The organism is Vibrio nomapromontoriensis, assembly GCF_050337205.1.
Classification (GTDB): Bacteria; Pseudomonadota; Gammaproteobacteria; order Enterobacterales; family Vibrionaceae; genus Vibrio; species Vibrio nomapromontoriensis.
The window spans coordinates 57,672-115,342 of record NZ_JAKJSS010000018.1 but is presented as its reverse complement, the minus strand read 5'-3'; the positions used below and the strand labels follow the sequence as shown (position 1 = coordinate 115,342).

Here is a 57,671-nt window from a genome sequence, read left to right as displayed (position 1 = left end):
GCCCGTTACAAATCCGTAGTAGTGAGTGCAATAATGAAGCTGAACCCACAGCAAGATATGGCTGTAAAATACGTCTCTGGACCTTGTCTCGTTCTTGCTGGTGCAGGTTCGGGTAAAACTCGTGTGATTACTAATAAGATAGCTCATCTTGTACAAAACTGTGGTTACAAGGCGAGAAATATCGCAGCAGTGACCTTTACCAACAAGGCGGCTCGAGAAATGAAAGAGCGGGTTGGTCAGACGTTGGGTAAGAATGAGTCAAAAGGCTTATTGGTTTCTACCTTTCATACCATGGGACTCAATATTATTCGTCGTGAGTACAAAGCGCTGGGCCTTAAAGCTGGCTTTTCGCTATTTGACGATCAGGATCAGCTCGCACTATTGAAAGAGCTCACAGAGCAGCAGCTTGACGGTGATAAAGATCTGTTGCGTTCCCTGATGAGTGCTATTTCAAACTGGAAGAATGACATGTTATCGGCAGAACATGTCAAAGGAGCCGCTCGCTCAGAGCAAGAGCAATTATTTGCCTTTTGCTACGAGATGTACCTAGAGCAAATGAAAGCTTACAACGCCTTGGATTTTGATGATCTGATCGCGATGCCGGTTTTGCTGCTAAAGAACAATGAAGAAGTTCGCCAGCGTTGGCAGAGAAAAATTCAGTACCTTTTGGTGGATGAATACCAAGATACCAATACTAGCCAATATGAATTGGTGAAACTGCTTGTTGGCGAGCGTTCGCGTTTTACTGTCGTGGGTGACGATGACCAATCGATCTACTCTTGGCGAGGAGCGAAACCACAAAACCTCATCTTGTTGAGTAAAGACTTCCCGAGTTTAAAGGTAGTCAAGCTCGAGCAAAACTATCGTTCAACGAGTCGAATCCTACGTGCGGCGAATATCCTAATAGCAAATAACCCTCATATTTTCGATAAATCGTTATTTTCCGAAATCCCTGATGGTGAAAAACTAAAAGTCTTGAAGGCTAAAAATGAAGATCATGAAGCGGAGAGAATCACGGGTGAGTTGATTGGTCATCGCTTTGTTAATCGAACTAACTATAAAGATTATGCCATTTTGTATCGAGGTAACCATCAATCAAGACTGATTGAAAAGGTATTGATGCAAAACCGAGTGCCATACAAAATTTCTGGTGGCACCTCATTTTTTGCGCGCGCAGAAATAAAAGACATCATGGCTTATCTTCGAATTTTAGTGAATCCGGCTGATGATAACGCTTTCTTGCGTATTGTGAATACACCGCGACGTGAAATTGGTCCTGTTACCCTGCAAAAGTTAGGCAGCTACGCCAATATGCGTGGCAAAAGTTTGTTTGAGGCAAGCTTTGAATTGGGTTTGGAGCATCACTTGTCAGGTCGGGGGCTAGAAAACCTGCGCCGCTTTACTCAATGGATAGTAAAAATTAGTGATAATGCCGAGCGCGGCAATACAGTTGAAGCTGTTCGATCATTGGTGCGTGATATTAAATACGAAGATTGGCTGTATGAAACTTCTTCAAGTGCAAAAGCGGCGGAGATGCGTATGAAGAACGTATCTGATCTTTACTCGTGGATTGTCGCTGACTTGGAAGGGGATAATTATGATAAAGAAGAGAAGTCACTGAAAGAGGTGGTACAGCGCTTAACTTTGCGAGACATGATGGAGCGTGGTGAGGATGACGATGATAGTGATGCGGTTCAGTTAATGACATTGCATTCATCGAAAGGACTCGAATTTCCTTACGTTTACCTACTGGGTACAGAAGAAGGTATTTTGCCTCACCAAACCAGTATTGATGAAGAGAATGTCGAAGAAGAGCGTCGTTTGATGTATGTCGGTATTACTCGAGCACAAAAAGAATTGACGTTCTCGCTGTGTAAAGAAAGACGGCAGTATGGTGAGCTCATTAAACCAGAGCACAGCCGATTTCTTGACGAGTTGCCTTTTGATGATGTGGACTGGGAGCAAACTAAAAAGCCAGTGTCACAAGAAGAAAGAATGGAAAAAGGTCAAACACACATCGCCAACATCCGGGCCATGTTCAACAAAAAATAGCATTGCTTCCCTATTGACAAAAAAGGGGAGCATCAAGAAGCAAAAGGCAGCTCTGTGGAGCTGCCTTTTCTATTTTGCCTATAAACCTGCGATCATATGTTCGATTGCATCGACAATCTCGTCATCTGAGCAGTCCATACATGACCCTTTCGCTGGCATGGCGTTGAAACCATTAATTGCGTGGTCTTTTAGTACATCCTTACCTTGGGCGATTCGTGGAGCCCAATCTGCAGCGTCACCCGTTTTAGGTGCGCCACTAATTCCAGTCGAGTGACAAGCGGTACAGAACATGCCATAAACTGCAGCACCATCCCTAGGACCTGCTGGTTCAGCCGCAACAGGTTCGCTGCCTGCTAGGTATACGTTTCCGACAGGCTTAATACGTTCAGCAATGGCATCGTATTCAGCTTGGTTTACATCCGCTGCAAAGCTAGCGGTAGAAAAAGTTAGAGCGGCGCACAACACCGTTAAGATTTGACGAGACATATCCATTAAACTCACTTTACTATCCAAAGGTGGCAAGTCGTAGCTTGCTTGGGTTTATTATGATTCTTGGTTTATTCTGCATTGAGACTTAACGGCTGTTAAATCAATGTAAATATTGGGTGATTATATCCTGTTAACTTGTTGCAATAAACAACAAGTTTTCAGCTTCACGGGGTGAATCACATCGCATACTGGTTCTTTTAAGCCAATAACTGCTGAAAAAGACGGCAAACAATAAAAAAAAGTAAAAAAGTGCTTTACGCCATAGTGTGATATCCGTATTATTCCACTCCGCCGATAGGGCATGCGCCTGTAGCTCAGCTGGATAGAGCGTTGGCCTCCGGAGCCAAAGGTCGAAGGTTCGAATCCTTTCAGGCGCGCCATCCGGACTAACAAATTGGCGAAAGATATAATGGTGGCTATAGCTCAGTTGGTAGAGCCCTGGATTGTGATTCCGGTGGTCGCGAGTTCGAATCTCGTTAGCCACCCCATTATTTGGTAACCTCGGTTTCCAGTTTCGATTGTTACAATCGGGACGAAACGTTCGAAAGAACATTGTCGGTGAATAGCGCAGCTTGGTAGCGCATCTGGTTTGGGACCAGAGGGTCGGGGGTTCGAATCCCTCTTCACCGACCACTATTTCAGTTAAAGCCTAGTGCTTTAACAAAGCAAAATTAGTGGTGGCTATAGCTCAGTTGGTAGAGCCCTGGATTGTGATTCCGGTGGTCGCGAGTTCGAATCTCGTTAGCCACCCCATTAATTAGGTAGCATAGCTTCCTCTTACGATAACATCGTAGAAAATATTGTCGGTGAATAGCGCAGCTTGGTAGCGCATCTGGTTTGGGACCAGAGGGTCGGGGGTTCGAATCCCTCTTCACCGACCACCATTAAGAAACCTCGTCGAAAGACGAGGTTTTTTTTCGTCTGCAATTTAACGAGAGTTCGGGAAAGAAGTGCATTCAGAATGGGAGAGGCGTAAGACGTGTGAGGCTATACACGGTGTTCTTGCCATGCGTTGAGGTGTTTATACGGAATGTAGAAAAAGTGATTGGTAGCGGTTAGGTAATGACTAGAGTTGGAAATACCGCTATAAACGAAACAAGTTGCATCCGTGCAAACTTGGTAGGTTAAATGGAAGCTAGAACTTGTAGCTTAGACCTAAATTGATGGACTGGGCATCAAAATGCTTGTGGTTTGATAGTTTCATTAATTCAACATTTGCACCAAGAGAATTAGTGAAGTTGTACTGAGCCCCCACACCGTAAGAAAATGAGTTAATGGTTTTTTTATTGCTGTTTGCGGCAAAGCCTGCTTGTTTTAAGCGAATGTTATTAACGCCGGCAAGGCCATAGAGCTCAATGCTGTCAGAGACATTAAACTTCATTTTTCCGTAAATCCCCGTTTGATGGTCGACAGCTAAACCTTGCCCATTTTTCTCTATTTTACCGCTGTCACGACTATGGCGAAGTTCGGCGCCAAACATTGAATTAAAATCATATCCCGCCTTTAAGCCTAAAGAACGGAAATTGCCCTTAACTTTTTCTGTTTTTTTCTCTTCTTTAAAGTTATCCGTGTTTGATGCTGACATAGCCCCTAAATACGTACCCACATAGAAGCCAGAATCACTTGATGCCAAGGCTGGTGCAGAGATAGCGGTTGCTAGGGCTAGAGTTGTAGCGGTTTTCAATGTTACTTTTTTCATATTTTCCTCATTAAACTTGGTCTTTTGACCTTATCGTGTATGTCAATGCGTATGATATTTAAACGTGCTGTCATTCGAAAATCAGACACTGTCTCGGTTCCATACGGAGATGGGGGCTAGCGCTAAACATGCTGGCAGAGTACGTTGTAGATGATTTCTCGGATACCGAGTGAGTGCTCAGAGTCACGATACCCCAGCCCAAACTTGCTACGCTGGATGGCCTCGTGATGATTGATGATGACCAGTTCATTATGATTGAGCTCATTTTTAATTGAGTCTTGATCAATGCTAATCCAACCAATGCCGTCTTTGGCTAGCTGCTTGGCTGTGGCTACGTTATTGACGGACAAGTGATTAAATTTATAGTTACCCCATACGGATTCACTTTGTTGTTGTGTTATCGCAATCGCGAGGTGCTGACTAAGCTGCTCTGTTGATACTTCGTCGAATTGCGCTATTGGATGCCCTGGTGCGCAGACAGAAATAAATTGACGCTGAGTAACATTCATAAACTCCCACTGTCCAATACCACTATAGGGATAGTGGCTGATAATAAAGTCGTATTGCTCTGAAGCTATTAGGTCATCACAGGTCGCACACTCAATCTGAAGTTCTATGCCAGGTTCTATCTCGCGCAGTTGGTGAATGAGAAGAGAGATTATCTTTGGATTGATAAAAGTAGTGATCCCAAGTCGAATTCGATCTGTACCGGAGCCGTTAATTTTCTCGACTTGTGATTCCAGTTTTTCAGACAGTCTTAGGATTGATGATGCTTTATCTAGAAGTGCTTGTCCTTGCTCGGTGAGAATCGGTTTATGACCCGCACGGTCAAACAGTTCAATCCCCCAGTCGAGCTCGAGATTCGCTATCCATTGACTGACTTGGACGCGACCTTTGTTCATGGCTTTGGCAGCCGCTGAGATAGACCCAAGTTCGGTGGTCATGACAAAAGCTTTGATTGCATTGATGTTCATGGTAACCCTTATTCAATTCGTTTATTACAGTGCTAAATGATCAAAGTGCTCCGTACCTGATATCTCAGCAAACATAAGCCCACTCCTTGAAAGCTGTGAGTATGTTAATTATCTTTGATGAACTAATATCTATTGCTTATGGTTTAAAAAGGTTATCACTTGGCATCTATTGAACAGCTAGAAAGCTTCGTCGCCGTCGCTCAGGTAGGCTCTGTGGTCGCCGCGGCAGAAAAGTTAGGCAAAACTCACGGTCCAGTTACGTTGGCTATTCAAAGTCTCGAAGCCCGTTGGGGGAGGTTATTTGTCGAAAATACGGCAAAGCGACAGTTGTCAGAAAAGGGACAAGCCTTACTGCCTTGGGCTGAGGCGGTAGTGGCGAGTTATTATGAATTAAAGAACTCCGCCGTCCAGGTCTCACCGAGTCAAGTATCTATAGGTATTGATAGCCAGTTGCCACAGCACTGGATGAAAGAGCTGCTTTGGAGTGTGATGGATCTTGATATTCGCTGTCAGTTTTATTTGTTACCAAGTGATGAGCTAATCAAGGCGTTTAATCAGCAGCGTTTAGATTGGGTTGTGACGTTAGCGGATTTGCCTTGGCCTGAAACGAGCAATTTTTTCTCTATAGGTCATATAGAAAGCTATTTAGTGACAAGTAGTCCACAGCTTGACTCTTTTGATGGCCCACTTCGTTTGGATAGTGGCCTGCTGTTGAGTCTGCCACAGTTGTCTCTTTCACACCCCAATCGAGTTGATGTACCTATTTATAAGCGCTTTGACTATCCTTGCCCATGGCAAATTCGAGTCAGCGATTACCACCTGGCTTCGGCTATTTTGGCTAAAGTACCCAGCCATTTGTCGTCTGTTCTTGGCAATATAGATTTAACAGAGACAATGAGCGTCAAGGATGAGCCTCATTTAAAGGCAGCATGGGGAGTCCTGGTGTTCTGGAGTGATCACCTCGCGAAAAGTGAATTGCTGGAAAAGCTCAATGGCTGGGCCATGCATAAATCCCAACAACAAGAGGGACAGCAATGACCATCGATCAGATCCGAATATTTGTTGCGGTGGCGCATCATGGCAGCATGAGAAGCGCGGCTCGTGCTTTAGGGAAATCTCAACCAGCTATCACTGCGAGCATTAGACGCTTAGAGATTAGTCTTGACGGTGAACTCTTTGCTCCGGGAAGTCGACCTGCAAGGTTGAGCCGTTTTGGAGAGCGATTTTTAAAGCGGGCAACGGAACTAGTGAATATCTTAGAGCTAACGGATGCGTTTTCTAGCCGAAGTAGTGTCAAAAAATTGAGCGTGTGCTTTGACTATGGCCTGTCTTTCTATGAGGTGGTCGATATTTCGCTACTGCTATTACGAGAAAATCCATTGCGTAGCTTGGATTTATTTCGAGTCGATACACACGCGATACAGAAATTATTGATTCAACAAGAAATTGACATAGCGATCACTCAACCTTTTAGGCACTTACCTTCTCATCTTCAATCTAAACCTGTTGGCCGGCGTGAATTTGTCGAAGTACAAGCTCCAGAACAATCCGGTAGACGACATCGACAGATGTTTGTGCACGGAAGTAAGGGGCAGCCGTTATGGTGTTCACAGAGCGACAGTTCGTTAAATGCAATCTCGTTTAATCGACCTCAAGATATGTTAAGTGCGATGCGTGAGTTTTATGGGATTGGTTGGTTGCCAAAAGGGGAAGTCGAGGAGTCTCTTGCGGGGCATGAGCTGGTACTTACCAAGCGAGATTCAGAGAACATAGGCTATCAACTGATATGGCAAAGTGATGTTAATAGTGAATTGAAGCTGGTGGAAAAAATACACCAATTAAGCCAATCATTTGCGGTTAATGCGTAGTTTCCTGTGTCATAAAGTGATGACACATATGGTATTTACTTTCGTTGAAAGCTCTTTACTCTTACTTGGCACATAATGAAAAAGGAGTGTGACTATGGCGAGAAGGCTTATACGCTTAGCGGTAATGATGGTGGTTTCTATTTCCCCTAGTGTCTACGCTCAATATGTCGCGGAATTGAATTTAATGGTCCGCGGTGTTTATCAAGGCAAAGTTGAGATAGGGCTGCAAGATAGCCAAGTCATCAAGAAAAATGAGACCACACAAGTCATATTGTATAGTCAGTCGAGTGTGAGTGACGATATAGCCACATTACACTTTGTCGTTGTCGAACAGTCACTAAGCCACCCACAAGACCAAAATCAGCTCGTTTTACCGACGATGATCACTGAAGTGAATAGTGAAGCTGGCGTTGAAGTCGGTGATGAACATGGAAGCAATATTCACTATCAGGTAGTGGTGCGTAAGGAAGAGCCCCTCTCTTATTAATTTTCTTCCGTAAAAGGTGCGACTCATGCATCTTGGTTCCGTTTTGTTTCAGACACTGATTTTTGAAGCCGCCTTTGATTCGATACGCTTAACTCGTTCATTGGAGAAGGGACTCTCTATCTTTAAATCACCTTGATCGGAGAGATAGCATGCCCAAATTAAGCGTAAGTCAAAAAATACATGTACCAGCTGAAACTCAGGACAGCTATGGCGAGTTTAACCTCTATGGGAAACTGCGAGAGGTTATTTTGGGTCACAGTGACAATATGCGCTTGCCTAAATTAACCGACGATATTAAGGCTGCGTACCAAAGTGTCATGCAACCTGAGTTATTTGAAATGTGTGACAAAGCGGGCGGGCAGCTATTATCGGATGCTTACCCAGACTATCTCGCAGGCTTAAAGAGTGAAACTGAAGCCTTGGCAAAAGCACTACAGCGCTTTGATGTGAACGTACTTCATGCTCGAGGTGTATCCGAAAGTGAAATACTATTTTGCCAAAATTCTACGGTGTTTACTCAAATATTCGCAGCGGAGCCGCTGTGGGTCGTGGGGCGGAATGTGCTAGAGAATGTATGGGCAAGCGATATCGCTTGGGCAAGCATAGCGCCAGTCAGAGAACTGCATCAACCATTTATCGACAACGACAGCAATATCTTACACTACACAGCGCCGAGACCGACGATGTCGCGAGATTATGTCTATGAAGGTGGAGATGTGCTTAATTTGGGTGATGGACGAGTCCTGGTGTCCACCGGACCTTCTTCCACCAATCAGCGTGGGGCTGAATGGGTCAAACGTATGCTCGAACATGATGGTTATCAGGTTTGTATTATCAACCTTCCTGACGTGGGTATTCATCATCTATTCGCCGTGATGTGTGTTGCTGGGCCAAAATTGGTCATTGCTTATGAAGAGTCATTCCCAAATGGGCTACCTGAATTTATGCGTGACTTTGATGTGATTTGGGTCAACAGAGCAGAAGCGCTCGCGACTGGCCCTTGTGCTGTGATGCTTGATAATAAGCATATTCTAGTACCAGAGGAAGCGCCGCAACTGTGTCAGCAACTAGCAGAAAAAGGCATGACGCCGGTGACAGTCCCTTTCAAACATCATGCGAAATTGTGTGGTGGTATCCGCTGTAAAATATCGGTTACTCGCCGAGCACTTTCTTAACTAACCTTTCATGATGCCCCTGTTGTATAACGGGGGCCATTTTGGTGGTGACAATGAAGAAGCAAATAACGATCTATCGAAATCGGTTTGTCGATAACATTCGGCTATTTTCAGGCATATTGATGCTGGTTATTGCCTGCGCGAGCCCCTTATTGATTCCTATCATTTCGACTTTAAAAATTGGTAACGGCTCAAAAGCGTTACTTAGTGGGGCGATGATCTTTGGGGTGCCTGAATTGGCAACGCTGGCTGCCGTGATGCTACTTGGTAAAGAGCGATTACTTGTTATCAAAAATTGGGTCGTAGAAAAGGTGCTAAAGCTTAAACCACAGCGCAAATCGACAAAATCAGGTTATTACTCGGGACTAATATTGATGATGGTTGTTGGACCTATCATGAATATTGTGCTGTTTTATCTGCCAGTCTTATCGCCAGACTGGGTTGAATCTAGGCGGGTGATCGGCGTAATTTGCGATGTGACTTTTATCGTGGCTTTATTTATGGCGGGAGAGCAGCTTTGGGGAAAATTAGAAGCAATTTTCTCTTTTGATGCACCTCAGAATATCTGTGGCGTGTTGGTCGATGACCCTGGAGATCGTGACCGATGCTAGTGGTATTGAGCCATTTACTCGCGAAAATAATAAGTCATTTGTGTGAACTTTAATCAAGTGAATAACATTTACGCGATTCTCTTTTGATGAGAAATAGGCGTTAACGCTGCAATCTGTGAAAAATACAGATTTTTATTTAAAAACTTATGGGGTGATATGTTGCAAACAAGCACGGAATAAAGTGCTGATTTATGAAATTATTTAGGCTGTAATACGTAACAGCGTTGTCTTAAACTAGGTTTTAGTACTGTATTACGGAGTGATCTGATACTTATGTTTCTAATGTGTTAAATGCGAGATGGAATAACTATGCGATACGTTATGGTCATTAATATTGCTAATAACGTGAAGCTTGGCGTTTTATTTTCGTTTTACCGCACATTTTTCGGAGCTAGTATCAACTTTTTACCTAGTTTGAAGCACTACTATATGTAATTAAAGTGCATATATATGTATTCATACTGCTTTGGATTTGCTTGATCTCGAATTTTTATCCTATTTTTGTTGCTTTTCTGTGAAAGATTTGCCAAATTGATGCCCTTATAAATAGTCAGCAGAAAATGCTGTCTACGAATGGATTCAGTTTTGCAGACAGGGGCAGAAAACTGCCAAAGCAGTAGAGGTCTGGTAATGTCATTATTAGAAGTAAAAAATCTTCGTATCGAATACCCATCCCGCCATGGGATACATGCCGCGGTTAAATCTTTGTCGTTCAATGTTGAACGTGGCGAAATAGTTGGTGTGGTTGGGGAGTCCGGTGCTGGTAAATCAACGGTTGGTAACGCGGTTATTGATTTGCTTTCTCCTCCTGGAGTAGTCGCAGCTGGCGATGTTTTCTTGGATGGTGAAAAAATATCAGGGCTTTCTCCGGAAGCCATGCGCAAAGTCCGTGGTTCAAAAATTGGGTTTATTTTCCAAGACCCAATGACCTCTCTCAATCCACTTTTCACGGTTGAGCAACAATTAAAAGAGACCATCCACGCCAATATGGACGTATCGGATGAGGAAGCATATCAGCGCTCGCTTAACCTAATGAATCAAGTGGGCATCCCGCAACCAGAAAATCGTCTTAAGCAGTTTCCACACCAGTTTTCGGGTGGTATGAGACAACGTGTTGTTATTGCCATTGCTTTGGCTGGTGAGCCAGACCTTATTATTGCGGATGAACCAACAACGGCGTTGGATGTATCGATCCAAGACCAAATTTTGGGTTTGATTCGCGATTTGTGCATCAAAAACAACGTGGGTTGTATGTTGGTGACGCATGATATGGGTGTGGTTTCTAACGTGACCGATCGTGTTGCCGTTATGTACCGTGGTGATTTAGTGGAGTTTGGCGCGACAGCAAAAGTGTTGGGCGATCCCGATCATCCATACACACGCAGTCTTATTTCAGCTGTGCCACGTTCTGATATTAAGCTGGGGCGTTTCCCGCTAGTGAGTTATATCGAAGACGCTAAAGAAATGAAGCCTCTTGATATTAAGAATCACTGGTTAGGGCAAAGCCAGGATCAGCGAGAGTATACGGGACCATTGTTGAACGTAGAAAACGTCAACCTGCGGTTTATCACCAAAGATTCATTATTTGAAAGTCGTCGTGAATACGTGCAAGCGTCTAATAACGTCAGCTTTGAAGTGCATGAAGGCGAAACGTTTGGTTTAGTGGGGGAGTCTGGCTCTGGTAAATCAACCATTGCGCGCGTGATTGCGGGGCTATATGCGCCGAATTCAGGCAAGGTTAGTTTTGAGGGTATTGATCTTACAGGATTGAAATCTGAAAAAGAGCGTCGTCCGATGCGTCGTCAAATGCAGATGGTGTTCCAAAACCCGTACACTTCGATGAATCCCCGTATGAAAGTCTTCGACATTGTTGCGGAACCCATTCGTTTTCATAAGCTGACAGCGAATGAGAATGAAACCAAGCAAATCGTTGAAGATCTGCTAGAGCATGTTGGGCTTGGGAAAATGGCAGGGTTGAAATATCCACATGAATTTTCTGGTGGCCAACGTCAGCGTATTTCTATTGCTCGTGCACTAGCAACCCGTCCAAGACTATTGATTTGTGATGAGCCTACGTCGGCACTCGACGTATCCGTTCAGGCTCAAATCTTGAACCTACTTAAAGATTTACAACAAGAGCTCAATCTAACCATGCTGTTTATCAGTCATGACTTGCCTGTTATTCGCCAAATGTGCGACAGGGTAGGTGTGATGCAGATGGGGACATTGCTTGAGGTTGCCCCAACAGAGCAACTCTTTACCGCTCCTCAGCATGAGTACAGCCAACATTTGATTTCCTTAATGCCCGAATTTAAGGGCTTAAGAGAAGGCGCAGTAAAAACGGCGTAAGCCAATAAAAAATCCCTATTGGGACTTGATAACAGAAGCAAACACAACAATTACGGGATCCGGATCCCCGCATGAAGGAGTTATGCAAATATGAGAACCATGAAAAGCAAACTAGCAGTGGCGCTAATGGCCGCAGGCCTAAGCTTTAATACCCTAGCAGCAGACATCAAGGTTGGTTACGCTGCTGACCCAGTTTCACTAGACCCGCATGAGCAATTGTCTGGTGGTACACTGCAAATGTCACACATGGTGTTTGACCCACTGGTTCGTTTTACTCAAGAAATGGACTTTGAACCTCGCCTAGCGGAAAGCTGGGAACGTGTTAACGACACAACGGTTCGTTTCAATCTTCGTAAAGGTGTTAAATTCCACTCTGGCAATGCATTGACGGCTGATGACGTGGTTTGGACGTTCGATCGTCTACAAAATTCACCAGATTTCAAAGCAATCTTCGACCCATATGAAAAAATCGTTAAGGTTGACGACTACACATTCGATCTAGTGACAAAAGGTCCTTACCCACTCGTACTGCAAACAGCAACGTACATTTTCCCAATGGATAGCAAGTTCTATTCAGGTAAAACGGAAGATGGTAAAGACAAATCTGAGCTCGTGAAGCACGGTAACTCGTTTGCTTCTACGCATGTATCAGGTACAGGTCCATTTGTTGTTACGGCACGTGAGCAAGGCGTTAAAGTTGATTTCGAACGCTTTGCTGATTACTGGGATACCGAAACAAAAGGTAACGTTGATAAGCTAACACTGGTGCCAATCAAAGAAGATGCAACACGTGTTGCTGCGCTTCTTTCTGGTGGTGTTGACATGATTCACCCGGTTGCGCCAAATGACCACAAACGTGTGGCATCGGCTGACGGTATCGATCTTGTGACGCTTCCTGGTACTCGTATCATCACGTTCCAAATGAACCAAAACAGCAACGAAGCATTGAAAGATGTGCGCGTTCGTCAGGCGATTGTGCACGCAATCAACAACGAAGGCATCGTTAAGAAAATCATGAAAGGCTTCGCAACAGCGGCTGGTCAACAAAGCCCTGCAGGTTACGTGGGTCATGATGATGCGCTGGTTCCACGTTACGACGTGAAAAAAGCGAAACAGCTAATGAAAGAAGCGGGCTACGAAGACGGCTTTACTCTTTCTATGATGGCGCCAAACAACCGTTACGTGAATGACGCTAAAGTGGCACAAGCGGCGGCTGCGATGTTGTCTAAGATTGGCATCAAAGTTGATCTGAAAACGTTGCCAAAAGCACAGTACTGGCCTGAGTTTGACCTTTGTTCTGCAGATATGATGATGATCGGTTGGCACTCAGATACAGAAGATTCTGCGAACTTCAATGAGTTCTTAACAATGACTCGTAACGAAGAGACAGGTCGTGGTCAATACAACTGTGGTCACTACTCAAACCCAGAAATGGATGCCGTGGTTGAAGCTGCAAACGTAGAGACTGACCCTGCCAAGCGTGCGGAAATGCTAAAAGGCGTTGAAGCAACACTGTATAACGACGCAGCATTTGTTCCTCTTCACTGGCAAAGTGAAGCGTGGGGCGCGAAGTCTAACGTGAAAGCAGCAGACATCGTAAACCCAATGGTTATGCCTTACTTTGGCGACCTAGTGGTTGAATAATCTCGTTTAGTACACGTTGATAAGAGGGGAAAGCCTTCCCCTCTTTGTTCGCTTTATACTGCTTAGTTTTATTTCAGTCGGACTAAGTGGATTTTAAGACTGAATAAGTTCTCGTCACAGAGACATATGGATAGTTAAGGGGCAAGGGATGTTTTCGTTTCTGGTCAAGCGCCTGTTTCAGGCACTGATAGTGATGTTTGTGATCAGTTTGGTGGCATTTGCCATTCAGGATAACCTGGGTGATCCGCTGCGTGAGCTTGTAGGTCAGTCGGTTTCGGAAGCAGAGCGTCAAGCACTGCGTGATGAGTTAGGCCTCAACGATCCTTTCGTTACAAAATACACACGTTTTATTGGTGCGGCACTGCAAGGTGATCTCGGCACATCATACTTTTTCAAACGTCCTGCCGTAGATGTCATTCTTGACAAGCTGGTGGCGACTCTCGAACTGGTGTTCGGCGCGACGTTAATCATTATCTGCCTATCAATACCATTAGGCGTCTATTCAGCAATACACCCTAAAAGCTTTTTCACAAAGCTCGTGATGGCAGGGAGTAGTATTGGTATTTCTATCCCGGTTTTCCTAACCGCGATTATGCTGATGTACGTTTTCTCCATTGAATTAGGCTGGTTACCTTCATTTGGTCGAGGTGAAACCGCTAACGTTCTTGGATGGCAGTCCGGCTTCTTTACGATTGATGGCATTAAGCACTTGGTACTGCCATGTGTCGCACTGGCGTCGATTATGTTGCCGCTATTTATTCGTCTAGTACGCTCTGAAATGCTGGAAGTACTGAGCTCAGAATACATTAAGTTTGCTAAAGCTAAAGGCTTACCTTTACGTAAGATCTATTACCAACATGCCCTGAAAAACACTATGTTACCAGTGTTGACGGTTGGTGGTGTTCAAATTGGTACCATGGTGGCGTACACCATTTTGACTGAGACTGTGTTCCAGTGGCCAGGCACAGGTTTTCTTTTCCTAGAAGCCATCAACCGTGTGGATACTCCGCTGATCACAGCATACGTTATCTTTGTTGGTCTGATCTTCGTGGTGACTAACACCATCGTCGATCTTCTGTATGGATTAATTAACCCAACTGTCAACCTAACTGGAAAAGGAGCGTAGTCATGAGCCAAGCAAATGTAGCAACAGTTCCTTCCGCTTGGGAACGTTTTAAGCAATCAGATTTCTTGTACTACTTTAAGCGCGATAAAGTCGCGATGACGAGTTTTACTATTTTTATGTTTTTCTTGGTGATGGCGTTAGCCGCGCCACTTATCGCACCGGCTGACCCTTATGATCTCAGTTCGATTGATATTATGGATTCAGAGCTTCCTCCGTCTTGGATGGAAGATGGCGATTCGAATTTCGTCTTAGGTACGGATGACCAAGGTCGTGATATTTTATCGACCATCCTTTATGGTTCACGCCTTTCGTTGACGATTGGTTTCCTTGCGGTAGGTCTACAACTATTTTTAGGTATTATCATTGGCTTGTCCGCGGGTTACTTTGGTGGTCGTGTTGATAGCTTCTTGATGCGTTTTGCCGATGTGCAGTTGTCGTTTTCGACCATGATGGTGGCGATCATTGTATCGGCGATATTCAAGGCCAGTTTTGGTACGGAGTTTTATAGCCAGTACGCGGTGACGATGCTGGTGGTGATCATCGGGGTGGCCGAATGGCCGCAATATGCTCGGACTATTCGTGCCTCAGTATTGGCCGAGAAAAAGAAAGAGTATGTAGAAGCAGCGCGAGTCATGGGCTTTAAAGCACCTAAAATCATGTTCCGTCATATTTTGCCAAACTGTCTGTCTCCAATCCTAGTGATCTCGACGGTACAAATTGCCAACGCCATTATGTCGGAAGCTGCATTGTCGTTCTTAGGTCTAGGTTTGCCAGTTGATCAACCATCACTAGGTTCATTAATCAGCATCGGCTTTAACTACATCTTCTCCGGTTCGTGGTGGATTACGGTTTTCCCTGGCATTGTGTTGATTACACTAGTATTGGTGGTCAACCTATTAGGTGACTGGTTAAGAGACGTATTTAACCCGAAAATCTACAAAGGGTGATCTAGAGAGATTGATTTTTAATCCCAATCCTCACTACACTAAGAGTCGCACATAAGTGCGGCTCTTTTTATTAGTGCCACTTATGGAAACTAGCCAGTCTTATCTAGAGTGTTCTGAGGATGTATATGAGCTCTTTAAATGGTGTTAAGGGATCACATTGCCTATCGGTAAGCGCAATCATGAGTACCTTGTTATTTGTTGTTAGTACCTTTTCAGCGCCTGTCGCTGCGACTGGCGTGTTGTGTGATGCGTCTCAGCCTTCTTCTTCCCAATTACCAATACTTAGCCAGGATTGTCCAATAGGTGAGGGAATTTGGAGTCAGACGGTGCCGGAAACGGCGACATCCGTGTATTGGATTCAGTGTGGCATATTGGATGACCCCATGTCATTGAATACGGCTAGAGTCTTGTATAGTGAGATTTCAACGGATGTGTGGATGAAGCCTGAGGGCGAGATTCAGCGGTGTCTCATTGGTCCTTATTATGATGTCGACTTGTTAAAGAAAGAACTGTCGAACATTAAATCAATCAAGGGATACCAAGATGCCTTTATTCGTCAGGTCGGCCCTTCAAAGCCGCAAGCTACTCACGCTGCGAGTGAACCTAAAAAGTACCCTAAATCGACACCAAAACCGCCAATGAAAGCGATGGCTAAGCCTATTGCACAGGTGATAGGTTCGCCCACCGTAAAACAGGCTAAGAGTGTCAATAAGGTGAAACCGATTCAGCCTCTAGCCAAGTCTGTATCACCATCTTTATCAGTACGGCGACAAACCCAGCTTGGCAGCCAGCGCTATGTTGTGCCTTATTTAGCGGGCAGTCAGCACCAGTTTTATATGGAACATGATAAAGCGTGGAATCGAATGGATTACAGCGCAGCCATTAAAGTATGTGGTGATCTTAATATGCATTTAGTCACCGCAAGTGAGTGGCAAAAGCTACTTAATGCGAAAGTGATGCAGAAGAATCTGTGGCCAATGCAGATGCCATATTGGGGGGATGGTCAGAAGGGGCTATTTACCAATGGCAAGGTATCACCACTAAAAAGTAATACTTTGCTCAATGTCATTTGTGTGGGTAAATAGGGCGCTTGTAGCTGCGCCCGTATAGCAATGATTAAGGTAGTAGCCAGCGAGTTTTCGTGCTGCGAGACAATAGCCAGCTTGTGAACAACGCACAACTGCCACTGATGATAACCCAGAGTGGAATCATCACGATGGGGTGACCTTGATACAGGGCGAGTTCATTCATCGGCCATAAAAACAAAGGATGAAGGATATAGATCCCTAAGCTATGCTGGCTGACAACGCTAATCACTTTTTTAAATGACTCATTGATCTTGTCGGCATAGGCTTTTGCCAGAACAAAAATCATGCAGGCTGCGAGAATGGTATTGGTCGTTTTGTACGAGAACCAACGCCCAACCGAGTAACGGTCTGCGGCAATACTATTTTCAATCACCATGTAAGTCCCCAATGCCATTCCGCCTAAGCCAAGAATAAGCGCGATCACCACCGTGGTGTTATTGATCGGCAGCTTTTGGAATAAGATGTAGCCTAACGGTAACAGCCCCATATAGAGCCAAAACTGCTCGCTCCAAGGTCCATCAATTCGCATTAAAAACAATAAAGTGGTGAGTAACCACACACCAGTCAGCGCATACAGAGCGCTATCGTTGTAGCGGCGTACAAAAATTTGTAAAAACGGGATCGCAGCGTAGAGCGGTATAAAGTAGTAGAAAAAGCCTAGGTGGTAGTAGGTGGAATGGTGGTAACTCTCCGCCAGTACATCTTTCACTGTTGCCGCATCGAACCCAGAAATTGTCCAGCCGGACAAATACGCATAAAACAACGACCAAGCAAGAAACGGGACTAATACCTTCCCCAACCTTCTGGAAAGATAGTATTTCAAATCAAATGGACGTTGGTCATTGAGCATCAATGCACCCGTGATCAAAATAAACACCGGTACCGCCCAGCGACTGAATCCATTGAAGGTAATCGCCGTGATCCACTCTCCCATAGGGATTTGCCCAAGTTCGTGGCGATAGGGACCCAATGCGTGAATGATAATGACCGCAAGCGCGGCAACGCATCGCATTACATCAAAGAAAAAGATGTGTTTTTTATCCACGGGCTAACACTCCTTATAGTATAAGTAAAAACTATAATAGATATAAGCGGATGCAGATAGAGGTGTTTGATAATAATTGAGTGACTCTTTTTAGCATGCCGAAAACACACAAGGCCTAAGGGAAATGAGCAGTGTAAAAACACTGCTCGAACAACAGCCTAAGGACAGGCTACTTCATCCCAAAACCAGTTGGATTGTGTCGGGGTTTCCCATACGCCTGGAGCGTTTTTAGCCGTGAAACATTTCCCATTATGGATGACAGTCTCACCCACATTTACTTTGGTGATTCCTGCTTCCCAGGTGATGACGCCGACTGGCGTGTCTCCGGAGTTACCACCAGTGCCGCCATCATTCCCTCCTCCGGTACCGCCGCCAGTGCCACCATCAATGACATCAACAATGCGAACTTCAGGCCAGTTGGCGTGTGAGCCAAAGAGGTTGGTGACACATTTTTCATAGTCACCAGGAACCAGTGCCGAGTAGGCGGTTTGATAGCCGACGAGGTTACACTCAAAGGATACGCCACCAGGGCGGTCTGCATGGTATTTCCAGCTTGCTTCCCAGTTGGTGTACAGCACATCAGTGGCACCATTGAGATTCAGGCTACCGTAAGGGGTTTGCTGCCAGCAGGTATTGGTTTCATCGGCTTCAATTGGAATTTGGTAGTGAGCAGATAGCCCCTCCCAATAGCGAATACGATTAACGGGTTGTCCTTTGTCTTTGTTTTGTGCACCACATTCTATACCGCCATTAATGATGTTAATGGTGGTACCAAAACCATAGCCAATACCCGCATCAACTTCACGTTGAGAAGGTGTCCATGTACGATCAATCACATGTAGCATTGCCGGCTTTGGTGCTTGAGGGGTTAAGAAAAACCAAATAGCGGAGGCAAGGTTGAGCCATGAGTCAGCCACTAAAGCGGGATTATTTAATAGGACCGTCGCATCACCGTCGTACATCACTTCAGAAAATGCCCCGTAATTGAAGTGATACGAGAGCTGCTTAGCGCCTCGACCAAAGTAGCCTTGGTTTGGCGAACATGGCCAGCGCTTATTTTGCCAGTCATTTTGGCCGCAGCCAGTCGTGTAACCAGGTTGCCCTTCTGACCAGCCCATTTCGCGCACATGGACTAAAGCTTGCTGCCACTCCTCCAGCGCTAGTGGGTTATCCCAAGTATTATCAATGGCGATATGCCCGCCTGTTTCTTGAGAAAAATGCGCAAAGGCGGTCACAATCGAGCGCTTACAGATAGCGTCCGCATTACGCCCGTCAGTGTAGTCACCACAGAAAGCAGGAAACTTACCAATCGCTTGTAAGAAGCGTTGATAGGTATATTCCGGTGCTGCCATTTGGGTTAAAAAATCCCACTCACTACGAGGGAATACGCGTTCTGCTCTTTTTACGTTGCTTGGGTTATTCGCCGCACCAGCATCAATAAGGTCGACCGCGCTATTTGGCGCGGTGGCTAACGCATTCGCCCACACGGCATACATAGGGTCGGACGTTTGTGCTTGTTCGCTGGCTATCACTTCAGAGCGCAGTAATATGTATCCGGTTGGGTTTTGCGGGTCGGGTTGGGGATTCACTGCCAAAGTGGGGGCGCTGATGATACTGAGCAGGCAGAGCCCAAGAGTCGGTTTCATTGTAGAGTTCCTTTTTTTTGATTAGTTAGAGGTCGCTACTTAGATGCTCATTCTGCATTCTTTTTATTTAGTAGCGAAAAAAACTATAGAAAAAGGGTGGAATGAGTACGAGTCGAACGTGAGAAACGAATAGTAACTATTGTCGTGATGCGAGGCACTTCTGATCCTATGTGAGGATTGAGCAGTGATGTTGCTTAGAAATATGACCGAGAGCGAAATAAAAAACCGATATGAGGTCGGCTTTTTATCGGGCAGTGAAGTGAATTTTTTCTACTTCTTGTCTATTGAAGATCCAAAAGCGCCGCGACTGAACGCTCGACGATGTCACAGACAGAGCCGTCAATATTGATTGTCAGGGTTTGTGGTTCACTCTCTGGACGTTCAAGAATATCAAATTGGCTGCTAATCATATTTTCTTTCATAAAGTGACCGTCCCTTTGGCGCATTCTTTGCAAAATCAGCTCCTGATGACCATCTAAAAACAAAAATGTGACATTATGATTGTCGCCACGAATGATCTCTCGATAGGATTGTTTGAGTGCCGAGCAGACAATGACCGCATGTTCATTGTTTTGTTCCAGACTATAGGCCGCATCATGAATTCGCTCTAGCCAGGGCGCTCGGTCTTCGTCTGTTAATGGGCAGCCTTGTGACATTTTTTCAATGTTACTTTTAGGGTGAAGATCATCACCATCAATAAATTTTCGGTTTAGCCGTTCAGCCAATTGAGCGCCCACAGTACTCTTACCACATGCAGTGACTCCCATGACAATAATGCTACTTCCTTTCATTTAATCTCCTCTACAGAAACCTGCGCGCTCTCTCATTTTTTGAAATCGCTTATAAATTAATGTTTATCTTATAAATGTTATGGGTAACATGTTACTGGTAACGTCGAGAAATGTGAAGTCACATATAAAACAGCATGGAATGAAGAGTAAGTGAATCGTGATTGAGCACGCGCTTGCTGTCACTGGAATGAATGTCTTTAGGGGATAAAAATGGCCAATAATTACCGAGCAATCGCAAAATCGGTTGTTGAACACTTAGGGGGAAAAGACAACGTTTCCGCCTTAACACACTGTATGACTCGATTACGATTTGTTGTACATCATTCTGAGAGCGTGGATATCGAAAGCCTAAAAACACTGAAAGGTGTCATGGGTGTGGTAGATAATGGCGACAAAGTACAGGTTATTATTGGTAATGAAGTGTCTTATGCCTACCAAGAGATCATGGCTATCTGCAATATGGCTTCTGACAGTGGTGCAGCAGTGCCAGTCAAAAAAGAGAAGCTAACTGCGAAGTCTGTGGGTGCGAAAATGTTGGATGCCCTCGTGGGCACGATGTCTCCACTGATTCCGGCGATCATTGGTGGTTCGATGGTGAAGCTGCTGGCAATGGTGCTGCAAATGACAGGTTGGATGGAGCCAAACGCGCCAACACTGATCATTTTAAACGCCATTGGTGATGGGGCGTTCTTCTTCCTACCAGTGATGGTTGCGGCATCTGCCTCGGTTAAATTTAAAACTAATATGTCGCTGTCTATTGCTATCGCGGGTGTGCTTATTCATCCCAACTTTATGGCACTGATGGAGCAAGCCGCTCAGGGTCAGCATGTTGATTTCTTTGGCATACCTATTACGTCAGTGAAATACACCTATACGGTGATTCCTGTACTGGTGATGACTTGGGTGCTTTCTTATATCGAGCGTTGGGTGGATAGTATTACACCTGCGGTAACGAAGAACTTCCTAAAACCAATGTTAATTGTCTTAATTTCCGCACCAATTGCAATTGTTCTGATTGGTCCATTTGGTATTTGGGTTGGTACGGCTCTATCTGCACTGGTTTACACGATTTACAATACATTAGGTTGGTTGTCTGTCGCGATTATGGGGGCACTTTGGCCGCTATTAGTGCTCACTGGCATGCACCGAGTTTTCACCCCAACCATCATTCAAACTATTGCCGAAACAGGCCGAGAGGGCATGGTTATGCCATCTGAAATTGGTGCCAATATTGGCATGGGTGGAGCGTGTCTAGCCGTTGCCTACAAAACGAAAAACAGCGCACTAAAGCAAACGTCACTCGCAGCAGGTGCGTCCGCTATTTTTGCTGGCATTTCAGAGCCTGCGCTTTACGGGGTACTCGTTCGCCTTAAACGTCCACTTATCGCAACCATGATTACAGGCTTCATTGTTGGCGGTCTAGCTGGAATGGCGGGGATTGCTAGTCACTCTATGGCGGCGCCAAGTCTCTTTACTAGCGTGCAGTTTTTTGATGTTAATGATCCCATGAGTATTGTCTGGGTCTTTGGTCTGATTGCGTTGTCGATCGTTCTTTCATTCGTGCTCACACTGATGTTGGGGTTTGAAGATATTCCAGAAGATGACAGCGATTACAATTCAGTATCGCTACAAGAAGAGTCGGAGAAAGACGCTAAAGATAAAGTCACCACAGCACCAGTCACCGCTTAAGTCGCGCATACCGTGTTGTTAGGCAATTTACTATTCAAGTCACCGAGGGTATCGGTGACTTTTACTGTTTAGAGGGCGTTATGTCAGAGATACAATTTCCCCACGACTTTCTGTGGGGTGGTGCAATTGCTGCCAATCAATCAGAAGGTGCTCATCGAGCGGGCGGAAAAGGATTAACCACGGTTGATATGATCCCATACGGCGAAAACCGTATGCCAATAAAACTGGGTCAAGTTGAACAGGTGGAGTTGAGCGAAGAGGAATTTTACCCTAGCCACAATGCGATCGACTTTTATCATCGCTATAAGGAAGACATTGCACTGCTTGCTGAAATGGGTTTTAAAGTGTTCCGTATGTCGATTGCATGGAGCCGAATCTACCCTAAGGGTGATGAATTAGAGCCAAATCAGGCTGGGCTGGACTTTTATCGCGCTGTATTTGAAGAGTGTAAAAAATATGGCATTGAGCCGCTAGTCACGCTATGTCACTTTGATGTGCCTATGCACTTGGTTAACGAATATGGCTCGTGGCGCAGCCGTAAAATGATCGAGTTCTTTAGTCGCTATGCTCGTACTTGCTTTGAGCAATACAAAGGTCTGGTTAAGTATTGGCTCACTTTCAATGAAATTAATATCCTTCTCGCCAGTCCATTTTCTGGTGCAGGACTATTGTTTCAAGAGGGTGAAAATCATGACCAAGTGAAATACCAAGCGGCTCACCATGAGTTAGTGGCGAGTGCGCTAGTTACCAAGATTGCGCACGAAGTGGATCCGCAAAACCAAGTAGGTTGTATGCTGGCTGGTGGTAATTTCTACCCTTACTCTTGTAAGCCTGAAGATGTATTGACGGCCATGGAGAAAGATCGCGAAAATCTATTTTTTATTGATGTTCAGTCACGTGGTTATTATCCATCTTATGCTCAGAAAGTCTTCGATCAAAAAGGCGTCGTTCTTGAGACGGAAGAGGAAGACTTTGAAATTTTAGCCAATACTGTCGACTTCATTTCGTTTAGCTACTACGCCTCTCGCTGTGCTGCTGCTGATATGAATGAAGGCAATACCAGCGCTGCGAATGTCGTTAAGTCGATTAAAAATCCGCATCTGCCAGCAAGTGACTGGGGCTGGGTTATCGATCCTACGGGGTTACGTATCACCATGAACACGCTCTATGACCGCTACCAAAAGCCACTGTTTTTGGTTGAGAATGGTTTAGGAGCAAAAGATAGCCTAGATGAGAATGGTGAGATTAATGACGATTACCGTATCGATTATCTGCGAAAGCACATCAAGGCGATGCATGACGCAATGACGGATGGCGTACCTTTGATGGGCTTTACGCCTTGGGGATGTATTGATCTTGTTGCCGCTTCAACTGGTGAAATGACTAAACGTTATGGGTTTATCTACGTTGATCGCGATAATCTTGGCGGCGGCACATTAAACCGCATTCCGAAAAAATCCTTCTATTGGTATAAAAAAGTGATTACCAGCAATGGCTCTGACCTTGGTTAATTACGCCAAATAGTCTCGTAAAACGAAAAAGGGCCTAAGTTATACTTAAGCCCTTTTGCTAAAAGTTTCTAATAATCAACGCATTGTGACGAATTCTTCACTGCCAGTCGGGTGAATAGCGACTACCGCATCAAAGTCCGCTTTGGTTGCGCCCATCTTCATCGCAACGGCAAAACCTTGAATCATTTCATCGACAGTAAAACCAATACCGTGTAAGCCCACTACGGTTTCTTCAGGGCCAGCACAGACCAACTTCATTTTGCATGGTTGACGGTGCTTCGTCACTGCGGTGTACATTGCTGTGAAGCCAGAGGTGTACACCTTGACGTTTTCTTTGCCGTACTTCTCTTCAGCTTCTTGTGTTGTCAGACCAATGGTGCCAATAGGTGGGTGGCTAAAGACGACGGTTGCCACTAAGTCATAATCCATTTTTGCGTCAGGTTTGTTGTTGAACAGACGCTCAGACAATTGACGGCCGGCTTTTACTGCCACTGGAGTTAACTCGATACCGCCTTCCATAATATCGCCGACACAGTAAATGCCTTCAACATTAGTGGTTTGGTACTCATCTACTTTGATGTAACCACGATCATTGGTTGCCACGCCGGTTGCACTTAGGTTAATGGCATCGGTGGCTGGGTGACGGCCAATGGCCCAAATAAGTTGGTCAACGTTTTGTGTGTTGCCGTTTTCTAGATGGAGAGTTAGGCTGCCATCGGCTTCTTTCACCACTTCTTTTGGTACAGAGTGCGTATGCAGTGTTGGACCTTCGGTGTTCATCACCTCAACTAAGGTTTCAATGATCATTGGGTCAAAGCTGCGAAGTGGGGATTCTTTACGACAGAACAAATGCGTTTCTGTGCCTAGTGCGTGCAATACGCCAGCGATTTCAACGGCAATATAACCAGCACCAATCACTGCGACGCGTTTTGGTTGTTCGTTAAGCTCAAAGAAGCCGTTTGAATCAATGCCGTGCTCTGCACCTGGAATGTTTGGAATGCTTGGGCGACCACCAACGGCGATAAGAATGTGGTCAGCAGTATAGTGCTCACCATTTACTTCTACCGTTTTAGCGTCAACAAATTTGGCAAACCCTTTGATGACATGGACGTTGTTATTACCAAGTACACGGTCGTAAGACTGATGGATTCGACCAATGTAGGCTTGACGATTCTCAACCAGTTTACTCCAATCAAAGCCTTTCACTTCAACATCAAAGCCATAATCTTCAGCGTATAGGTTCATGGCTTCTGCTACTTGAGCACCATGCCACATTACTTTCTTTGGTACGCAACCAACGTTGACGCAAGTGCCGCCAAGATCTTGCGCTTCAATTAGCGCAACTTTAGCACCGTACATTGATGCTCGGTTTGCCGATGCAATACCGCCGCTGCCGCCACCAATACAGATATAGTCAAAATGAGTCGCCATTACGTTCTCCGAAAGCTGATTAATTTTATGATTTGTTTATAACAAGAACATTGGGGTGAGCATAGTTGAACTCAATATAGCCGTCATGTTTTGTTAAAGAATCGCTATCTCTATCATAAATCGAGTCTAGCAACTTTAGCCAATGGGAAAAAGTGGCATTGATTATGAGTAATAACGATTAATGGTAAGGGTATTGAGAGAATGTTGGTTTTTTCTTGCCCAGCCCTTGCTATTACAAGGGCTGGTGGATTTTGGTGTCCATTCTAATATTGATGGTTATTGGCGTAGAAAGGACATAGCGTTGTTGATGGGATTAACCGCAACAACTGCTAGTGCCGCAACCACTTTGTGCTTGTATATCTTTTCCATCAGCAAGATAGGTATTGGTCAGATAGAAATCACCAAATAATGCCAAAAAATCATCAGACACCGTTTTCTCAACCAACCCTGTCGCGAGCAGGTTGTGCTGCCAAGTTTGCATTTTTGGTAGACCACATAAAAAGTCGAAGCCAGAGTGCTGTTTTACGATTGACGCACGATGCAGTAAAGGTAACCAAGCGAGATCGACATGACTTAACGTATCCGATTTAAAGAACGCAGACTTACCTGAAAGCTGGTTTTCTGCTTTGGTAAAAGCGGCTATCAGTTTTTCCGCGCGAGCATCAAATGTTGCTTTATCTTTACTGCTCATCGTGCCGCATTGCGGCAAATAGTGTTTAGACCCTAAGTAGCTCCAAGCTCGGTCTAATGCACGCTGTTCATTAGTGACCCCTTGCTCTAATGGGCCGTATTCGTCTTCGATGTATTCGATGATGGCATCAGATTCAAACAAACTGATACCGGATTCCGTCACCATAACAGGGACTTGACCATTGGGTGAGATATCTAGAAACCATTGAGGTTTTTCTTTTAGGCTGATGTACTCGATCTCATAAGGGATCTGTTTTGCTTCCAGTGCAGCAGTCACTCGTTGAACAAACGGACAAATCTTAAAGCTAACAATTTTAATCATTTGGGTTTCTCACTAGGGTTAGTAATAGGGAGTACGGGAGTACTTTCACTAGTAAGACGTGGCGCAACGGAAAAAGACGAAAATAATTTCAATAAAGTGGAAATTATTTTAGAAAGCTGAGGGAATAGAGATAAAAAAGGCGCAACCTTGTTTTGAAAAACAAGAGATTACGCCTTCATGCCGTTCAAATGATTGAATCGTGTTTACTCAGGAACAATCCATTCAACTTTATAATGTCCCGTCGCTGGGGCGATCTTGTCTTTGAGATAAGGCAAGATGTCATTCATTTGCTGCTCTAGCATCCATGGAGGGTTGACCACAATCATTCCCGATGCCGTCATGCCTCGCTCATTGGTATCCGGCGATACGCCTAACTCAATTTGCAGGATTTTACGAATGCCTAAGCCTTGTAGCCCCTCAATCATGTCTTCGATATCGACACGGTTCACCACCGGATACCAAATGGCATAAATACCCGTTGCCCAACGTTTATAGCTTTGCGCAATGGCAGTGACGACATCACGATATTCTTTCGCCAATTCGTAAGGTGGGTCGATTAGGACCAAACCGCGTCGTTCTGCTGGTGGAAGGCTACCTTTAAGACGTTGAAAGCCATCTTCTTTAAATATTTTCACTTGGCGATCGCGGTGAAACTCTTGCTCAAGTAACGGGAAGTCACTTGGGTGAAGCTCCGTTAACATCATGCGATCTTGTGGGCGAAGATGGGCGCGTGCGACTCTAGGAGAGCCAGGGTAGTAACGCAGCGTGCTGTCATTATTAAGCTGAGTGATCGACTCAATGTAAGACGCCATCTCTTTAGGAATATCAGCATTACCCCAAATACGGGCGATGCCTTGCTTATATTCGCCGGTTTTTTCCGACCACTCGTGGGTAAGATCGTAGCGACCAACACCAGAATGAGTATCGTGATAAACGAACGGCTTATCCTTGTTTTTTAGGGAATTAAGGATAAGACTTTGTACTATATGTTTGACGACGTCGGCGTGGTTGCCCGCGTGGAAACTGTGTCGATAGCTCAGCAAAATGAAGACTCACTTAAAAGGTCGAATGCACGGATTATAACCCTATCTGCCACCGATACCCAGATAACCAGCAGAAAACTGTGCATCATTAAAATCACACTCTGCGTCATGAGTGGTGAGTTGCTATTGATTTTTTCTATTATCGCCTACATTTATCTATTAATTACGCTCACTTATCTTCTTAAGAGAAAGTGAAGGACCCAAACACTCAAAAGGGATGCTGCATGTCTAATCCGTTAATCAGTTTTACTGACTTACCTCCTTTTTCACAGATTAAGCCAGAACACGTAAAACCGGCTGTTGAGCAAGCGATTGAAGCGTGCCGCCGTAAAATCGATCAAGTGTTGGCAGAAAATGAGACGCCAACGTGGGATTCAGTGATTGCACCCATTGATGAAATTGACGATCGTCTGAGTCGTCTATGGTCACCCGTCAGCCATATGAATTCGGTGATGAATAGTGATGAGCTTCGTGACGCCTATGAAAGCTGCCTGCCTATCTTGTCTGAGTACGGCACATGGGTTGGTCAACATAAAGGGCTATACGAAGCGTATAAAACGATTAAAGCCAGCGATGCGTATGCAGCGCTCACGCAAGCTCAAAAGAAGACCATCCAAGATTCATTGCGAGACTTTGAATTGTCGGGAATTGGCCTTCCAGCGGCAGAGCAGCACCGATATGGTGAGATCAGCAAACGTATGTCTGAGCTAGGCTCGCAATTTTCGAATAATGTGCTCGATGCCACCATGGGCTGGAACAAGCATATTACTGATAAAGCACAGCTCGCGGGGATGCCAGAATCGGCGTTGGCGGCCGCGCAAGCTGCTGCGGAATCAAAAGAGCTTGATGGCTATCTACTCACGTTGGATATTCCATCGTACCTTCCTGTGATGACCTACTGTGATAATGAAGCGCTGCGCAAAGAGCTGTACGAGGCTTATGTCACACGCGCGTCTGACCGTGGTCCAACAGCAGGGAAGTGGGATAACACGGAAATTATTGCTGAGCAGCTTAAATTGCGCCATGAAATCGCGCGTTTATTAGGCTTTAGTAGCTTTAGTGAAAAATCGCTCTCGACAAAAATGGCTGAAAATCCAGGACAAGTGCTTAGCTTCTTGAACGATTTAGCGACGAAAGTTAAACCGCAAGGTGAGCGTGAAGTTGAAGAGTTGCGTCAGTTTGCACAAAAAGAGTGCGGTGTGACGGAGCTTAACTTGTGGGATATCGCGTATTACAGCGAGAAGCAAAAACAAAACTTATTCCAGTTCTCTGATGAAGAACTGCGCCCTTACTTCCCAGAGTCAAAAGTAGTGAGTGGCTTGTTTGAAGTGCTAAATCGAGTGTTTGGCATGCAAGTACAAGAGCGTGAGGGCATCGATACATGGCACGAGTCTGTGCGATTCTTTGATATCTTTGACGCCTCAAACACGCTACGCGGTAGCTTCTATTTAGATCTCTATGCGCGAGAGCACAAACGTGGCGGCGCATGGATGGATGAGTGCCGTGTGCGCCGAACCAATCTTGCTGGTGATTTACAAACGCCTGTAGCGTACTTAACGTGTAACTTTAATAAACCGGTTGGTGATAAGCCTGCGTTGTTTACTCATGATGAAGTCGTGACGTTATTCCATGAAACGGGACACGGCATTCACCACATGCTGACTCAGATTGAAACTGGTGCAGTGTCTGGTATTAATGGCGTGCCTTGGGATGCCGTTGAGCTACCAAGCCAGTTTTTAGAAAACTGGTGTTGGGAAGAAGAAGCGCTGTCGTTTATCTCTGGGCATTATGAAACAGGTGAGCCGCTGCCAAAAGCCATGCTAGATAAAATGCTGGCCGCGAAAAACTTCCAATCCGCTATGTTTATTCTACGTCAGCTTGAATTCGGCTTGTTCGACTTTACGTTGCACACTGAATATGACCCAGAAATCGGTGCGCGTGTGCTGGAAACGTTAGCGAATGTGAAAGCGAAAGTTGGGGTGTTACCAAGCCTAGAGTGGAACCGTTTCTCTCATAGCTTCAGCCATATTTTTGCTGGTGGCTATAGTGCGGGATACTACAGCTATTTGTGGGCGGAAGTACTCTCGTCAGATGCGTATTCACGCTTTGAGGAAGAAGGGATTTTTAACAAAGAAACCGGACAAAGCTTCTTGAATAACATTTTAGAAATGGGCGGAAGTGAAGAGCCGATGGAGCTGTTTAAACGCTTCCGTGGTCGAGAGCCTCAAATTGATGCGCTACTGCGTCATTCTGGCATCAGCGCTTAAAACACACTATGACGAAATGATAAAGCCTCTCACTTGAGAGGCTTTTTTATGGGTCGACATTGCGGCTGATTGGGTTTTGTAACGAAATCAACGTTTCCGTGGACTGCACTTCATCGATCGCTTGAAGTTTATTAATGAGTACGTGCTGTAATTCTTCAATTGAGCGGCACATCAATTTGACGAAGATGTTGTAAGCGCCGGTGGTGTAATAAGCCTCAACAACTTCATCGAGTGCGTCGAGTTTTTCCAGTGCCGAGTGGTAATCACGCGCTGCGTAGAGGTTAATACCAATAAAACAACAGACGTCGTAGCCTAGCTTTTTGGTGTTCACCACCACCTCTGTGCCTTCAATAATGCCAGCCGCTTTCATTTTTTCAATACGAACATGAATAGTCGCAGGGCTGACATCAAAGCTTTTTGCCATTTCAGCATAAGGGCGTCGTGCGTCTTCCATCAGTGTTTTTAGAATCGCCTTGTCGAGATCATCTAACCCATTGACGCTGTGCATAGTGAATCCTTAATTTTAGGCTGTCATTGACAATAAAGAGGCTGTAGAGCTTAGCACTAAAATGTTGAGGCCGTCTGCGTATGGATCACGCTTATTGGTAGACGGATGGACTTCATGTACACTTGCTGCGTTACTTTAAACCTTTTCGGAGCCAACCTTGCACATCCAACTTATCTGTGAATATTCCCCGCGCCAAAGTGAACTCGATCAGTTGGCACAACGTTGGGGATTGGACGCATCTGATGACAGTGAGTTTGCGTTGGTACTGACTGAAGAGCGCTTAGAACTGCGTAAACTTGATGAGCCCAAGTTGGGCGCTATTTTTGTGGATCTGGCCAGCGGAGCGGTGGCGCACCGCCGAAAGTTTGGTGGTGGAAAAGGGCAGGCCATTGCGAAAGCTGCTGGACTGAATAAAGGGGCGACCCCCGTGGTACTCGATGGCACCGCAGGATTGGGGCGAGACGCGTTTGTATTAGCGTCGCTTGGCTGCAAGGTGCAAATGGTTGAAAGGCATCCAGTCGTTGCTGCACTGCTTGATGATGGTTTAGCGCGCGCTAAGCAAGATCCAGAGATTGGCTCGTGGGTGTCTGAGCGCATGTCATTGCTCCATGCATCAAGCTTGGATGCGTTAACGCTTCTTGCCGATGACCCGGATTTTCAACAGCCCGATGTAGTGTATTTGGATCCCATGTACCCTCACCCAGAAAACAAGAAAAAAAGCGCATTGGTCAAAAAAGAAATGCGAGTTTTTCAATCTTTGGTTGGTGCCGATATGGATGCCGATGGCCTATTGGAGCCCGCACTGCGATTAGCGAGTAAGCGTGTGGTGGTAAAGCGTCCAGATTACGCGAATTGGCTCGATGAGAAAAAACCGACAATGGCGATTGAAACCAAAAAAAATCGGTTTGATGTTTATGTTAATGCATCAATGAGTTAAACCTAACTCGGCTTACTTTGTGACTAAACCCCTCCATGTAACTTGCGTAAGTTACTTGTCACCAGTCTCATTAGGCTGTATATCTAACTAAGAATCATTATTATTCGTTATTTTAAGTAGCTGATATTGGGAGTGGCCGTTATTGGTTGCTCTTGCGGATCTTGGTTAGCTGGAGGGTTGTATGGCTAAGCGTCTTTGTAAGTTAAATCGTCATGACATCAATGCAAATTTAGGGGATATTCATCGTCTAGTTGCTGAGCCTAAATTTCTTTGTCGTTCCTGCTCCCGTTCATCTGCCGATAGCTCAACGTTATGTAAGCCAGCCGCGATCCCACCGATGAGTTGCCAAGTAAAACCAGCAAAAGAGAAACTTACCTGTGGTTTATTACTTGAGGGCATGACAAAAGAAGAAATAAGTCTAGAACAAGCTATCGCTTCAGAAGCGGCAGTATCTGAGTCAGACGTTGTCATAATGCAGGAGCCAGAAGGTAGTGATAAGAAAGCGTTAAAACGCGCGAAGAAAGCGTTAAAAAAACAGGTCAAGATGCAGAAAAAGCTGCAGAAAATAATCAAGAAGAGCCAAAAACTGGCGCGTAAACAGAGCCTGCTTGAACAAAAGTATCATCATGCAGAAATGCTGGTTAGTCAGCAGCTAGAAAAAATGCAGCCCGAGCAGCTGCATTAATAGTAGACGTCTTGTGAAACGACGGTGAGTTGTTGTGCGATATTCTTGTTTGTACAGCGTTTTTTATCGTAGAGAACGTTTGGCTGTACAGGCTTATTGCTTTGTTATGCCGGACAGGCTGCGGTATTGAGCTTCTACACGAGGTTTCACCCAGCGCTCATTGACGATTAAAGACAGCAAAATAATCCCTCCGCCAATCAGCAATCTCGGTATGTCGACATCTCGGTTCCAAATGACGATATTGACAATTAAGCCTGCAGGAACCAGTAGGTTATTCATTACCGCTAGAGCGCCCGCATTGACAGAGCACGCCCCCTTATTCCAGATAAAGTACCCTAAACCAGAAGCAATCGTGCCTAAGTAAATCAAAATACCCCATTGAGTCATGGTGGTGGGTAGTTTTTCAAAGCTGCCAAAGATTGAGAAAGCGACGGTTGCAACCACGGTGGCCCCAAGATAGAAATAGCCAAATACAGAATGTTGAGGTAGCTCAATAGTTTCACTTTCCATCACGTACTTGTAGCTTACTTGTCCGATGGCAAAGCATAGGTTTGCCCCCTGAACCACAAGATAGCCCATTAAGAAGTTGTCATTGATGCCTGCGAATTTGATAAAGGCTGCGCCGCTAACCGCGATCGCAGCGGTCACTAAGTACCACGGTGAAAAGCGACCCTTGAGTAGGTCATAAAAGAGAGTCACATAGATAGGGGTAAACACCGTGAATAGTAATACTTCGGGGACGGACAACAGCAGAAACGACTGATAATAAAAGCAATACATCAAGCCTAGCTGTATCCCACCTATCGCCATTAGCTTTGCCATCAACGTTTTAGGAACGAGCTTGAATTTAGTGAACGGTAGAAAGACGGCTGCAGCCAAGACTACTCGCATCAATACTGAAAACCAAGAATCAACCTGACCCGCTAAGTAAACGCCGATCAAACTAAAGGAAAAGGCCCATAATAGGGTGACGGAATAAAGGTAACTCATAACAGTGATTAAGTGCTTGTTTTGAATGGGGTGGTGATTATATCACCTTAAAACAAGGAAAGTGGGCGGATAAGAAAGGCTTCCTATTGGAAGCCTTGTTGGATAAGGGCGGTTAGTCTTTAATCGGCACCACTAAAAGGTCGACAGGTGTGGTATTTATTAGCTGTCGAGTGGACGATAAAATCTTGCTCCAAAAATCCTGATGATGACCGCACACCACGAGATCAACGTTAAATTCACCAATAGTGTCGGTTAATTCGTTACTGAGATCGCCACTCCCCACCAAAGAATGTTTGATAGGGTAGTTAGCATAGTCGGCAAAATCTTTTAGCTGCCGCATGGACGCTTCCATTGCCTGATGTTGGGTTTCAGCCATATTGAGATCAATCAAACCCGTATAAAGCTCTGCATAGTTCACATCGATATGAATAAAGGAAACCTGAGCATCGAGTGGCTTGGCTAGGCATACCGCTTTATCGATAAGCAGTTTACTTTCTTCTGAGAGATCCAATGCGACCAAGATATGTTTATAGCCCATAACGCACTCCTTCTGACGTAAGTTCTAGGTATAACATAGCATTGTGTTGGCAAAAAATGTGTTGAGATGATCTCAATTCACTGTCGTGACGTAATAATCTCACGGGTATTTTCTCAACATCAAGACAATAAATAGTGCGCAAAATCGCTCAAGTTTTCTAGACTCAAATTAAGAGTACAGTGTCTTACTCAGTGGTAAGAATGGATGGATGAAGCAATACTCCGCAAAATGTTATGTTATAGTAGCGTTAATTGAAGCTATGAAACTAGGAGTAGAGCATGCTTTCAGAAGCAATGGTTGAACATCTAAACGAGCAAATAAATCTCGAATTTTTCTCATCCAACCTATACTTACAAATGAGTGCTTGGTGTGAAGACAAAGGATTTGAAGGTGCAGCTGAATTTTTACGTCAGCATGCGGTGGAAGAGATGGAGCACATGCAACGTCTTTTTACTTACGTAAGTGAGACCGGCGCACTGCCTATTCTTGGCGCGATAGCTGCCCCTAAACATGACTTTACCAGTTTAGGTGATGTCTTCCGTGAAACGTATGAGCATGAGCAAATGATTACCGAGCAAATCAACAAGCTCGCACATGTCGCTTTCACTGCACAAGACTACTCGACGTTTAATTTTCTTCAGTGGTACGTTGCCGAGCAGCACGAAGAAGAAAAATTGTTTAAAGGGATTTTAGATAAGCTAGAACTCGTTGGTGAAAATGGTCAAGCGCTATTCTTCATCGACAAAGATTTAGCCATGTTAGCAAAAGAAGGTTCTTCTTCCATTATGGATACCCCCGCTGTGTAACATCAGCGAAAAAAGCCGTTAGATCGTCTTTTTCTCTTGGGTATCTTGGAAGAGGTAGGGAGGAAAAGATGATCAGTGGCGACACTATTCTACTAGCATTGATGCTCATTACGTCAGTCAATATGGCAAGGTATCTGACTGCACTACGCTCACTTATTTATATCATGCGTGAAGCCCACCCGTTGCTATATCAGCAAGTGGATGGCGGTGGCTTTTTTACCACCCATGGCAATATGACCAAGCAGGTTCGCCTGTATTCCTATCTAAAAACCAAGGAATACTATCATCACCATGACGAAGTGTTTATTTCCAAGTGTAATCGAGTGAGAGAGCTGTTTGTCTTGTCATGTGCATTGGCTGGTGTGTCACTATTGGCGGCGTTTTTACTGTAGAGTTGGGGATGACGTTGATTTGAACGTCACGTAATCGAGCAACCTTTGACTACTCACTCAGGGATTGCGAGGGCGCGAAAGATTGCAATACCAAAAAGACTCGCTACAATGGCGAGCAATAAGAGATAAGGATGTGCTTTGGCACATCCTTTTTTGTTGATTCCATTTTTTGTGTGTCGGTAGAGTAAAGCTATGAGCAATAAATTTGATGTGGTCGTGATTGGTGCTGGAGCCGCAGGATTGATGTGTGCTGCGGAAGCGGGTAAGCGCGGACGTCGTGTGCTGGTTTTAGATCATGCCAAAAAGCCAGGTCGAAAAATTCTCATTTCAGGTGGTGGAAAATGTAATTTTACCAACCATGATGTGACGCCAAATCATTACCTATGCCAAAATCGTCATTTCGTAAAATCCGCATTGTCTCAATACAGCAATTGGGACTTTATCTCGATGATTTATAAGCATGGGATTGAGTTTGAAGAGCGCGACCACGGTCAGCTTTTCTGTTTAGATTCGGCAAAAGAAATCGTCAAAATGTTATTGGATGAATGCGATCTGCCGACCGTTCGCTTTCAGTACCAAACGGACGTACATTCCATCACCAAAACAGACAGTGGATTCTCATTTCACGCCGACAGTGCTAATGCGGGTAATGCCGTCATCGAGTGTGACTCGCTAGTGATCGCCACGGGTGGCTTATCTATGCCAAAGTTAGGCGCGACCCCGTTTGGTTATAAAGTGGCAGAGCAGTTTGGGTTAGAGGTTATCTCAACGTCAGCGGGTCTCGTGCCGTTTACGCTACACAAAGAAGATAAAGAGGACTTTGCTGAATTGTCCGGGATTGCTATTCCGGCCGAAATCACCGCAGTGGATGGGACAATGTTCAAAGAAGCATTGCTGTTTACCCATCGTGGTTTATCAGGGCCATCTGTGTTGCAAATTTCTTCATTTTGGAAGCCAGGGCAACCAGTTACGGTTAACTTAGTGCCAAATTCAGATGTGGATGAACTCCTGTCATCTACTCGTGAAAATCATCCAAATCAAAGCCTAAAAAACACCTTAGCCCGAGTGCTACCTAAACGGTTGGTTGAGCTTCTCATCGAAAGAAAAGTGTTTGCCGATAAGCCGTTAAAGCAGTTTAACCCGAAAGAAATGGCCGATATTGTACGCCAGCTTGAGCAGTGGAAGATTGTACCTAATGGTACTGAAGGTTACCGCACTGCTGAAGTGACCTTAGGGGGCGTGAATACCGATCATCTATCTTCAAAAACCATGGCATGTAAATCCGTCCCGGGTTTGTACTTTATTGGCGAAGTGATGGATGTGACTGGCTGGTTGGGCGGATATAATTTCCAGTGGTGTTGGTCCTCTGGGTTTGTTGCGGGGCAACACGTTTAACGCATTATCCCCTCTTATTATCGAGTGACACGGCTCTAATAGAGCCGTGTCCTAGTGATGTTGAACTACACTTTTTGTATCGGAAAGACCTCGCTTGGCGCAATAAACTCTTGCTGCGCAGCAATGGTTTGTAGCTCCCATTCCCCACGATTTTGTGTCTCTTTTAGCACGCCATAACTGGCGTTATTGGCATGTTCAAACGCCTGCTCTGGCGACCAACCTTTTAACAGACCCGCAGTGAACAATGCAGAGATGAGATCGCCAACTCCGACCGGCTGTTTATCAAAATCTAGATGCGGGCGCTGGGCAATATAGCAGCCTTGTTTCGTCGCTAGCATCATGGTGAACTTTTCATTCGACACACTATGCAGGTGCTTAACCAGTACCATTTGGGGCCCCTTAGCTAAGGCTATATGACACGCGGTGACGGCATCTTCGAGGCTATTAATCGCAATATCGGCGAACTGGCCTAATTCAAATTGATTCGGCACGATCACATCTGCCATAGGCATGACGCGTTTGACTAAGTGCTCCGTCGTACCTGCGGGCACGATGCACCCTTTTTCTGGCGAGCCCATCACAGGATCACAAACATAGATGGCTTCTGGGTTTTGAGCTTTGACTTTTTTGACGGCATCAATGACAGCAAGGCATTGCTCGGCGCTGCCTTGGTAGCCCGATAAAACAGCCTGGCAATTAGCCAGTTGGCCAATATTGTCGATTCCCTCAATCAAAGAAGCAATGTCTTGGGCAGAAAAGGCTTGTCCGGTCCAACCTTGCTGATATTGAGTATGGTTAGAAAACTGAACGGTATGAATAGGCCAAACTTCAAATCCCATTCGCTGCAGAGGAAAAGTGGCTGAACTGTTGCCAGCATGGCCATAGACAACATGGGATTGAATGGAGATAACGCCCTTCATGGTGGCTCCTGATGATTGAATAGTAAGTACCCTGACTAATATGAGCGCGAAAGTCTGCTCAATCAAGATTTAACCACATAAATATCCTGATTATAGGGTACTAGCATCAATTTGATGCTGAGAAGCTGCTGAGAACACTCCTGACACCTTTGCTTTCGCGATCAAATACCGTTCCACCCAGAGCAGCTCGCCACTTACCGCTTTTGTTTTGAACGATATACTTAGCTGAAAGCTCTAGCGACTCGTCCACCACTGCTCATGACGTAATGGCCAATATAAGCAGGAATAAAGACCGATTGACCTTTGGTTAGAGACAAGCATTCACCGTTATGACTCGTCAGCGTTAGATCATCATCTATTGCCATTACTATTTCAGCGCTGCTAGTGAGTATTTGTTCCTGTTGAGGGCAATGAAATATATTGAAATTAAAATCATTCACTGGAATTTCATAGTGATCACATGAACCCGTGTGTGAGGGGGAGAGTAACAACTGGTTAAAGGGGGTAGGGCTGAATTCTGTACATGCGACTAACTCTGCTACATCAATGTGTTTGGGGGTTAATCCAGCACGCAACACGTTGTCTGAATTGGCCATAATCTCTAACCCGGTTCCTTTAATGTAAGCGTGCGGAGTGTTCGCATTTAAATACATCGCTTCACCTGGTTGCAATGTGATCAAATTAAGAAGTAGAGCCGAAAATAGTCCAATATCGTTGGGGTACTGGTGGCTAAGCTCTATGATTAATGCGCATTCGGTTTGTTCTTGGTGGACGGCAGAGTAAGCCAGCAACTGCTCTAATGCGTTGTGTTTCGCTTGCTCATTCAGAGTTAATAGATGACGGAAAAAAGTTTTCAAGCCTTTAGCGTTAAGGTTGTTGCTAAAGTCTTCAATCAAACCTGTAAGCTCACAACAATTTACTTGCCTGAACAAGCTCATTATCTCGCTATATTCTCGGAATCCATTCATCGCTTTGTATTCTGTAATCGCGTAAACCAACTCAGGTTTATGGTTCGAATCTTTGTAATTACGATGCCCTGCGGTGAGAGGGATTTTTGCTTGTTCTTCTTTTGCAAAACCTATCTCAGCTTGGTCTTTATTAGGGTGAACCTGAACAGATAGCGCTTTTTCTGCCGCCAAAATCTTAAATAAGAATGGCAGTTCGCCAAACTCTTGTGCGATATCGGTTGATAGGTATGCTGGCTTATTCTTGTTAATAAGTTCAGATAGAGAGAGCAAATGCTGGTCAACTATGACCATTGAGCACCCTCTAGGATGCGCCCCCATCCATACTTCAGCTTGTGGTTGTTGTGGCTCATTTTTAAAGCCAAACAGTTCGTGCATTGAAGAAACACTTCCCCATGCATAGTTCTGTATCGTGTTTTGCATAGGGAAAAATGAGTGTTCTGATAAAGGGCGAAGTGACATGAGTTTTTCCGTAGTGAACTCTTTGAAGCAATTCAAGAGAGCACATTTCTGATGGCGATAAATAATCAGAAAGGTTACAGAGAGAGGTGAGAACTCACATGAGAGGAGGTCTTAGAGGGAGTAGGAAAAATTCTTAGAAGCGAATGAGAAAGGTGAAAAGCGTGAATAGAATCACATTTGGATTTTATCGATGGGCGATGCGGAAAACAAGATAGCGGTCAATAAAGTGCGCCGCTATCTTATTGGCCGCAATACCCCTCACAAACCAACTTGAACATCGGTACTTTTTTGAGGTGACTGTGCTTGTAAGAAAGGCAGTAAAAGAAGCCCGATAACGGCAGCACATGTAGAAATGGTAATGAAGAATCCACTCCAGCCGTAGGTTTCTAAAACGAGCGCTAATGGGTAACCAGAAAGTGCTGCTCCCATATAAGCAAATAAGCCAACAAAGCCCGTTGCCGCGCCTGCCGAGTCTTTATGCGAACACTCGGCCGCGGCCATTCCGATCAACATTTGGGGCCCAAAAACAAAAAAGCCAACACAAAATAGCCCGGCGGCTTGAAACACAAAGTTGGTTAGCGGCATAAGCCATAGCGCTGATACCGAGAGGAAAATGCCAATGGCAAACAAAATATTCATTGGTCCACGATTGCCTGCAAACAACCGATCAGAGCCCCACCCAGCCACTAATGACCCAACGAAACCGCCAATTTCAAATAAAGACAGAGCGGCATTCGCATTGATCAAACTGTAATTGTGCTCTTCGGTTAGATATAAGTTCCCCCAATCGTTAACGGCCGTTCTTACGATATAGACCAACACATAGCTAAAGGCGAGCAGCCAAATGTATTTGTTACTGAACACATAAGTTTTCAATATCTCTCGATAACTGAGCCCTTGTCCATGGCTCTCTTGTGCTAATTCTAGGGGATCATTTCGCCACTTTCCTACGGTAGGGAGCCCCATAGTGCTTGGCTTATCCCGTAAACGCCAACAGACAATAATCCCAATAACAACGCCAATCACACCAGGCCAAATAAACCCAGCTCGCCAACTAAATTGAAGAGTCAGGTAGCCGACGAGAATAGGAATAAGTGCTCCACCTACGTTATGTGCGGTATTCCATATGGCCCAGCGAAATCCTCTTTCAGAACGTGAGTACCATGTCGTCAATAATTTAGAGCATGAGGGCCAACCCCAACCTTGGAACCACGCATTAAGTACCCAAAGCGAGATAAAAGCAGCTAACGAACAGGAAAAGCCGAAAGCGATATTAATCAGCCCTGTCGCGATTAAGCCAAAGCCCATAAAGTAGCGCGGGTTTGAACGGTCAGATATCGTGCCTGAAATAAATTTAGATAAGCCATAAGAGAGGTAAAAGAGCGTACCAATTAAGCCTATATCACCTTTGTCCAAGCCAAGGTCAGTGATCATTGCAGGCGTCGCATAATTAAAAGTTTTACGAGTGAAGTAAAAACCTGCGTAGCCAACGTACATTCCTATCATGATATGGAGACGCCAGTATCGATAGCTCTGATTGACCTCATCATGATTTAAAGTCTGGCTATTTGAAGTGGTTGAGCGCAGAAATCCAAACATAGTCGTTCTCACACTTTAGGTAATGTAATACTGATATTCGTGCCCGTAGAGGCGCCATTCGCGTTGATTATCATCTTGCCTCCGAGCGCTTGAACACGTTCTTGCATACCGCGAACCCCCATTCCTTTCAGAAGATCTTGTGCGGTAAAGCCAACGCCATTGTCTGAGATTCGAAGTGCAACTTGCTCATCTAGAGTTAATTCAATTCTAATTTCGCTGGCTTGGGCATATTTATAGGCGTTGTTTAATGATTCTTGGCACAGTCGAAACAGCGTGACCTTGAGAGTGTCACTCAGGCATGCGTAATCACCTTGCCAATTTAACTGTGTATCAATGCCATGGTCCGAAAATTCCATTTCCCGTATGAGCTGTTCAACCGAGTCTTTTAGATCCAGATCATCTAACATTTTAGGTCTAAGTTTTGTTAGTAGGCGTTTGGTTGTGTCGTAGATATTCAAAGACAATGACTCAATCATGCCCGCACAGCGAACACTCATTTCTGCGGCATCGACACGTTTAATAATGCTTGCCTGTGTCCGAATTGCTGTAATATTTTGGCCGATTTCATCGTGTAGCTCGCGAGCAATCTCACGGCGAACAGACTCTTCAGTCGTCACTAACTGACGTGAAAGGTTTTGATTTCGGGACAGCTCGCTTCGCAGTTTTGAATTCAGGTCTTTTTGTTTCTGAACCGCAAGGCCAAGCAAAATACCTGTGATGGTTTGAGCCGAAAGAGACAAGAGTAAATCAGTGACTTCGAGCCTAGATGTGCCGCTATGGGCGGCAATTAAAGCGACACTATTGAGCAGTGTCGCGAGCAGAGCACCCTGCCAGCCATAACGAACGGCCAGCAAGATAATAGGAATCGCCATACAAAATGGCGCGAACCGTCTGAGTTCATCCGGCAGGCTGGTTTGTATCAAAATACTGGTCACCAGCAACACGCTGTATAATGCGATGTGGCGTATTTTAAATTCAATAACATTGTTGATTAAGTGAGAACTTAGTGGTGCCCACTTGTTTTGAAATAGATAATTCCACACTAAGTAACACATAGGCACCAGCATAAGCCCCCCCGTGATACTGACCAACCACACCATGTAAACGGCAGGAACATGAGTACTTACCACGGCAACGTTAATCAATGCGGTGATCATTATTAAGCTCGCCATCACTAACAGGTGACGATTTTGATCACCATAGTAATAACGTTTGGCAAATAGAGTGGCAGGAATACTTAATCCACTGGCAATTAATATCGTTAACCACTGTGGCTCATTAAGTAATAAAGCCAAAGCGATGGCGAGTCCCCATTCTGCAGCATAAATAGCCGGCCAGTATTGTGTGCGAGTGTGCAGCGTCATACCCAGTCGCAATGAAAAGGGAAACAATAGAATGGCGAGTTCTGGGTCATTAATAAAATAGAAGGCAATCACCCATAAACAGAACCATGCACAACCAGCCATAAAAACGCCGCATAGGGAAGTGGCTAGGTAGGATCGCATTAGTACGGTTCTTGAGTGAATAGTTTGGCTAACTCAACGTTGTTCTTAACATTCAGTTTATCCATCGCATTGGCGCGATGAACATGCACTGTTTTGTGGCTAAGCCCTAATTCAACAGCAATAGACTTTACATCTAGCCCTGTTGCCAATAACTGGCACACTTCGTTTTCGCGGCGCGTTAGTTGGTTTAATGATGCTTTATTTTTTATCGGTGTCGCGAGCTTTATTGCGATATCTGGTGTGAGATAACAGCCACCATTTGCACTTGTGTGTACGGCTTGAATTAACTCATCTGGGCTACAACGCTTGCTGAGATAACCTTTCGCGCCTAATTCTAATGATTTTTCAACCATCGCTGGTGAGTCATGTACGCTCAACATAATGCTGGCAATCCCTGATGGAATTTCTGCCAGTAAACTCAGGCCACTTTCATCTTGCATTGAAATATCCAGAATAACGACATCAGGATGGCAACTTGGAAGTCCGAGGCGCGCTTCTGCCGCAGAATTGAACTCACCTACGACGGTAATATCCGTTTCAAGGCTGAGTAGTTGAGCAAAGCCCGATCGAACAATGACGTGATCGTCAACAAGAGCAACATTAATCATGATATTAACCAAAACTGAGAATGGAAAAGAAAAGTGCCCCGGCAGGAGCGATAGATAGTTAATTTGAATGTCTGGAATGATACTGAATCACACTATCGATTGGTATGGTCTCGCGTGCTTTAATCGAATAAAGTACGCGAGAGCATCCATGTGAGACTAGTTATGCATTTTGAGCAGCTAAGTGCATCTTTTTAGCGTGACGAATCTTCTTCTCTTCGGCAACCGCAACGAATAGCAGTAAAATGATACAAATGGCGGCGGAAGTATCGAGTGCCGCGAATGTTCCTTTCCAGCCAGTTAAGCCGAAAATTGGCGTTCCGTCAGCAATCATACCGAGACCTAATTTGGCAAAACTGTCACCAATTAGGTAAGCAAAGGTACCTTTCACACCATCAGCCACACTGATCGCTTTTTTAGGCACAAAGCCAACCGCAGCAACACCGATTAAGAGCTGAGGACCAAACACGAGGAAACCCAGTACAAATAGTGATGCAAGGTACATGAACTCGCTGGTGGCATGCTGGTAAAATTCAAGGGAAACAATGATTAAACCAAGAGATACGCACGCAACTAAAGCACGGCGTCCGTTAGCAAGGTCAGACAAATAGCCCCACATTAGCGTGCCAACCAGAGCACCGACTTCAAACAAAGTAAAGCCTGAAATAGCCGTTTCTTTTGATAACCCTAATTCTTGATACGCGTAAACGGTAGACCACTGATCGATACCGATTCGAACAATGTATAAAAAGATATTCGCGAAACAGAGTAACCAAATCACTTTGTTTTTAAGCACATACTCAACAAAGATTTCTTTTTTGGTCATTTGATTTTCTTCAGCGGCGGTATCTTCTTCGCTGACTTCTTCATCAAAGAGCTCTTCTACTTTACCTAAACCGTATGCTTCTGGAGAGTCATTACCAAAGCGCATGCCAATAAAGCCCACAACAATGGCGATGATAGATGGGAACACGAACATACCAATCACGTTACCATCAAATAGATAGTTTGCGCCAAATAGAGCAACCCCTGCCGCTCCCGCGCCACCAACGTTATGCGACATATTCCAAAGACCCAAATATGAGCCCCGCTTATTGCGAGGGGTCCATTTGGTAATGGTTGAGTAACTAGAAGGCCCGCCTGTACTTTGGAAGAAACCACTTAATGCGTAGAAGGCAACCATCATGAACAGGCTCGCGCTGCCTCCGCCCATGCTGAAGCTGAATCCCAACATAGCAAGGCCAGATAGGATCAGCATAAATGGTAGAAATTGTTTGGTATTTTTACCATCGGCGTAATAGGAAACGACTGTTTTACCAATGCCATAAGTAATTGAAAACCCAAGACCAATGAGACCTAGGTCAGTCATGGATAATCCGTAAGTAGAAATCATGTCGTTTTGTGCAACATTGAAGTTTTTACGGATTAAGTACATGGTTAAGTAACCAATGAATACAACTAGATAAGATTGTAGGAAAGGCTTAAACCACATTTTTCTTCTGGTTTCGACCGGAAGATCCAACGTCGGTTTTCTCACCTGGTCTAGGAACTTTAACATTGTAAACTCTCTTATAGTTTATGAGGTCTGCACGGTAATTTTCCGACCATGCACGCTTTGTTATTTGACCGGGAAATAATAGGGAGTCGAAAAAGCGACCGCATGAGAGAGGGTCTTAGAATGACTAGGAAAAATTCGTAGTTCAGAATTGGGAGTGAAGAAAGCGTGAAGAGCATCACTTTGTTTACGAACCGATACTCGCCAAATGAGTTACCAGTTGCTTCCATTCAGACGAACAGAATGTGCTGAGCAAGCGTCTTTTCGGTGTTGATTTTGGTAGGGAGCAGGCATAAAAAATCGGCCTCAACCTAGTTGAGACCGATAATGAAACCTACTGATTAAGCTACATCAACCATTTCCACCAGATGAAAATAGCCAAGAAACCAAACAGGTAAATCAGGCCGGCCCACGATAGGGCTTTCAGTTTAGGACCCAGTTGCAACGACTCAGGAAGTGTTGCTCGTGAGACTAGGATATAGTTCAACAGAGCAAAAATTGGCGTGGTTACAAAGGCGAGAATCATGGCGAAATTTAGCAAGGGCATCAGTGCGGAAGCAAAGAAGGCAATGATAGAAATCGCGGCTGTTGCCACTACCACAACCCAAGCTTGAAAGTGCTTAGGATTGTCGTCTTGTTGCTTTTGTAGCAAACGCTGAGATTCTGCAATGGCTCGTGAATAACCGTCAATGACGGTAATGGTGCTGCCAAAAATACAGAAGAAAGCAATGACGGCAATTAAGTAACGGGACCATTCACCGATGGTGGAGGCGTACATTCCCACCAGTTGATGAGAGAAGCCTACGCCGGATGCGGATAATTCGGTACCAGAGCCATTAATCACCAGCGCGCCCAGCGCGAGGAAGACGATCGCGAGAATAGCGGTACCAATGTAACCGACATTAAAATCGAACAATGCAGACTCTGGCGTGACGGTTTGCTTCTTACACTGGCTTTTTAGCCACATGGAAGTCAGGCTTGAAATTTCAATCGGTGCTGGCATCCAGCCCATGGTAACTACAATAAAGCCAATCGATGCAATCGTCCAAGGTGATGGTGCTTGATAATCTGCCGGAGCGACGCTGCCATTAGAAGCCGCGATACAAACCGCCGTCACGGTGGCAATCGTCAAAACGGCCATGATGACCTTAGATAGTGTGTCGAGTGCGCGATAGTGACCAGCAAATAGAATCGCTAAACAGGTCGCAAGTACAATGCCAGACAGGGCGACGATTGGTAGGTCAAAAGGTAAAAAATAACCCAATAGGCTCGCACTAAATAACAACAGTGCGGCGGTATTTACGATGCCAGAAATAACGCTGAGTATGGTAAACACCCACAAGTAGCCACGACCTAAATTGGCGTACCCCTGAATTAAGCTTGTGCCTGTGCCCATGGTGTATTGAATGCCTGCTCGGAAAAAAGGGTATTTTAGAAGGTTAACGAGCAAAATAAGTACAGCAAGTTGCCATCCGTATATGGCACCTGCTTTGGTAGAAGCAACAAGGTGTGAACCACCAACGGCCGCGGCTGCCATCATGATGCCAGGACCAAGCGAACGCACTAACTGGGTAAATCCAGAGCGTTTCGGCTCTGTTGAAGAGAGGGTATTCTCCATATTCATATTCCTTTGTATTTATTATCTATAGGGGCACAGCAAAACGCGTTCAAAAATATGTACACTTCACGCTAAAATTATTTTGCCACCGTTGTTTTTCTACAGGTTTTACAGTGAGATGCAACGAATGGCACTGGTTTTAAATTGAACAATTAGTGCTAGGTGCTGATTAGTGGCTGGTATTTAGATGATTGCACCAACTTTGTTGCTATGAATTGGTTTTTTACGGTGTCGTTAGAGATAAAAAAGTGGAAAAAAAACGACGCAGATACATGGCTTTTAAAGCGTGGGATAGCTTGGGTGAGGGTAATACTTAAGTGAGGGTAATCGTTTAGAGGCGGCTAATAGTTTAGATGCAGCTAATGGTTTAGGTGAAGCTAATAGCTTAGGTGCGAGTAATCACTAGCTCAGTGTATCCGGTCTGAGGGTCGTGCTCTCGAGAAAAGTTGAGGTGAGCGTACTGATGAATGATGAGCTCAGCAGTGGTATCAACAACACTTCCTTCTTGTAAATGCCCACCCATCACTCGTCCCTGTGAGTCAGCGACAGAAATATGAATATGTTGATGGTTAGGGGTCAGCGTGCCCATGAGAGAAACAATCTCAAATGGCTGTTGCATGGTGAGTGACTCTGTTGCCCCTGCGAGACGAATATTGATGCTTTTTAAGCAGCCGACGCACGATGCAATACTGCCTGCCTGAATCTGGTATTGACTGACTAGAGCTTGAATTTCATGCTTGAGATCTTGCCCGTTGGTTAAGCGAGCGGCGATGACTTCGCTGCTGGTGGGGCATTTTATATCATGCATGGGGTGTACCTTTTTCAGGGATTAACAGCAGGCATCAAGGGCGAGACAACCTCGCCCTTGCTATGTCATGCTCGTCAACGGATTAGCGGCGTTTGATCTGCTGAATGACAAGTCCAACGACAATCAATACTAAGCCGACTAAGGTTGATGGATGGATTTCCTCTCCAATCACATAGGCGAGAAGCATTAATGAAATAAACGGGGAGGCGAAGATAAGGTTACTGATGCGAGCGGTATTTTGTGTCAACTTCAGTGCGCTCAGCCAAAGAACAAAGGTAATCCCCATCTCAAAGAGACCAACATAAGTGACCGCTAACCAACCTTGTATACTGATACCACCCCAAGCTGCTCCTTCATACATAGCCACGCCAAACGCTAAAGGTAGTGCCACCAAAAAGCCAAGTAACACCCCGACCACTGGGTCAGCGGTATTTTTTGTATTGAGAATCCAGTAGCTAGCCCATAGCAGGGTCGAAATCAGCGCCAGTCCCACGCCCAGAGGGCTATCGAATTGCAGCCCAAGGACATCCCCTTTCGTCGCAATGACGACAACACCAAAATAACCAAGCAAGCAGGCAATCCAATCTTGGCCGCGGATTTTTTGTTTTAAGAAAACGGCCGCCATTAAGGTGAGTGTGATCGCCCAGCTGTAATTGATTGGTTGAGCTTGTGAGGCTGGCAGCAGTTCGTAGGCTTGGAACAAAATCAGGTAGTAGGCGAATGGGTTGATGACGCCAAGTAATACGTAGTACCACGGATTGGATATAAACGTCGTTTTGATTTGTTTTAGTGTTCCTTGTACCCCGCACACCACTACCAGCGCAATCGCAGAAACCAGTGAGGCAACAAAGACCATTTGGGCCGGAGTGAACTCGGCCAGTGTCAGTTTAAATGCGGTGGCAACCGTCGACCAAAGGAGCACGGCAGACAGAGCAAAGAATAAAGCTTTTCGTTCGTTTAGCATGAGGGTGTGGTACGCGATTGAGTAAATAAAGTGCCAGCATCTTACCAGTGAATAGCGTTCTGAAAAGCAAGAGTTTGTGGATCTTGAAGGGGGTCACAATGAAATCAATGCCGGGAGGGGCGTAAGGTCAATTAGGGCTGTGGGTTTGTGGTGTTGCTGTTGACCAAATAAAAACAGCGTTGTGCGATTTTGAACGGTGAAACGGTCCATATCCACTAACGTGAGCAGAGCGTGATAGCGAAGCACATATTGGCGAGTTTCAGCTGGCAAAGACAGGTGGTTGAAGTCACGGCTACCTGAACGATTAATCGCGCGTTGCACGCGCCCTTCCCCTGCATTGTAGGCGGCGAGTGTCAGGCTGATATCACCATCAAACTTTTGATAAAGAAAATTGAGGTACTTAAGCGCGGCAGCACTGCTGGCATCAATATCGAAGCGTTCATCTTTTTGCGCATTGACGATGAGCCCAAATCGGGTGGCGGTGGCGGGAATGAGTTGCCATAGCCCCGCGGCATTGGCGGCGGACACGGCGTTAGGGTTATAGGATGACTCTAACATGGGCACGAGTATGAGATTGTTTGGCAATGAGTAATCAGCTAAACGTTTGAACAGCTGTTGTATCAGCGGGTTATAAGCATCGAGCTTGGCGAGAATAGGCGCTTGGTATGGCTGTAGCTTTTCAATATGCGGGGCGATGAGATGGGGTGATATGATGGAATGGGACGAGGAAGCCGCCCAACTTGAATGCAACACCGCACCCCAAAGGCTAATTATAATAAAGGTCAATCCTCGCTTAGCGAGCATATTCCTCACACACCATTTTATCTTCATACGTGATGGCGGGTTTGCCCATTAGTTGCCCCAGCAGCTCATGAAACGCCGCCGAGCTTTGACCATTCTCTTGATTGTAGCGCTGACACTGTTTAATGAGTGCTTCAAGTACCGCCCACTGCTTTGCAACGTGTGTCTGCAATTTTACCGGTAAGGCTTTAGTCAGTGTTTTCACGCCAACCTCTGAGCTTGGCAGCTGTAATTGCTGCAGGCATAGCGTCCGTGATTTGGCGCCGTAGCTGAGTTTTTTGAGTACCGGAAGTTGTTGCTGAATATTGCGATTGAGCGCGTCACTATCAAGTTGTAGGTACAGGGCTTTTTGGTGCTGTAGCAGCGCAAGTAACTTTTGATAAAGCTTAATATCTTCAGTGATTGAAACTACAAAATTTTGCACCAATTCACTTTTTGTGGCGGCCATAAAAAGTCGTCCTTTTGCTGTTACCGATTGGCGGTATCGGTTGTGTCCTATCGATAGGTTTATTCGTTTACGCGCTTATTCATGACCAGTGTGAAAACGCATCACCGCTTGTGACAACGCTTTAATGTCCAGTCCAAGTTCGCCATTAGCTAGAGCATTTCGCACTTGTTCAACTTTTGCCATATCGACATTAGGTAATGTGGCGAGGTCGGCCTGTGCTTTATCTAAGGCAGCAGTATTGGCGTTAAAATCTGTGTTGCTGATTGCCCTACGAGCAGGGGCTTCAGGGGCTTGATTTTTAGATTGATTAAAGTTGGTTTGTGGGACGTGCCCACCAGCTACCTTGTCTATTTTCATTGCTATGATGTCCTGTCGCTGTGTCGTTAACTGTATAGGGCGACAGGCAAACAAAAAGTATTAAACAATTTGTTTGCCTGTTATTCAGCGAGCTAGTCTATTTCTTCAATTTGAATGCTGACAGGCATTCCTAAGTACAGATTTTCTTTACCTTGATAATCATCCGCATTAGTGGAATCAGGCAATCGAAAAATGAATTCCGTGCCATTATTGATACTGGAAACGAAAACTTGCTGCGAGGGGATCGCCTCTTTTTTGATACCTTGAGTCAGATATGAGTAACGGCCTGAAGCAAAGTTGAGACTTACGTTCAAAATTATTTCGTTGGTCGCTTTCAAGGCATGATGCTGAAATTTATTAGTGGGAGCCGCAATGCTTGGATCATCGTCTGCGTAAGGATCCGTTATTGTGATGCTCCATGTCGACGTATTTAACTTCACCATTTGTACGAGAGCTGGCTTGTTCACTGCAACGTTCAATCCATTATCGAAAGTGAGCGACCCTGCTTGTCGAAAGACAATTTGCGCAACGTGTTGCGTGTCATCGGCGTTACGGTAGTAGATTGCTTCTAGGTGTCGCTCCGGTTGCTGGTATACCTCTAATCGACTAAGAATATCCGTTACCGTTGTCGGCATTTCATCGGCAGTGATAAAAGGCAATGTCAGGTATGTATAGTGGCTTCTTTCGCCTGCTCCTTGAATCTCTTTACCGTGATTAATAGCAATCATCAGTGGCTTAAGCCTTGCTCCATTTTCTCCGCTATTCAGTTTGCTATCCGAGTCCGGAATGGCGTTACCACCGCGTAGGTAGGTACGTACTTTTTGTCCATTTTGCGGCAAGATGACGTAGCCCTTATCAGCGTGGTGGAACCACATGACTTGTTGTTCGACAGGCTGGCTTGGGTCACTGGCAGGGTTAGAAGACCACTCGGTTTGAATCTGGGCGACTTTCTTGCCATTGGAACCGACACTGTTGCCTTGCCCTGGGTTGTAAGTGAATGGTGTTTGCCAGTGTAATTGGTCGATCACCGTAAGGATATTGGCATTGCCGTTGGGTGTTGATAAATCATCACGGATACGCTGGATGTTATTTCCCATCGCGACCACCATCTCATCAAGGAAAAAGTAAGACTTGTTAGCGGTTACGGTGGTGTAACTGTGATCGCTCGCATACTCAAACGCCGCCATGCCATACGCATTATTGCTATCGGTATAACTATTGGCCAGAACCGAAGCGAAGGCAGAGGGATTACCGGCTTTTTCACTGGATTGAAGAGGAAGGGCGTCTTGTCGCCATGACTCCGTGATTCCAGGGAGTAAATGCCAATCCCAGTCGTAACGAATTTCATCGTAGTTACTGTCGTTAGTTTTGACTTGCAGTACACCGCGCCCATTCATAAAGCCGTATGGACTTTCGGAGAAGCTTTCTGCACCGCGCGTTCGTTGTGATTCCATTTTGAGTGAGCTGAACCACTCTTTGTATTGAGATGTCTTACTGTCCCATTTATCTCGGCGATGAATCAGATAGTCGTTGACCCAAAAGGCATTACTACCCAATTGCTGGTGGGTGTTTTCTGAAATGTCTTGAACTAGCTTAGATAGCTGATGCACAGAATCGGTATCTGTTGCTGGAGGCGCATTAGTGATAAGCCGGTTAGCATCCTTAGCCAGAATATAGCGACCAAAATCGCCGACATGAGTTTGATAATGGCTGCGTCCTGTTGCTTGGAAATCTGTCGATTCACCGTAGATTAACCATGGCATCGTGTGATTGAGAACCTGCAGTGAAAAATCATAAGGGGTAGCAGAAATTTCAAAGGGTGTTTCTTTTAAGTAAGAAGCAAAGATATAAGCTTCTTCGGTAATCCACTCATAACCGTACGCATACATGGCAAGATCTTGTCTTAATCCAGTATGGTGGCTCATGGTTCCATCAGGCAATAGCCCAGATCGTCCGTAACGTTGTGCTTCAATGCCATTGCTTTCAATCCAAAATTTTAGGTCACTGAAGCTTGCCGTTGGGCTCCATCCCGGTAATAAAGTGGTGTTTTGTGAGGCCCAACCGAGACCTGGTTGGTCACCTTCATAATCACGATACCAGAGAGGATTGTACGTAATTGGCCGATTATAGTCTTTGTAAAAGGCAACCATGGCTGCCCAAGTTCGCAGACGATGTGCGCGATTGGCATCGGACCATGCTCCAGGCGATGAATCGAGGTCTTCGGCATTGTAGTAACGGAAATAGTCTATAGAGACGTTACCCTTGGGAAGGTCGAAAGCGACTTGCGAGAGGAAATCACTGATTTTCTCGTCTAGGCGTTTATAGAGACTTTTTCCTTTTATTTTTCCGGCATGGATGTCCTCGGCTAGGCTAATTACAACCCCCGATATTGGGTCGGTGAAGCGCCAAGCGTGTGTGGTATCGTTGTAGTCCACTCCGGTAAAATTACCAAAATCAGTGCTTGGAAAAGCATCAAGCCAGACTTCTAGCGCTCGCAGTAGCGTGTCCCGCAATTGAGTACGCTTTGAGCCGGATTGATACGCTTCAAGGTGGGTATATGCATAGGATAACGCCGCGAGGTGCAACGCGCTTTGTTCCATTTCATCCGCTAATACAGAAGGTGTTACCGTATTTTGGCCATAGTCAGCGAGTGCGTCTTCGCTATCGTAATCATAGAAGTGAATCGGTAAGTGGCTGTCGGCTTCCCAGCCTGACGATGTGCGGTGGAATGCATACTCAACCTGGTAGCTATTGTTTATTAGGTGATTAATTTCAGTGTTAACCACTTCATCTGAGTATTCTCTGCCACTGTGCAGTCGATATTGCTCTGTCATTGCATACCGATAGAAATGGTCAAAAAATTGCTGCCAAGCGGTGTTATCTACCGCTTCAACTAAGGTTTCTACTCGGGCAATCAGTTCGCCCTCATCTTGAAGCTCAACTTCAATAAAATGGCTTTTGTCCCAGTTTATCGCATCGTTTTTATTGAGCGTGAGTCGCCCAAATAAGCGGCCTGCACTGTCTCTCTCATTAGATAAAGAGAATAACTGGCTATCATCTCGTGTTAGAACAAAAGTAGCGCTGTCAGTTAGCGGTGAATCGGGCGCAAATCGGTTGCTTACTGGCTGAATTTGGCCAATAACAATGTCACCTGCAGCGCTCTTGGTTTTGATTTCAAAACGGTTAAATATCAATTGTTCGCTATTAAAAGCAGTCTGGTTGAATCGATTGTCGATAGGGTCATCGTTATCGCCAATACCATCGCCATCGCTATCGCGATAGTTGCCAGAGTCATGAGGGAGTTCATCCGGTCTTAATCCCGATGCCAATTGGCAGTCTCGGCTACAATGTTCATTCCATGAGTCAGGGTAACCATCATCATCGCCATCAACACTTGCGGCAGCATTGTGAGGAAAAGCGTCTTGGTTATCGCCGATTCCATCGTCATCACTGTCGAGCCATTCGCTTGCGTCATTTGGGAATGCATCCCTGCCGTCAGACACGCCGTCTTGGTCTGAGTCGTTTAGCGGTGTCAGAGAGAAAGCGTCGAATGATGCGCTATTAGCATCGCTAAATAGGATCCTTAAGCGATGTGTGCCAGCAGACAACGTGATGTCTTTATCTAGCAAAGCAAGCTGATATTGGCGCTTGTCTTCAGTAGCGGCGGTATACTCCAAGGCATAATCTTGATTGTCCACATAGACGCTCACGCTCACAGGCTTGGTGATTTGTCCGCTTCCAGCCATCATCGTAAACTGATAGAGCCCACTAGACATCACGTCTATTTCGTATTCTAGCCATTCCCCATCGTGAATGTAGCCGACACCGTAGGTGGCTTGGCCATTTTCGTCTGCACGATTGTTATTGTGAATATCGACGTCTACATCTAAGCGATGTTGCTTGCTCGCATTGCCTGCCGTGGTGTCATAGTAGGCGTCGTGGTTTGAACCGAAGCGAAAGTGTTCGGCTTGCATTTCTCCCGGTACGAGCATAACTGGAGCGATGGAAAGATCAGGCAGTGTGGGATAGGGATCGGCGTTGTCTCCCATGCCATCGTTATCGGTATCTTGCCATTCTTTTGGGTCGTTAGGAAAGCGATCAAGCGCGAGATTATCTGACGAGTCTGCGGCACTTTTTCCGTTGTTCCATTGATCGGGGTAGCCATCTTTATCGCTGTCAATGCTAGCTGAGATATCATCAGGGAAGGCATCGGTATTATCACCGACCCAATCACCATCTCGGTCGTCAGACGGTGTAATAGCAATGTCTCGAATTCTGAACCCGTTGCTTGCTAACCTCACTTCAAGTTGTTGCCTTCCTTTAAGCAGAGTGAGTCCTGTCATGACGAAAGGCGCAAAGTTGTAGGCTCCTTCGGCTTGCGTGTTGAAGGTTAAGCTTGCCAGTCTTTGGTTTTGCTGGTTAAAGAGGGCGAGATTTTTGTCTTTGTCGCTGTCGGAGGCGAGATAAAACGTAGCATCATACGCACCACTTTTAGCAACCACGGTGTCAAAACGAAGAGATTCATTCGGTTGTGTCCAGCCAACTAATGGCGTTTGCTGGCTATAACGGATATCGACATCATCGTCACGATAGCCGCCTCCTAGGTTTCCCTCTGTGGTATCAAAGTAACCACTGTAGTCTGCGGCATAAAAGGAACCGGGTAGTTTGGCATAATTGACGATGCTAGAGCCTGGACCATATAGCGTGTCTTCTTCTGAAGCCGCTTGTTCGAGCGTTAAGCTGAACTTGTCGAGAGAAAGGGCACCGCTATATAGGCGTACTTGAATGGTGACAGGGCCTTTAGGAAGCTGAATCGCGGAGAGTGTTTCGGTTTGAAAACTTCTGACATCGGCAATAAGAGGCGTGTAAGTAAGCGTTCCTAGATGGCTCCCATCGGTCAGGTGGAAACTCATTGTCATAGGGTTGGTGTTGTTGCCTGCTACGAGTGCATCGAGTCGATATTGCCCGGCTTGTTCAATGTTAACCGTATAATTAAGGTACTCTCCATCTTTCGTCCAGCCAATGGAATAACCACCAGAACCATTTCCTCGAATATCGACGTCATCTGTCCGATATTTACCGCCAGAGTTACCCGGTGTGCTATCGAAGTAGCTGAGGGGTTGACCTCCCGTATCATAATCTTCAAATTCAATAACTATATTATTTGCAGCAAGTGAGATTGGTGCAACAAGAGTCATTAGACTCAAAGAGGACCGTCTCATAAACGTGAGTGTTCGCATAACTATCACCACTTATTATTTATAATTGGATGTTTTTTCTTTTTTACGATAGCTACAAGAAATAAAGTCGTTACAAATATTATTGGAACCAATATTCGAATTTTATAAATAAGGAGTGGCAATTATTTTGCTGGGTTATTGGTTGTGGTCGTTACTGCGGTGCTGGTTATGATTAAAATTGAGTATGCACTTGGTTTAAACCCGTCACAACGGCGCGAATAACTTTTTTTGAACGACTATTTTGTACGTCAATTTGCTCACCTTTTCCACCCGTCTCCATTGCCACCCCGCGTGTTTGGGCACTGAATTTTCCGCTGCTGGCGATGATGATCACTTCATTGCCTTTTTGCACTAAAGGAGGGGCGCTGACATAACGTGAATTCACCATTTGACCTGTTCGAAGTCGACGATTGACTTGTTTGCCAGTGGCTTGTTCTAGGGTGGCAATAAAGGGCGTGTCTCGAGTTAAGTCACGTCGCTCAAGCTTGATGTCCGCTAGGGTAATTTCACTGTCGCGAGATAAAGTTTTCGCCGCGACAACGACAGGCAACGTTAATGTCGATCGTATCGTGGTGTTAATGCGCCAGTCATTCATGCCATCTTGGCAAATGACACTGCGCTTTAGATGACCAATGGGCATTGACTGGTTATCACGTCCGTTAATCATGAGTGGTTGTTGGCAGCGTGGTAAGTGTTTTACTGACTCTGGAACGAAGGTCACGAGAGCGATGTCAAACGCGCTCCATTTTTGCTGCTTTGCCAGCAAGTTAAGCTCAGATTTGACGGATTGTTCTACGGTTTGGCGAATATCGTCGGCGCTCATTGTGGTCACTTGTTGTGACATCACGGCGCTAGAAAATATCATCCAAATAGCACTTCCTACTCGCTTCCCTATCATGACTACTGCTTCCGACAAACGGAAGGATGGCTTCCCTTTGCTTTTTTATATTGTTGTTTTTAAAAGAAAATATTTATGGCACGCATATTGTAATCTATTCGTGGTACTTGGCGAATGGAAAAGGAATATGAGATGGCAATCAGCTTTGAAAATGCACTGGGTGTCCACCCTAACGCGCTCGATTTTCGAGTGCAACGTACCAAGGTCTTGGCAAGTAACTTAGCAAATGTCGATACCCCTGGATACCTCGCAAGAGATCTTAGCTTTAAGACTGTGATGGGAAAAATGACGCCTAATGGCGTGCAACCGCAAGCCCCGCAAATGACTGTGGAAGCGAAATATGCCATGCCTTACCAGAACAGCAAAGACGGTAATACCGTTGAGCTAGGTGTCGAACAAGCCAAGTTCGCGCAAAACAACATGGATTTTCAAACTAGCCTGACGTTTCTCAATATGAAGCTAAGTGGGCTGGCGAAAGCAATTGAAGGACGTTAATCATGTCATTTACTGATATCTATTCGATCGCAGGCTCTGCGATGACGGCGCAAACCGTACGCCTTAACACGGTCGCCAGTAACTTAGCCAATGCGGATGCCGTATCGGCTAACCCTGATGATGCTTATAAAGCACTCAAACCCGTGTTTGCTACGGTGTACAACCAATCTCAGCTTTCCGCGGAACAATCCGTTTACCCTAATGCGGAAGTACGCATTGTCGATGTGGTGCAAAGCCAAACCCAAGCGGAACAGCGATTTGAGCCCAATAACCCGCTCGCCAATCAAGAAGGTTACGTGTATTACCCCGGCGTAGATGTGGTGACGGAAATGGCTGACATGATGTCGGCAACGCGCAGCTTTGAAACCAATGTGGAAGTGTTGGCGAATGTCAAAAGCATGCAGCAAGGGCTACTTCGCCTAGGAGAGGGACGTTAATGAGCATTGCACAATTTACGGCGTTAGACGCCGATGCGCCGCTGGCTACACAAAGCAATGCTGGGATCTCGGCGAACCCGCAAGATATGAACAGCGCCAGTTCTTTGCAGAATGAATTTATCAGCCTAATGGTGGCGCAGATACAAAACCAAGACCCATTAAACCCCCTTGATGGAACCGAATACGTCAGCCAATTGGCTCAGTTTTCTCAAGTTCAAAGTACTGAAAATATGTCGACGTTAATGCAAAACAGCATGGTGCTGCTCGACAACATGCAAGTGTTATCAACCGCAGGACTTGTGGGGCAAACCGTGTACGTCAACAGTAATGAATTTGAAATGGGAGAAGGGGTACAGAGTGGCAAGATTGAGCTTGCTCATCCGTCGAATCAGGTGACATTGATCGTAGAAGATGAGTTCGGCCAGAAAACAAAGGTGCCATTAGGTGCCCATGCTGCGGGTGATGTCGATTTCTCTCTCGATCCTGAAAAGCATGGATTGAAGCCCGGAAATTATCGTATATCGGTGGAAGTACAAGAAGGCCAAGCGGCACCCAATCTACTGCTTGCTGGCGAAGTTGAGCAAGTTCGAATTCCAAGTACTGGTGGTGCCGCACTCGTCAATATTACCGGTGTCGGCAGCGTACCTTTCTATCAAATCAGTCAGTTCGGTGCCTAGCGCCTAGCTATGTGTTAAATGCTAAGTGTTAAACGTTAAGTGCAACTTGTAATTGAATATAACCATTAATTGAGCACCAACTAAAAGACAAAGAAGAGGACATCATGAGCTTTGATATCGCACTCAGTGGCTTGGACGCCACCAACTCACAACTTAATACGATCAGCCATAATATTGCTAACGCATCGACGTATGGTTTTAAAGAAGCAAGAACAGAATTTTCAGCCGTGTATAACGGCATGCAGGCGGGCGGAGTAGAAGTCGCCGCCATTTCGCAAAATTTTGATAAAAATGGCTCGGTATCAGGCACTGGTCGTTCAATGGATTTGGCGATTAACGGTAACGGTTTTTTCGTCACCAAAGACCATATGGGACAGATGTTGTATACCCGCGCGGGTGTGTTTGGTACTGACAAAGACAATTACGTTGTCGGTAATACTGGTGCCAAGCTGCAAGGTTATAGCGTAGATGGCAATAATAACCTCCTCACAGGCTCCGTTGGCGATGTCAAAATCAGCACGTCATCATTAGCCGCTCAAGCCACAGATAAATTAGATTTTGTCGCCAACTTTGATGCTAGCTCAGATGTGATTGACCAAGCGGTGAATCCATTTGATGCCACGGATCCGAATTCTTTTAACTCTTCTTACACCACCAAAGTGCATGATTCGTTAGGTAATTCTCATACTGTGACGCAGTACTTTACTAAAACGGCGGACAACACATGGCAAGTGAATGTAGAAGTGGACGGCTCGGCGACCACCCCAGCGACGACTCAAAGCGTCACCTTTAATCCAGACGGGACACTCGCATCACCAACTGGCAGCTTTAACGTCGCTTTCCCGGCAGCGGGCGCGAATAGCATGAGTGTGGATATTAGCTTGGCAGGCAGTACTCAATTTGGCGCGGCGTTTGGTGTGAGTACCAATAGCCCCAATGGCTACACCTCTGGTGAGTTAGCGGGTGTACGCGTAGAAGACAACGGTATGGTTTTCGCAACTTACACCAATGGTCAATCGCAGCTGCAAGGTCAGGTGGTGCTCGCTAATTTCGCTAACCCACAAGGTCTAGCGAAAACCAATGGCACGGCATGGACACAAAGTTATGGCTCCGGCGCACCAGTGATGGGGACGCCAGGGACTGGCGTGTTAGGGGATTTAACACCTGGGGCGTTGGAAGGCTCGAATGTGGATCTGACCTCAGAGTTGGTGAACTTGATGACCGCGCAGCGTAACTATCAAGCCAATGCTAAGACTATTTCGACTTCAGACAAGCTGACTCAAGCCCTGTTCAACGCAGTATAAGGAATCGAGCATGGACAGCTTATTGTTTACCGCCACCACCGGCGCCAGTCGGGTATTAAAAGCCCAGCACGTTCGTTCAAATAACTTATCGAATGCTGATACCACCGGCTTTCGCGCCGATATGGAGCGGGTACAAAGTGTGCCGTTGCAAGGTTCTGGCTTTGACGGTCGTACGATGGTGGTGACTAACTCAGCGGCAACCCGTTTTGATGCAGGGGACGTAGTGAAAACTGGTCGAGCATTGGATGTTGCCGTGATGGGGGATGGCTTTCTAACCGTGCAAACTCCAGCAGGCGATGAAGCCTATACCCGGGCTGGTAACATTAAAGTCGATGAGTTCGGTGCCATGAGCATCAACGGCTTTGCGGTAGTCGGTAACAACGGTCCTATGGTTCTGCCTGATTATCAAAAAGTCGAGATCAGCGAGCGAGGTCGCGTGTCTATCATTCCTCCCGGTGGCAATGCCGAAGTGGAAGTGGGGCAACTTAAGCTCGTTAAGCCTGAGCCGACTCAATTGCAAAAAGAGAGCGATAGCCTGCTTCACAGCAATACTGGCGCGCCATTTGCGGCTAACGCAACGGTGAACCTTGCCCCTGAGCATATTGAAGCAAGTAACGTCTCGGCAATAGACGAGTTACTTAGTGTCATGTCACTGACACGTAACTTCGAGATGCAAGTTCGCATGATGAAAACGGCAGAAACCCTGGCGCAAGCAGGCAATAAATTGATGAGTGCGCGTTAACGCGCACAGTAAAGGAGCAACACAATGCATTCAGCACTATGGATCAGTAAAACGGGTATGGCCGCGCAAGATACGA

Annotated in this window: 51 protein-coding genes and 5 tRNA genes (1 of these 56 only partly in view); 30 read left to right on the top strand and 26 right to left on the bottom strand. The window is 45.4% G+C overall.

Annotated elements, in window-relative coordinates:
* The first annotated feature begins 33 nt into the window (after positions 1-33).
* Positions 34-2,052, top strand: a complete 2,019-nt coding sequence (gene rep, locus L4D05_RS21105; RefSeq protein ID WP_265675123.1) for a DNA helicase Rep — start codon at positions 34-36, stop codon at positions 2,050-2,052.
* Between the two features lie 78 nt (positions 2,053-2,130).
* Here the strand turns inward: rep and L4D05_RS21100 are convergent, their stop codons facing one another.
* Entirely contained in the window at positions 2,131-2,544 is a 414-nt protein-coding gene (locus L4D05_RS21100; protein ID WP_428753915.1) for a c-type cytochrome, read from the bottom strand.
* Positions 2,545-2,844: 300 nt separating this feature from the next.
* Here L4D05_RS21100 and L4D05_RS21095 point away from each other — a divergent pair.
* The 5 genes from L4D05_RS21095 to L4D05_RS21075 all read left to right on the top strand — a co-directional run bounded on the left by L4D05_RS21095 (position 2,845) and on the right by L4D05_RS21075 (position 3,422).
* A tRNA-Arg gene (locus tag L4D05_RS21095) sits at positions 2,845-2,921 on the top strand.
* Between the two features lie 32 nt (positions 2,922-2,953).
* Positions 2,954-3,029 (top strand) — tRNA-His (locus tag L4D05_RS21090).
* Positions 3,030-3,097: 68 nt separating this feature from the next.
* Positions 3,098-3,174, top strand: a tRNA-Pro gene (locus L4D05_RS21085).
* 44 nt (positions 3,175-3,218) lie between these two features.
* Positions 3,219-3,294: transfer RNA gene (locus tag L4D05_RS21080), tRNA-His, on the top strand.
* Positions 3,295-3,345: 51 nt separating this feature from the next.
* A tRNA-Pro gene (locus L4D05_RS21075) sits at positions 3,346-3,422 on the top strand.
* A 254-nt stretch (positions 3,423-3,676) separates the two neighbouring features.
* On the opposite strand, the gene L4D05_RS21070 is transcribed toward L4D05_RS21075, so the two are convergent.
* Both L4D05_RS21070 and L4D05_RS21065 read right to left on the bottom strand, forming a co-directional pair.
* Complete coding sequence (locus L4D05_RS21070) at positions 3,677-4,240, bottom strand: porin family protein (RefSeq protein ID WP_428795199.1); 564 nt, start codon at positions 4,238-4,240, stop codon at positions 3,677-3,679.
* A 122-nt stretch (positions 4,241-4,362) separates the two neighbouring features.
* A complete protein-coding gene (locus L4D05_RS21065) occupies positions 4,363-5,214 on the bottom strand; it encodes a LysR family transcriptional regulator (RefSeq protein ID WP_428795198.1) in 852 nt (283 codons plus the stop codon).
* A 159-nt stretch (positions 5,215-5,373) separates the two neighbouring features.
* On the opposite strand from L4D05_RS21065, the gene L4D05_RS21060 reads away from it, so the two are divergent.
* The 10 genes from L4D05_RS21060 to L4D05_RS21015 all read left to right on the top strand — a co-directional run bounded on the left by L4D05_RS21060 (position 5,374) and on the right by L4D05_RS21015 (position 16,506).
* Positions 5,374-6,252 (top strand): LysR family transcriptional regulator, encoded by an 879-nt coding sequence (locus L4D05_RS21060; protein ID WP_428795197.1) that lies wholly within the window; start codon positions 5,374-5,376, stop codon positions 6,250-6,252.
* Positions 6,249-7,082, top strand: coding sequence for a LysR family transcriptional regulator (locus L4D05_RS21055; protein WP_428795196.1), 834 nt, complete (start codon positions 6,249-6,251; stop codon positions 7,080-7,082). Before L4D05_RS21060 ends, L4D05_RS21055 begins: the two co-directional genes overlap by 4 nt.
* 94 nt (positions 7,083-7,176) lie before the next feature.
* Positions 7,177-7,569 carry a hypothetical protein gene (locus L4D05_RS21050; RefSeq protein WP_428795195.1) on the top strand — a complete coding sequence of 131 codons (393 nt, stop codon included), beginning with the start codon at positions 7,177-7,179 and terminating at the stop codon, positions 7,567-7,569.
* A gap of 149 nt (positions 7,570-7,718) precedes the next feature.
* Entirely contained in the window at positions 7,719-8,744 is a 1,026-nt protein-coding gene (locus tag L4D05_RS21045; RefSeq protein WP_428795194.1) for a hypothetical protein, read from the top strand.
* A gap of 53 nt (positions 8,745-8,797) precedes the next feature.
* The gene (locus L4D05_RS21040) at positions 8,798-9,355 is read left to right on the top strand and encodes a hypothetical protein (protein WP_428795193.1); all 558 of its coding nucleotides are present in this window, start codon (positions 8,798-8,800) and stop codon (positions 9,353-9,355) included.
* 630 nt (positions 9,356-9,985) lie between these two features.
* Complete coding sequence (locus L4D05_RS21035; protein WP_428753903.1) at positions 9,986-11,704, top strand: dipeptide ABC transporter ATP-binding protein; 1,719 nt, start codon at positions 9,986-9,988, stop codon at positions 11,702-11,704.
* Between the two features lie 90 nt (positions 11,705-11,794).
* Positions 11,795-13,348 carry an ABC transporter substrate-binding protein gene (locus L4D05_RS21030; RefSeq protein ID WP_265675133.1) on the top strand — a complete coding sequence of 518 codons (1,554 nt, stop codon included), beginning with the start codon at positions 11,795-11,797 and terminating at the stop codon, positions 13,346-13,348.
* Positions 13,349-13,496: 148 nt separating this feature from the next.
* Entirely contained in the window at positions 13,497-14,474 is a 978-nt protein-coding gene (locus tag L4D05_RS21025; RefSeq protein ID WP_265675134.1) for an ABC transporter permease, read from the top strand.
* Between the two features lie 2 nt (positions 14,475-14,476).
* A complete protein-coding gene (locus L4D05_RS21020) occupies positions 14,477-15,421 on the top strand; it encodes an ABC transporter permease (protein ID WP_265675135.1) in 945 nt (314 codons plus the stop codon).
* A gap of 125 nt (positions 15,422-15,546) precedes the next feature.
* Positions 15,547-16,506, top strand: coding sequence for an SPOR domain-containing protein (locus L4D05_RS21015; protein ID WP_428753901.1), 960 nt, complete (start codon positions 15,547-15,549; stop codon positions 16,504-16,506).
* A gap of 31 nt (positions 16,507-16,537) precedes the next feature.
* On the opposite strand, the gene L4D05_RS21010 is transcribed toward L4D05_RS21015, so the two are convergent.
* The 3 genes from L4D05_RS21010 to L4D05_RS21000 form a co-directional block, all read right to left on the bottom strand.
* A complete protein-coding gene (locus L4D05_RS21010) occupies positions 16,538-17,521 on the bottom strand; it encodes an acyltransferase (protein ID WP_428795208.1) in 984 nt (327 codons plus the stop codon).
* Positions 17,522-17,712: 191 nt separating this feature from the next.
* Positions 17,713-19,200 carry a chitinase gene (locus L4D05_RS21005; protein ID WP_428795192.1) on the bottom strand — a complete coding sequence of 496 codons (1,488 nt, stop codon included), beginning with the start codon at positions 19,198-19,200 and terminating at the stop codon, positions 17,713-17,715.
* Positions 19,201-19,481: 281 nt separating this feature from the next.
* Positions 19,482-19,991 carry a gluconokinase gene (locus L4D05_RS21000; RefSeq protein WP_428753898.1) on the bottom strand — a complete coding sequence of 170 codons (510 nt, stop codon included), beginning with the start codon at positions 19,989-19,991 and terminating at the stop codon, positions 19,482-19,484.
* Between the two features lie 210 nt (positions 19,992-20,201).
* Between L4D05_RS21000 and ascF the strand changes: the two genes are divergently transcribed.
* Positions 20,202-21,680, top strand: coding sequence for a PTS cellobiose/arbutin/salicin transporter subunit IIBC (gene ascF, locus L4D05_RS20995; protein ID WP_428795191.1), 1,479 nt, complete (start codon positions 20,202-20,204; stop codon positions 21,678-21,680).
* An 80-nt stretch (positions 21,681-21,760) separates the two neighbouring features.
* Positions 21,761-23,191, top strand: a complete 1,431-nt coding sequence (ascB, locus tag L4D05_RS20990) for a 6-phospho-beta-glucosidase (protein WP_428795190.1) — start codon at positions 21,761-21,763, stop codon at positions 23,189-23,191.
* Between the two features lie 75 nt (positions 23,192-23,266).
* Here the strand turns inward: ascB and gorA are convergent, their stop codons facing one another.
* The 3 genes from gorA to L4D05_RS20975 all read right to left on the bottom strand — a co-directional run bounded on the left by gorA (position 23,267) and on the right by L4D05_RS20975 (position 26,677).
* On the bottom strand, positions 23,267-24,622 hold the full coding sequence (gene gorA / locus L4D05_RS20985; RefSeq protein WP_428795189.1) for a glutathione-disulfide reductase: 1,356 nt from the start codon (positions 24,620-24,622) through the stop codon (positions 23,267-23,269).
* A gap of 313 nt (positions 24,623-24,935) precedes the next feature.
* Entirely contained in the window at positions 24,936-25,634 is a 699-nt protein-coding gene (locus tag L4D05_RS20980) for a glutathione S-transferase family protein (RefSeq protein WP_428795188.1), read from the bottom strand.
* Positions 25,635-25,837: 203 nt separating this feature from the next.
* On the bottom strand, positions 25,838-26,677 hold the full coding sequence (locus L4D05_RS20975) for a 23S rRNA (adenine(2030)-N(6))-methyltransferase RlmJ (RefSeq protein ID WP_428795187.1): 840 nt from the start codon (positions 26,675-26,677) through the stop codon (positions 25,838-25,840).
* Between the two features lie 224 nt (positions 26,678-26,901).
* On the opposite strand from L4D05_RS20975, the gene prlC reads away from it, so the two are divergent.
* Positions 26,902-28,944: an oligopeptidase A gene (prlC, locus tag L4D05_RS20970; protein ID WP_428795186.1), complete on the top strand. Its 2,043-nt coding sequence runs from the start codon at positions 26,902-26,904 to the stop codon at positions 28,942-28,944.
* Between the two features lie 46 nt (positions 28,945-28,990).
* Here the strand turns inward: prlC and asnC are convergent, their stop codons facing one another.
* Complete coding sequence (asnC, locus tag L4D05_RS20965) at positions 28,991-29,452, bottom strand: transcriptional regulator AsnC (protein WP_250618859.1); 462 nt, start codon at positions 29,450-29,452, stop codon at positions 28,991-28,993.
* 157 nt (positions 29,453-29,609) lie between these two features.
* On the opposite strand from asnC, the gene L4D05_RS20960 reads away from it, so the two are divergent.
* Positions 29,610-30,389, top strand: a complete 780-nt coding sequence (locus L4D05_RS20960) for a class I SAM-dependent methyltransferase (protein ID WP_428795185.1) — start codon at positions 29,610-29,612, stop codon at positions 30,387-30,389.
* 181 nt (positions 30,390-30,570) lie between these two features.
* Positions 30,571-31,074, top strand: coding sequence for a hypothetical protein (locus tag L4D05_RS20955; protein WP_428795184.1), 504 nt, complete (start codon positions 30,571-30,573; stop codon positions 31,072-31,074).
* A 93-nt stretch (positions 31,075-31,167) separates the two neighbouring features.
* On the opposite strand, the gene L4D05_RS20950 is transcribed toward L4D05_RS20955, so the two are convergent.
* The gene (locus tag L4D05_RS20950; RefSeq protein ID WP_428795183.1) at positions 31,168-32,064 is read right to left on the bottom strand and encodes a carboxylate/amino acid/amine transporter; all 897 of its coding nucleotides are present in this window, start codon (positions 32,062-32,064) and stop codon (positions 31,168-31,170) included.
* A 112-nt stretch (positions 32,065-32,176) separates the two neighbouring features.
* On the bottom strand, positions 32,177-32,602 hold the full coding sequence (locus L4D05_RS20945) for a universal stress protein (protein WP_428753864.1): 426 nt from the start codon (positions 32,600-32,602) through the stop codon (positions 32,177-32,179).
* A 278-nt stretch (positions 32,603-32,880) separates the two neighbouring features.
* Between L4D05_RS20945 and ftnA the strand changes: the two genes are divergently transcribed.
* From ftnA to L4D05_RS20930, 3 genes are all read left to right on the top strand, one after another.
* Positions 32,881-33,408 carry a non-heme ferritin gene (gene ftnA / locus L4D05_RS20940; protein ID WP_428795182.1) on the top strand — a complete coding sequence of 176 codons (528 nt, stop codon included), beginning with the start codon at positions 32,881-32,883 and terminating at the stop codon, positions 33,406-33,408.
* A 68-nt stretch (positions 33,409-33,476) separates the two neighbouring features.
* Positions 33,477-33,800, top strand: a complete 324-nt coding sequence (gene uspB, locus L4D05_RS20935; protein ID WP_428753862.1) for a universal stress protein UspB — start codon at positions 33,477-33,479, stop codon at positions 33,798-33,800.
* A 192-nt stretch (positions 33,801-33,992) separates the two neighbouring features.
* Positions 33,993-35,195 (top strand): BaiN/RdsA family NAD(P)/FAD-dependent oxidoreductase, encoded by a 1,203-nt coding sequence (locus L4D05_RS20930; protein WP_428795181.1) that lies wholly within the window; start codon positions 33,993-33,995, stop codon positions 35,193-35,195.
* Between the two features lie 65 nt (positions 35,196-35,260).
* Here the strand turns inward: L4D05_RS20930 and pdxY are convergent, their stop codons facing one another.
* The 14 genes from pdxY to flgA all read right to left on the bottom strand — a co-directional run bounded on the left by pdxY (position 35,261) and on the right by flgA (position 53,958).
* On the bottom strand, positions 35,261-36,115 hold the full coding sequence (gene pdxY, locus L4D05_RS20925; protein WP_428753859.1) for a pyridoxal kinase PdxY: 855 nt from the start codon (positions 36,113-36,115) through the stop codon (positions 35,261-35,263).
* 221 nt (positions 36,116-36,336) lie between these two features.
* Positions 36,337-37,542, bottom strand: a complete 1,206-nt coding sequence (gene manA / locus L4D05_RS20920; protein WP_428795180.1) for a mannose-6-phosphate isomerase, class I — start codon at positions 37,540-37,542, stop codon at positions 36,337-36,339.
* A gap of 258 nt (positions 37,543-37,800) precedes the next feature.
* Entirely contained in the window at positions 37,801-39,141 is a 1,341-nt protein-coding gene (locus L4D05_RS20915) for an MFS transporter (RefSeq protein ID WP_428795179.1), read from the bottom strand.
* Between the two features lie 8 nt (positions 39,142-39,149).
* Complete coding sequence (gene uhpB, locus L4D05_RS20910; protein WP_428795178.1) at positions 39,150-40,646, bottom strand: signal transduction histidine-protein kinase/phosphatase UhpB; 1,497 nt, start codon at positions 40,644-40,646, stop codon at positions 39,150-39,152.
* Positions 40,646-41,254: a response regulator transcription factor UhpA gene (gene uhpA, locus L4D05_RS20905; protein WP_428753853.1), complete on the bottom strand. Its 609-nt coding sequence runs from the start codon at positions 41,252-41,254 to the stop codon at positions 40,646-40,648. Before uhpA ends, uhpB begins: the two co-directional genes overlap by 1 nt.
* A gap of 160 nt (positions 41,255-41,414) precedes the next feature.
* Positions 41,415-42,809, bottom strand: a complete 1,395-nt coding sequence (uhpT, locus tag L4D05_RS20900) for a hexose-6-phosphate:phosphate antiporter UhpT (RefSeq protein WP_428753852.1) — start codon at positions 42,807-42,809, stop codon at positions 41,415-41,417.
* A 343-nt stretch (positions 42,810-43,152) separates the two neighbouring features.
* On the bottom strand, positions 43,153-44,424 hold the full coding sequence (locus L4D05_RS20895; protein ID WP_428795177.1) for an NRAMP family divalent metal transporter: 1,272 nt from the start codon (positions 44,422-44,424) through the stop codon (positions 43,153-43,155).
* A 385-nt stretch (positions 44,425-44,809) separates the two neighbouring features.
* Positions 44,810-45,232, bottom strand: a complete 423-nt coding sequence (locus L4D05_RS20890; RefSeq protein WP_428795176.1) for a PPC domain-containing DNA-binding protein — start codon at positions 45,230-45,232, stop codon at positions 44,810-44,812.
* An 82-nt stretch (positions 45,233-45,314) separates the two neighbouring features.
* Positions 45,315-46,196, bottom strand: coding sequence for a DMT family transporter (locus tag L4D05_RS20885; RefSeq protein WP_428795175.1), 882 nt, complete (start codon positions 46,194-46,196; stop codon positions 45,315-45,317).
* A gap of 93 nt (positions 46,197-46,289) precedes the next feature.
* A complete protein-coding gene (locus L4D05_RS20880; protein ID WP_428795174.1) occupies positions 46,290-47,000 on the bottom strand; it encodes a lytic transglycosylase domain-containing protein in 711 nt (236 codons plus the stop codon).
* Positions 46,990-47,445, bottom strand: a complete 456-nt coding sequence (gene flgN, locus L4D05_RS20875) for a flagellar export chaperone FlgN (RefSeq protein WP_428753845.1) — start codon at positions 47,443-47,445, stop codon at positions 46,990-46,992. Before flgN ends, L4D05_RS20880 begins: the two co-directional genes overlap by 11 nt.
* Positions 47,446-47,520: 75 nt before the next feature.
* Positions 47,521-47,802: a flagellar biosynthesis anti-sigma factor FlgM gene (flgM, locus tag L4D05_RS20870; protein WP_428753843.1), complete on the bottom strand. Its 282-nt coding sequence runs from the start codon at positions 47,800-47,802 to the stop codon at positions 47,521-47,523.
* Positions 47,803-47,894: 92 nt separating this feature from the next.
* Positions 47,895-53,000 carry a polysaccharide lyase family 8 super-sandwich domain-containing protein gene (locus L4D05_RS20865; protein ID WP_428795173.1) on the bottom strand — a complete coding sequence of 1,702 codons (5,106 nt, stop codon included), beginning with the start codon at positions 52,998-53,000 and terminating at the stop codon, positions 47,895-47,897.
* A 214-nt stretch (positions 53,001-53,214) separates the two neighbouring features.
* On the bottom strand, positions 53,215-53,958 hold the full coding sequence (gene flgA, locus L4D05_RS20860) for a flagellar basal body P-ring formation chaperone FlgA (RefSeq protein ID WP_428795172.1): 744 nt from the start codon (positions 53,956-53,958) through the stop codon (positions 53,215-53,217).
* A 114-nt stretch (positions 53,959-54,072) separates the two neighbouring features.
* Between flgA and flgB the strand changes: the two genes are divergently transcribed.
* The 6 genes from flgB to flgG form a co-directional block, all read left to right on the top strand.
* Entirely contained in the window at positions 54,073-54,435 is a 363-nt protein-coding gene (gene flgB / locus L4D05_RS20855; protein ID WP_428753839.1) for a flagellar basal body rod protein FlgB, read from the top strand.
* Positions 54,436-54,437: 2 nt separating this feature from the next.
* Complete coding sequence (gene flgC, locus L4D05_RS20850; protein WP_428753838.1) at positions 54,438-54,872, top strand: flagellar basal body rod protein FlgC; 435 nt, start codon at positions 54,438-54,440, stop codon at positions 54,870-54,872.
* The gene (gene flgD / locus L4D05_RS20845) at positions 54,872-55,549 is read left to right on the top strand and encodes a flagellar hook assembly protein FlgD (RefSeq protein WP_428753837.1); all 678 of its coding nucleotides are present in this window, start codon (positions 54,872-54,874) and stop codon (positions 55,547-55,549) included. The genes flgC and flgD overlap by 1 nt, the downstream gene beginning before the upstream one ends.
* Positions 55,550-55,653: 104 nt before the next feature.
* A complete protein-coding gene (gene flgE / locus L4D05_RS20840) occupies positions 55,654-56,853 on the top strand; it encodes a flagellar hook protein FlgE (protein ID WP_428795171.1) in 1,200 nt (399 codons plus the stop codon).
* 10 nt (positions 56,854-56,863) lie between these two features.
* Positions 56,864-57,595 carry a flagellar basal-body rod protein FlgF gene (gene flgF, locus L4D05_RS20835; RefSeq protein WP_428795170.1) on the top strand — a complete coding sequence of 244 codons (732 nt, stop codon included), beginning with the start codon at positions 56,864-56,866 and terminating at the stop codon, positions 57,593-57,595.
* A gap of 24 nt (positions 57,596-57,619) precedes the next feature.
* Positions 57,620-57,671, top strand: partial view of a flagellar basal-body rod protein FlgG gene (flgG, locus tag L4D05_RS20830; RefSeq protein WP_428753834.1) — the 5' portion only. It continues 734 nt past the right edge of the window; 52 of the gene's 786 nt are visible here — the first part of the coding sequence; the start codon lies at positions 57,620-57,622; its stop codon lies off the right edge, out of view.

Bases quoted from the DNA above. Each gene is read 5' to 3' on its own strand.
- rep (WP_265675123.1), top strand. From the start codon at position 34: ATGAAGCTGAACCCACAGCAAGATATGGCTGTAAAATACGTCTCTGGA.
- L4D05_RS21100 (WP_428753915.1), bottom strand. From the start codon at position 2,544: ATGGATATGTCTCGTCAAATCTTAACGGTGTTGTGCGCCGCTCTAACT.
- L4D05_RS21070 (WP_428795199.1), bottom strand. From the start codon at position 4,240: ATGAAAAAAGTAACATTGAAAACCGCTACAACTCTAGCCCTAGCAACC.
- L4D05_RS21065 (WP_428795198.1), bottom strand. From the start codon at position 5,214: ATGAACATCAATGCAATCAAAGCTTTTGTCATGACCACCGAACTTGGG.
- L4D05_RS21055 (WP_428795196.1), top strand. From the start codon at position 6,249: ATGACCATCGATCAGATCCGAATATTTGTTGCGGTGGCGCATCATGGC.
- L4D05_RS21050 (WP_428795195.1), top strand. From the start codon at position 7,177: ATGGCGAGAAGGCTTATACGCTTAGCGGTAATGATGGTGGTTTCTATT.
- L4D05_RS21045 (WP_428795194.1), top strand. From the start codon at position 7,719: ATGCCCAAATTAAGCGTAAGTCAAAAAATACATGTACCAGCTGAAACT.
- L4D05_RS21040 (WP_428795193.1), top strand. From the start codon at position 8,798: ATGAAGAAGCAAATAACGATCTATCGAAATCGGTTTGTCGATAACATT.
- L4D05_RS21035 (WP_428753903.1), top strand. From the start codon at position 9,986: ATGTCATTATTAGAAGTAAAAAATCTTCGTATCGAATACCCATCCCGC.
- L4D05_RS21030 (WP_265675133.1), top strand. From the start codon at position 11,795: ATGAGAACCATGAAAAGCAAACTAGCAGTGGCGCTAATGGCCGCAGGC.
- L4D05_RS21025 (WP_265675134.1), top strand. From the start codon at position 13,497: ATGTTTTCGTTTCTGGTCAAGCGCCTGTTTCAGGCACTGATAGTGATG.
- L4D05_RS21020 (WP_265675135.1), top strand. From the start codon at position 14,477: ATGAGCCAAGCAAATGTAGCAACAGTTCCTTCCGCTTGGGAACGTTTT.
- L4D05_RS21015 (WP_428753901.1), top strand. From the start codon at position 15,547: ATGAGCTCTTTAAATGGTGTTAAGGGATCACATTGCCTATCGGTAAGC.
- L4D05_RS21010 (WP_428795208.1), bottom strand. From the start codon at position 17,521: ATGCGATGCGTTGCCGCGCTTGCGGTCATTATCATTCACGCATTGGGT.
- L4D05_RS21005 (WP_428795192.1), bottom strand. From the start codon at position 19,200: ATGAAACCGACTCTTGGGCTCTGCCTGCTCAGTATCATCAGCGCCCCC.
- L4D05_RS21000 (WP_428753898.1), bottom strand. From the start codon at position 19,991: ATGAAAGGAAGTAGCATTATTGTCATGGGAGTCACTGCATGTGGTAAG.
- ascF (WP_428795191.1), top strand. From the start codon at position 20,202: ATGGCCAATAATTACCGAGCAATCGCAAAATCGGTTGTTGAACACTTA.
- ascB (WP_428795190.1), top strand. From the start codon at position 21,761: ATGTCAGAGATACAATTTCCCCACGACTTTCTGTGGGGTGGTGCAATT.
- gorA (WP_428795189.1), bottom strand. From the start codon at position 24,622: ATGGCGACTCATTTTGACTATATCTGTATTGGTGGCGGCAGCGGCGGT.
- L4D05_RS20980 (WP_428795188.1), bottom strand. From the start codon at position 25,634: ATGATTAAAATTGTTAGCTTTAAGATTTGTCCGTTTGTTCAACGAGTG.
- prlC (WP_428795186.1), top strand. From the start codon at position 26,902: ATGTCTAATCCGTTAATCAGTTTTACTGACTTACCTCCTTTTTCACAG.
- asnC (WP_250618859.1), bottom strand. From the start codon at position 29,452: ATGCACAGCGTCAATGGGTTAGATGATCTCGACAAGGCGATTCTAAAA.
- L4D05_RS20955 (WP_428795184.1), top strand. From the start codon at position 30,571: ATGGCTAAGCGTCTTTGTAAGTTAAATCGTCATGACATCAATGCAAAT.
- L4D05_RS20950 (WP_428795183.1), bottom strand. From the start codon at position 32,064: ATGAGTTACCTTTATTCCGTCACCCTATTATGGGCCTTTTCCTTTAGT.
- L4D05_RS20945 (WP_428753864.1), bottom strand. From the start codon at position 32,602: ATGGGCTATAAACATATCTTGGTCGCATTGGATCTCTCAGAAGAAAGT.
- ftnA (WP_428795182.1), top strand. From the start codon at position 32,881: ATGCTTTCAGAAGCAATGGTTGAACATCTAAACGAGCAAATAAATCTC.
- uspB (WP_428753862.1), top strand. From the start codon at position 33,477: ATGATCAGTGGCGACACTATTCTACTAGCATTGATGCTCATTACGTCA.
- L4D05_RS20930 (WP_428795181.1), top strand. From the start codon at position 33,993: ATGAGCAATAAATTTGATGTGGTCGTGATTGGTGCTGGAGCCGCAGGA.
- pdxY (WP_428753859.1), bottom strand. From the start codon at position 36,115: ATGAAGGGCGTTATCTCCATTCAATCCCATGTTGTCTATGGCCATGCT.
- manA (WP_428795180.1), bottom strand. From the start codon at position 37,542: ATGTCACTTCGCCCTTTATCAGAACACTCATTTTTCCCTATGCAAAAC.
- L4D05_RS20915 (WP_428795179.1), bottom strand. From the start codon at position 39,141: ATGTTTGGATTTCTGCGCTCAACCACTTCAAATAGCCAGACTTTAAAT.
- uhpB (WP_428795178.1), bottom strand. From the start codon at position 40,646: ATGCGATCCTACCTAGCCACTTCCCTATGCGGCGTTTTTATGGCTGGT.
- uhpA (WP_428753853.1), bottom strand. From the start codon at position 41,254: ATGATTAATGTTGCTCTTGTTGACGATCACGTCATTGTTCGATCGGGC.
- uhpT (WP_428753852.1), bottom strand. From the start codon at position 42,809: ATGTTAAAGTTCCTAGACCAGGTGAGAAAACCGACGTTGGATCTTCCG.
- L4D05_RS20895 (WP_428795177.1), bottom strand. From the start codon at position 44,424: ATGGAGAATACCCTCTCTTCAACAGAGCCGAAACGCTCTGGATTTACC.
- L4D05_RS20890 (WP_428795176.1), bottom strand. From the start codon at position 45,232: ATGCATGATATAAAATGCCCCACCAGCAGCGAAGTCATCGCCGCTCGC.
- L4D05_RS20885 (WP_428795175.1), bottom strand. From the start codon at position 46,196: ATGCTAAACGAACGAAAAGCTTTATTCTTTGCTCTGTCTGCCGTGCTC.
- L4D05_RS20880 (WP_428795174.1), bottom strand. From the start codon at position 47,000: ATGCTCGCTAAGCGAGGATTGACCTTTATTATAATTAGCCTTTGGGGT.
- flgN (WP_428753845.1), bottom strand. From the start codon at position 47,445: ATGGCCGCCACAAAAAGTGAATTGGTGCAAAATTTTGTAGTTTCAATC.
- flgM (WP_428753843.1), bottom strand. From the start codon at position 47,802: ATGAAAATAGACAAGGTAGCTGGTGGGCACGTCCCACAAACCAACTTT.
- L4D05_RS20865 (WP_428795173.1), bottom strand. From the start codon at position 53,000: ATGACTCTTGTTGCACCAATCTCACTTGCTGCAAATAATATAGTTATT.
- flgB (WP_428753839.1), top strand. From the start codon at position 54,073: ATGGCAATCAGCTTTGAAAATGCACTGGGTGTCCACCCTAACGCGCTC.
- flgC (WP_428753838.1), top strand. From the start codon at position 54,438: ATGTCATTTACTGATATCTATTCGATCGCAGGCTCTGCGATGACGGCG.
- flgD (WP_428753837.1), top strand. From the start codon at position 54,872: ATGAGCATTGCACAATTTACGGCGTTAGACGCCGATGCGCCGCTGGCT.
- flgE (WP_428795171.1), top strand. From the start codon at position 55,654: ATGAGCTTTGATATCGCACTCAGTGGCTTGGACGCCACCAACTCACAA.
- flgF (WP_428795170.1), top strand. From the start codon at position 56,864: ATGGACAGCTTATTGTTTACCGCCACCACCGGCGCCAGTCGGGTATTA.